The following is a 55185-nucleotide window of genomic DNA, read 5'->3' on the forward strand; positions in this document are numbered from 1 at the left end:
GAAGATCCTAAAGAGCCAGCTAAACCAGCGGATCCAATAGTACCAGATAAAAACAAACCTGATGAATCATCAAATACAACAGGAAAGAAAATAAAAGAAACAATAGACAGTGTTATAAATATTATGAATCCTAAAACTGGAGATCCAGGAGTACTAGGATACGTTGCAGTAATGGCTGTTGCAGGAATTGGACTAGTAGCAACTAAAAAGAAAAAGTAAGAAAGATGAGATTACATGAAGAAAATTTTAAAGTTATTGCTTATTATTATAATAATTTTTTGCGGATATAAAATTGTTTCAAAACTTATAAATTATCATGATGCAAATAAAGCTTATAATGATATAAGAAAAATAGAAACAAGCAAATCAGAAACAGATAAAGAGAAGTTTGAAAGTCTGAAAAAAATAAATGAAAACTATAAATTTTGGATAACAGTTCAAGGGACAGAAATAGACTATCCTGTTGTTCAAAGTACAAATAATGAGTATTATTTGAATCATAATTTTTATAATAAAAAAAATGATAGTGGAACATTATTTGTAGATTATAGAGACAAAATAGAAAAAGATAGAAACATAATAATATACGGACATAATATGAAAGATGGTACTATGTTTGAAAATTTATCGGAATTTAAAGATGAGTCATTCTTTAATAAAAATAAATATATAACGTTAAAAGAAGGCGAAATAGAAAAAAAGTATGAAATCTTTTCAGTATACATTGCAGATGATAACTTTAATTATTTAGTACCAACATTCAAAAGTGATAAAGAATATGAAAGCTACTTAGAAAGAATGGTTAAAAAATCAATGTATAAGAGAGATATTAGCTTATCCTGTAAGGATAAAATTATAACTTTATCAACATGTAGCTATGAATTTGATGATGCAAGATTTGTAGTACAGGCTAAAGAAATATAAGTAGTTTAAATGCATCTTTCATAGGACATGAATAATAACTCCCTAAATAACAGAAACTTATTATAAAGATTTTAGGAGGTGAAGTTCATGGCTAAGAAAGATCAACAGTCTTCATGGAACAGTAAAAGATTTGAAAGTCCAAAGAAAAATGAGATGAAAGAAGTACCTGAAATTCAAGGAAAAGCAAAGACAAAATAATAATATTTAAAATTAAAGTTTACAAAATTTTCTTAAAATGTTTATTGCTTATAAAAGTATAAAGGAATATACTCGTACAAGGCAATAAAATAATATAAAAACGGTAGGTGAGGCTACCGCAGGGATAAGGGTTGCTGCCGCGGAGTGATGGAGACATTATGAGAAGGTTAGCAGTATATGTCGGATATAAGGCATATTCTAATGCAATTTCATCGCCCTGCGATGCTAAAGCTTGAACGTATGATTGTAAATTTTGAGTAATATTATGAAATACAATAATCTCTTATCATAGGTTTAAGTTAATCTATGATAAGAGATTTTTTTTGGAGGTGGGAAAAGTGGAGCTTAGAAAGGATACAAAGAAAAAGAAAAATATTTCATTAGCAAAAGAAAAGTTAATGAATGCTAGTAAACTACCGATAGAACAACTATATAGAAAAATGGATACTAGCGAAAAAGGTTTAGATGAAAATCAAGTAGAACTACTACAAAATGAATTTGGACTAAATGAGATATCACATGAGAAAAAAGAATCAGCAGGTATGAAATTATTCGAATCATTTGTAAATCCATTTACAATAGTATTATTTGTTTTAGGAATAATATCAGTATTTACAGATGTAATATTAGTGCCAGTTGATCAAAGAGATTATTCAAGCGTAATTATAATTTGTATAATGGTTACAATAAGTGGAGCACTTAGATTTGTGCAAGAATTAAAATCAAGTAAAGCGGCAGAAGAACTTAAAGCTATGGTACATACAACTGTTGATGTAGAAAGAAACGGAAGACAGGAAGTTACATTACAAGAAATAGTACCAGGAGATGTAGTGTATTTAGCAGCAGGAGACATGATACCAGCAGATGTTAGAATTATAAGAGCGAAGGATTTGTTTGTTGGACAATCTGCCTTAACTGGTGAATCAGAGCCAGTTGAAAAGTTTGGCATAGAACTTGGTGATGAAGAAACAAAAGATAATAATCCACTAGAACTTAGAAACTTAGCATTCATGGGAACAAACGTAATAAGTGGATCAGCATTAGCTTTAGTTATAACTACAGGTGATAGTACATACTTTGGAGAGATTGGTAAGTCATTAACAGGTAAAAAAGTTAAAACTAATTTTGACATAGGAGTAAATAAAGTAAGCTTCCTTCTTATTAAATTCATGATGGTTATGGTACCAATTGTATTTTTCCTAAATGGATTTACTAAAGGAAATTGGCTTCAAGCATTCTTATTTGCATTATCAGTAGCAGTTGGTATTACACCAGAAATGTTACCAATGATAGTTACAACAAATCTTGCAAAAGGTGCTTATGCAATGGCAAAGAGAAAAACTGTTGTAAAGAAGTTAGATTCAATTCAAAACTTTGGATCAATGGATATACTTTGTACAGATAAGACTGGAACATTAACTCAAGATAAAATTATTCTTGAAAGACACTTAGACATTAATGGTAAAACTGATGATAGAGTATTAAGACATGGATTCTTAAATAGTTATTATCAAACAGGACTTAAGAACTTAATGGATATTGCAATAATTGAACATGCTAGAAAGTTTGGAATGGAAGAACTAGAAAGTAAGTATGTTAAATTAGATGAGATACCATTTGACTTCTCACGTAAGAGAATGTCAGTTGTTCTTAAAGATAAAAATTCCAAAATTCAACTAATTACAAAGGGTGCAGTAGAGGAAATGCTTGATATTTCAAGCTATGTAGAGGACAGAGGTGAGATTCTTCCCCTTACAAAAGAGATTAGAGAAAAAATAATTAAAATGGTTAACAAATTAAATGAAGATGGAATGAGAGTAATTGGAATAGCTCAAAAGACTGAAACTAATGGAAAAGAAGAATTTAAAGTTAGTGATGAAAAAGACATGGTTCTTATGGGTTATATTGGATTCTTAGATCCACCAAAGGAAACAACTACAAAGGCAATAAAAGCATTAAAAGATTATGGCGTTGGAGTTAAAGTACTTACAGGAGACAATGAAGCAGTAACAGCTTGTGTATGCAGACAAGTTGGTATAGAAAATAGAAAGATTTTACTTGGATCTGAAATAGAGAATATGGATGATTCAGATTTACAAAAGAATGTTGAAGAAACAGATATTTTTGCTAAGTTATCACCAAATCAAAAAACACGTATTGTGACAGCATTAAGAGAAAATGGACATACTGTTGGATTTTTAGGAGATGGAATTAATGATGCAGGAGCTATGAGAGCTGCTGATGTTGGAATCTCTGTTGATACTGCTGTTGACATAGCAAAGGAATCTGCAGATATAATACTTTTAGAAAAGGACTTAATGGTTCTTGAAGGTGGAGTATTAGAAGGAAGAAAAACATTTGGTAATATAATAAAATATATTAAGATGACAACTAGTTCAAACTTTGGGAATATGTTAAGTGTACTTGTTGCAAGTGCTTTCTTACCATTCTTACCAATGTTACCAATACAAATATTAGTACTTAACTTAATGTATGATATATCACAAATAGTAATTCCATGGGATAACATGGATGAAGAATATTTAAAGACACCAAGGAAGTGGGATGCTTCAAGTATTGCAAAATTCATGGTTATATTTGGACCAACAAGTTCAGTATTTGATATAACAACATTTTTAGTAATGTGGTTTGTATTTGGATGTAATACAGCTAGTAATCCACACTTAGTATCATTATTTAATACTGGTTGGTTTGTTGAAAGTTTATGGTCACAAACTTTAATAATTCATATGATACGTACAAAGAAAGTACCATTCATAGGAAGTAGAGCATCAGCTCCAGTAATTGCAATGACAATAATCGCAGTATTAGTTGGAACTATTATGCCATTTACAGCACTTGGATCAGCACTTCAAATGACAGCATTACCTGGAGCATACTTTGGGATATTAATAGTTACAATAATAGGATATATGTTATTATGCCAATTAGTTAAAGACAAATACATCAAAAAATATGGTGAACTACTATAAATATACATTTTTATAATGGTATCATTTATATAGATTACTTTAGAAAACCTTAATAATATGAAGGTTAACATTTAAAATAAGACTTAGAATTTCAATATTTTGAAAGGCTATTTGCGTTAAAAACCTAGAAATATCCAAGCATAGCGAGTTTTTGTAGGTTTAGCAAATGGTACTTAAAAATACTAGAAATTCTTATCTTTATTTTCACAGTTACCGAAATATTATTAGGGTTTTAATATTTTTAGGAATAGTTAAATAGAAATTACTTTTTAAATATTATGTTAATAAATTATGGAAAATATGTTAATATTATAATTGATAAGATAATTTATGGAGGATGGTATGGGTAAAAATAATAAAAATGATAGGCAAGCTATATACTTAAGAGGTAATGGGATAAAATACGCCATATTAATAGACAAAAATGAAAAGCTAAAAGTTATTCCATACACTTTTGATTACGTAACGTTTTTATTTGGTGGACTAGCTTATTTATTAAGAAAAGAATTTTTAAAGGGGATAGCTCTAATAGTAGCAGAAATATTACTCATTGTAGCACTTAGTATGCCAATTGGATTAATATTAAATTTTGTAGTTACATTTGGATTAGCAATTTTCTCTGGAAAAGATTATGTTAATAAATTGATTAATGAAGGGGCAATATCATTTGTTGACTATGAGGAAAATGGGTACTCTTATAAATATGTTGAAGGACGAGAAGTAAGCAATTTTGAAGAGAAAAAGGGTAAGAGAAAAAGAAATAAAATAAAAGAAAGCATAAAATATCAAAATGTAGCATTTTATATTGCAACAATTTTTATAGTATCATCAGGTATAATAACAACTGGTATGACAATGAAAGATGATTCAAATGAAGGAAATAAAAATATATATGCAAACAAAGATAAGGAAGAAAATAATATAAGTAATTTTATATTATTATTAACAGAGGAGGATAAGCTTAATTCTTTTGCTATAGTTGAATTTGATAAAGAAAATAAAAAGGTTAATGCTAAGTATTATGATGGAAGACTTATTGTTAAAAATGGTGAAAAATCAATTAATATAAGTGAAATATATAATAAAGATAAAATAATAGATGAGAAAATATTAGAAGATGAATTTAATATTTCTAATGTTAAGGAACTTAAATTTTCATTAGAGGATTATAAGAAGTTTATTAAAGATCCAAAAGGTGAAGAATTAGAAACTATTTATAATAATATTTTATTCGAAAGCACTAAGTTTGATGATGATAAATATAAGGAATTTATAGACTCAATATCTTTATTAGAAAAGGATACTGATTTAGATAAAGTAAATGAAAAGTATATAGAATTAGAAGTTGCAAATGAGTATAAGGAAACTGTAAATAAAGATATATTTAAATTAAGTAAAGGTGATTATAAAGAAATTAAACTATCAAAATTAGTATCAGAGAAAGCTGTTGAAGCATTAAAAGAAGAGATTTCATATAATGTTATTTATTATATTAATGATGCTGATTTAGATATAAATGATATAGTTATAAAGCTTAAAGAGAAGGATAAGGAAATAAAGGCTAAGGAAGAAGAGGCTGCAAAGTTAGAAGAAGAGGAAAAGGCAAGACAGGAAGCAATAAACGAAAACAACCAAAATAATAACACTAATAATAATTATAATGGAAATACAAACGGTAATAATTCTAATAATAACAATAAACCAAAACCAAAACCTGAAAAGCCAAAGCCAACTCCAACTCCGACACCAGATCCACTTCCAACGCCAGACCCAGAACCTACTCCTGATCCAGAACCAACTCCACCAACTGGAGATGGCTCAGAAACAAATCCAAGCATAAATAATAATTAAAAATAAAAAATGTAGGATAGTATCAATTTTTTGATATCATCCTACATTTTTATTTATATAGTATTTAATATTATACGTAACTTAGATGCAAGTTTTTTCTTTTTATAAATACATTTAGCATAAGGTATATTATGTTTCTCAGAATATCTTTTTAGTGCACACTTAACATCACTATACATTAGGAAATTAAATAGATCTTTAAAATCTTCATCTAAAAGTTCTACTGCTAAATTAAGGCGTTTTTCTTCAAATGAATTCATGAAATCTTCTTCTATATCAACGTTATCAACGAGTACATCTATAATTTCATCCCCACCTTCAGTTTGTACATTTAAACTATGAGCCTTTCTTTCACAATTATTTCCCCGGCAAAGGTATGCAAAATTGTTACAAACTGCCCACATAACATAAGAGGAAAAAGAAGAGCTCTTATTTATATCAAACGTATCTATTGCTTTAAGGATGGACAATACACCATGTTGCATAAGATCCTCGCTATCATAACAATCTATATAAGAATATTTTTTTATTTGTTTCCTTACAAGAGGAGAGTATTTAAGTATTAAGGTTTCTTTTGCATTCATATCATTTTCTTTTGCTAATTTTAATAAATTTAAGTCGCACACTATAATGTCCCCCTTTCAAAATAAAAATTAATTAATATAGTTACATAATATTTATACTTAATATATATGCAGTAAAATAAAAATATGAGAACGTATGTTCGATTAATTAGTAAAAAATTTGCTTGGTAACTTAAGAGATCACCAAGCTATATTCTAAAAATTAAGTATATTTTTATTCGTATATAAATTTGTGTAATTCTTTACTTTCAGCAGCAATATCAAAAGTCATATAATAAACTCCGTTAATATTTTTGCCGTTAGAGTGTGAATCACAAGGAACTCTATATTCATCTAATGATGATGCTCCAGTTGCTAAAATGTCCTTACCAATTGTCATGAATTCACTTGCGCTAACATTAGTTGAAACAAGTGGTAATAATTCATTTAATGTGCCAGGATAGCTTGAAACAGGCATGCTCTTTATTTTATCAAATATTGCAATGATTACATTTCTATGCCTTTCAGTTCTTCTTTGGTCACCGCCATCATACCTAATTCTAGCATATGATAATGCTTGTGACCCATTTAAAGAGTTTTTTCCAGGCTTTAAATCATGGTTCATATATTTTAAATCGCCTTCTGTTAAATTCATATTAATTCCACCAATTTTATCTACAATTTTAGGTAGTGTTGTGAAATTAACAGTAATAAATTTATCAATATTTAAATTGAAATTTTTATTGATTGTATTAAGTGCAAGTTCTGGTCCACCAAATGCATAAGCATGAGTAATTTTATCCTTGCCATGTCCATTTATATCAGTATAAGAATCTCTCATTATTGATGATAATTTAAGTTTATTATTATTTTCATCAATTGTAAGTATCATAATAGCATCTGAACGTCCGTTTTTACCATCAGGTGCATCAACACCAAATAACGCGATATTTGTTATGCCTTTTTTAGTTTCCTTTTCTTCTGATGCCTCAGCAGTTATACCTAGGTTGTCCTTATTAATTTCAACTTTAGTAGTCTTATTTAAAAGATTATGTACATAAGCGTAAGCTCCACCAACTGTAACTAATAATAAAACTAAAAGTGATAAAAGTACTTTTTTCCACAAAGCCATCTTTTTTAATTTTCCCATAAACCTCTCCCTAACCCCCATATTTCTAAAATACAATGTTAGTATACCATTTATGATAATATCTGTAAATAAACCTATTATAAGTAATTTAAATGTAATATTTTACAATAGAAAAGACTAAAGAATATTTTAATTCTTTAGTCTTTTTTATAGCTATATTAAATTACATATTATAATGCAAACTTTCTTATTGCTTTAGCTACACCTGAATTAACGTTAGTGTCAGTTATGAAGTTAGCTTCTTTTTTTAATAAGTCTAATCCATTTCCCATAGCAATTCCAAGTCCTGCATATCTAATCATTGATAAATCATTTTCACTGTCGCCAATGCACATAATTTCATCTTTTGATATTCCAAGAATATTACCTAATTGCTTTACTGCATTACCTTTTGAAGTATCTTTTTTCATAACTTCAAAATTATTAAGACCAGAACTTACGACTTCATATTTTTTAAGTGCAATAAATTCATTCTTCGCTTTAAGCATTTCTTCTGTATGAGTTCCATCAGTATCAATTGAAATTGATTTTAAAATATCACCTTTATACTCTTCTAGAATATGAGTTAAATCATTTTCAACTATGATCTTGATTTGATCTTTAGAAGAAGCAAGCTTATTTGTCATAACGTAAGCGTGACGTTCTTCAAGAGGTGCATTTGAAATTGTAGTATTTGGGGTATTAAAACAAGTTCTAAAAGGATAATCTTTAACTAAGTTATAAATTTCAAGAGATTCATCTAATGAAAGGGGATTCTCATATATAACTTTAGTTGAATTTTTATCTCTTATATAAGCACCATTTGATGAGATTATTGGTGCATCTATTCCGATTAAGTCTGAATAAAATTTTGCTGAAGTGAAAAGTCTTCCAGTAGTTAATGCTATGTGAATGCCTTTACTTACAGCTTCTTTTAAAGCCTCTTTGTTTTCTTCTGATATATTATGATGATTATCAAGTAAAGTACCATCCATATCAATGCATATTAGTTTTATTGCCATAATATTGTCCTCCTTATAAATGTTATCTTTAGTATACCCATATCCATTTAAGAAAATTTTATCATTAATAATAATAGGTGTAAAGCTGGCTTATATAGCTGTATTCGTTGAAAATAGCTATTTAACGCAATAAAGAAAAGGTAGCGTTACGCTACCTTTTTCTCTCTAAATATTATATAACCAATTAGAATCGCAATTAATGTTGGAATAAGCCATGCAAATCCTTGTGCTCCAAGTGGTATAAAGTTTAAATCTACTGATGGTATAACACCAAGTATACCAAATACAAGTGAAGTATATACTCCAAGACGTATCGCTTTAACATTAGTTAAGAACTTATCTAGTAATGTTGTTGCAATAAGTGTTATAGCAACAGGGTATAGTATATTTAAGATTGGTCCTGAAATCTTGATTATGTGATCAACACCAAGACGACCAATTATTATACTTATAATAGTAATAACAACTGCATTAATTTTATATGGTAATTTACCTTTTGAAACTTCTTCAAAGAATGAAGAACCAGCAGTTATAAGTCCAATTGAAGTAGTAAGACATGCAAGTCCCATAGCTATTCCAATTATTATAGTACCAACACTTCCAAGAATTTCTTTAGAAATTACAAGGAGTAAGCCAGTTTTACCAATATCAGAAGCAACTAGTCCGTTAGTTTGAGCTCCTATGAAAGTTAAACCTCCATAAACGAAAGCTAAACCAATTGCAGCTACTATTCCAGCTTTTATTGTCATTGGAACTAAGTCTTTCTTTTTATAACCTTTTGATAATATGTTTCCAGATACTATTGCTGCAAACAGAAGGGCTGCAAGTGCATCCATTGTTTGATATCCCTCGAGGAAAGCACCTGAGAAGACTGAAGTACTGTTTGTTGTAACAATATCTCCGATTGGGAACATAACACCTTTAACAATTATAATACCTAATATAACTAATAGTGCAGGTGTTAACACCTTACCTATAGTATCAATGATACTTGATTTATTAAATACAAAGAATAAGTTTATTGCAAAATATATAAGCATCCAAACAAGTGGTGAAACACTTGGGAAAATTGGATGTATAGTTAATTCAAAAGTTGTTGCCGCTGTTCTTGGAATTCCAAGCATTGGACCAATTGCTATGAATAATAATGCTGCAAATATTACAGCAAACTTTGGACCAATTTTAGAGGCCATTGTTTCAAATGTTCCATCACCTTTAGTACAAGCTATAATAGCAAGAAGTGGTAAACCAACTCCAGTAAGTGTAAATCCTATAATTGCGATTAGGTATTGATCTCCAACTAAATGTCCAAGGTATGGTGGGAATATAAGATTACCAGCACCAAAGAACATTGCAAAAAGAGCAAATCCTACTACTAAAAAATCTTTTGTTTGTTTCTTCATAATTTTAACCTCTCAATTCATATGTGAACATATTTTTAATAATTATAGTATAATCTGTCGATTTAAATTAATATATCAATTATGATAGCATTGATTTTTACAAAAATCAATAAAAATACATATAATTCGATAGTAATGTACAAAATAATATAAAAGGGAAGTATCAAATTAATAAAAGATAACGTTACAATTTTACAAATTAAAATATTACAATAAAAGCATACCATATGGTATACTAAATGTTAGACAAATTTAATCAAATTTGAAGACTTATATGAATTTATTTAGAAGTATAGAAGTTAAGGGGGATAAGTCATGAAAGTTAAAAAAGCGATTATACCTGCAGCGGGTCTTGGAACAAGATTTTTACCTGCAACAAAGGCGCAGCCTAAAGAAATGTTACCAATAGTTGATAAGCCAACTATTCAATATATTATAGAAGAAGCAATAGCGTCAGGTATAGAAGAAATACTTATAATCACAGGAAGAAATAAAAAATGTATAGAGGATCACTTTGATAAATCAGTTGAACTTGAAATGGAACTTGAAAAGTCAGGTAAAGATGAATTATTAGAGCTTGTAAGAGATATATCAGATATGGTTGATATTCATTACATAAGACAAAAAGAACCAAGAGGTTTAGGTCACGCTATACACTGTGCGAAGACTTTCGTTGGAAATGAACCATTTGCAGTTTTACTTGGAGATGATGTTGTTGAAAGTGACACACCATGTTTAAAGCAACTTATGGATTGTTTTGATGAATATAAAACTTCAATACTTGGAGTTCAAACTGTACCAGAAGAAGATGTATCAAAGTATGGAATAGTTGATGGTATTCACATAGAAGATAGAGTATACAAAGTAAAGGACTTAGTTGAAAAGCCAAAGAGAGAAGAATCACCAACTAATGTTGCAATACTTGGAAGATATATTATTACTCCACAAATTTTTGAAATATTAGAAAATACAGCACCAGGTAAAGGAAATGAAATACAACTTACAGATGCATTAAAAACTTTAATATCACAAGAAGCAATGTATGCATATGACTTCGAAGGAAGAAGATATGATGTTGGAGATAAGTTCGGATTTTTACAAGCTACAATAGAATATGGCTTAAGAAAAGAAGAATTAAGAGAAGAGTTATTAGAATACTTAGAAGGTAAAGCTTGGGAAAAAGTTTTAAAGTAGTATTTTTAAAATTATGAATTTCGTAATTAAATAAAAAAATATAAGCTACTAATATAATTGTATATTAGTAGCTTATTTATTTAACTATATTATCTTGGAATGAATCCAATCTTCTTTTGCATTTTTCTAAGAGTTTTATTTGCTACATAGTTTGCTTTGTTAGCGCCTTCTTTATATATAGTTTCTAAAGCCTTCTTATCTTTAAGAAGATTTTTAACTTTTTCTTGAATTGGCTCTAATTCAGCAATTATTGTGTCAGCAACATCAGATTTAAGGTCTGCATAACCCTTACCTTCATATGATTTAACTAAATTTTCAGGAGTTTCATTTTTAATGGCTGAAAGAATATTAATTAAATTCATAACACCAGGTTGCTCATCTGTATAATTTATAATTCCAAGACTATCAGTAACAGCTCTTGAAACTTTCTTTCTTATAACATCTGGTGGATCCATAATTAAAATAAATGAGTTTTGATTTTCATCAGATTTTGACATCTTTTTAGTCGGTTCTTGTAAACTCATAATTTTAGCACCTGTTTTTGGAACATATCCTTCAGGTATATTAAATGTAGGGCTATAAGCATTATTAAATCTAATAGCTAAATCACGAGTAAGTTCTAAATGTTGAATTTGATCTTTTCCAACTGGAACTAAATCTGTTTGATATAGTAATATATCAGATGCCATAAGGACAGGATAAGTTAAAAGTCCTGTTCCAACAGAGTTTCCAGCTTTTTTTGACTTATCTTTAAATTGAGTCATTCTTGAAAGTTCACCCATATATGAGTTACATGATAATAACCACGCACATTCAGAATGAGCTGGTACATGTGATTGAATGAAAAGTGTATTCTTTTCATGATCTATACCACAGGCTAAATATATTGAAAGAACTTCTAATGTTCTTCTTCTCAAATCAGCAGGCTTTTGAGGAACAGTTATGCCATGTAAATCGACAACACAGAAATAACAGTCATATTCATCTTGAAGCTTTACCCAGTTTTTTATTGCTCCTAGATAATTGCCTAGTGTAAGGTCGCCAGAAGGCTGGATGCCACTAAAGATGATTTTCTTAGCGTCTTGCTTTTCCATTGTATTTCACTCCTTAAAATTAAATGTAATATATATAAATTATATGTTTCTTACCTAGTTATGTCAATTTGTATATATTATGTAAATAAGCAGTTTGTTGGAGAATTTTAGCTATATATGGAGAATAATATATGCCTAAAATTATATATATAAAAGGAAAATTGCCAAGGTTTAGTTTATATACCTAGGCAATTTATATACTTATAAGAAAATTAAGCTTTAATTTTCTTTTTCCATTTAATAAAGAATATTAAATATGTTAAAAAGGGAACTATTCCAAGTAAGGCTAATACTACAAATTGATAATACTTTAAAAACTCAAATAGTAAGAAATGATTTTTACCAACTAAGTAGGCACATATGTAAGCAGCTATGGAGTATATAACAGCAAAAATTCTCTTGTTAGTAAATTTGTCTTTAAATAAATATAAAATAGATACTGCACATAATACATATTTTACTAACCATATAGGTATAGTTCTCATAAAAAATAGCAAATCTCCAAATTCAATAAATCCTTTTATTTGAATTCTTTGGGCTGCAACAAATTCAGGATAAGATATATTACCAGATCTTATACGTCCAAAAGTTGCAACTAACATGAAGAAAGAAAAAACAACGATAACAACGATGACTAATGTAGTTAATGTAGTATTTCTTACTAAATGTTCATTTTTATTAACGTATCTTAAAAATGGAAAAACTATAGCTATAGAACAAAAGGAACCAAGGCTCATTGCAATACACATAATGAAGTCATTTGTAAATCCATTTGGCAATATTGGTAAACAGTTAAGTGGGTGTTGATATTGAGCTGTAAATATTTCAGTTATAATATCAGATCCAATAGCAACTAGAACTGTAAATATAATGATAACAACTAGTGTATCTATACGCTTTGTAATTAAATACATGCCAGGTATTATGAAAAATAAAAGACAATACCATATAGGTGTTTCAATAAATATATTTGAGTGAATTGAATCACACTGGGCAGCAGCGCTTTCGATTGAATCTAAAAACAATCCAACAGAAAATAGTAATAGTAAAAAATTACTAACTATTTTAGGATATGTCTCATTAAATACATCTCTTATATCATAAGTGCTTGTTTTTTTACTAACATAAAAAATAAAAAAAGCATATAGTATAAAAATCAAACCTGCAATTAAAGCTGCAAGCCAAGTATCCCTTCCACCAATTTTCAAAAAAATAGATGAGTATCCTCTTAAACTAACTAAAGAGACAACTAGTAAGAAAAATACGTAGTGTTTACTTGATAATCTATTCATTACATCACCACCTTAAAACTATAAGTTAAAACATTCAAGTATAGTATTAACAAAATAATGAATATTAAACATCACTAGAGGAATAATATTTTTAGGTGATGTATATGAATAAGAATTTAGAGTTTATAAAAGAAAAATTTAAGGATAGCTTTGATGTGAAGTACAGAGAGGTTAATGGTGCACTTGGAAGAATTACATTAGTGTTCATTGATAATCTTTGTAGCACTGAGTTCATTAGTGACTACATTGTAACTCCCATTAAAAATAAAGACTATCCTTGCAAAACAATGGATGATCTAATTACAAATGTTTTAGAAATCAATATTGCAGATTACGTTAAAAATAAGAATGATATTGATGATGCCATGCTTCATATCGTTTCAGGTGATATTGTAATATTAGTTGATGGATTTGAAGACATGATTTACTGTGAGGTTAAAGGTTTCGTTAGAAGAGGTGTTGGAATACCAGTAACTGAATCAGTAATAAAAGGACCACGTGAGGGCTTTAATGAATTATTTGTTGATAATATAGCTCTTATAAGAAGAAGAATAAAAAATCCAGATTTAAAATTTGAACCAATATATGTAGGTGAAAAGAGTCAAACAGTTGTATGTGTAGCTTACATAAATGGAGTAGCCCCTAAAAAGTTAGTCGACCATATTAGAAAGGTTGTTAAAAATCTTGATATGCAATTTATTCTAGATACTAATTATGTTGAAAGTCAGCTTAGGGAAAGTGAATCTTTGTTTGATACAATTGGCTATACAGAAAAGCCAGATGAAGTTGCAGCTAAAATGATGGAAGGAAGAGTGGCTGTTTTAGTAGATGGAACACCTTTTGTAATTACAGCACCATACTTCTTTTTAGAAAATTTCCAGATGCCAGATGATTATTACATAAATAAATGGTTTGCAAATTTTACAAGGTTATTACGGTGGATAGCATTCCTTTTCGCAACATTTGTACCTGGGTTATACGTTGCAATCGTAACGTATCACTTCTCATTAATACCATCGCTTTTCTTATTTAGACTTGCGGTGTCACGGGCAGGTGTGCCACTTCCAACAGTACTTGAAGTAATTGTAATGATGCTCGCCTTTCAGTTTATTAAAGAAGCTGGACTTAGGCTACCACAACCAATTGGAGGAGCTATGAGTATTGTTGCAGCACTTATTTTAGGTGATGCTGCAGTTGGTGCTGGTGTTGCATCGAGGATTACTATAATTGTTGTAGCACTTAGTACACTTAGTTATTTTTTAATCCCAAAATTATATGGACCTATCTCAATTTGGGCATTTATATTTGTAATTGCAGGGTCAGTATATGGACTTCCAGCAATTTTTGTTACTACATTAATATTTATAACAAGACTTGCAGATTTAAGGTCAACTGGATACTCTTATTTATTCCCAATAGGAAGTGTTGATACATTTAAATTTAAAGATATCTTATTTAGAGGAAATCTTAAGAGAATATCACGAAAGATAATTGGGGAAGGTGAAGAATATGAGAATTGGAAAAAGAAAAATTAAAATAATAGCTATAATATTATTAATATCAAGTTGTATGACTGGGTGTTATAACTACAAAGAAATTAGTACAGTAACCTTCGCGACTAGTTTAATATTTGATGTAGATAATTTAGGGAATATAATTATTTATATGGATTGCGTAAGACCATATAGAAATACAAATGAGAGTTCAGATAATGGTAAAAGAATTATTTATAAAGGAAATGGTAAGACTGCCTTAGAAGCAATAAGAGATATAAATTTAGCTTCAAGCTATAAGCTTAATCTTACTCAAAATAGAGCTGTAATTTTTACAGAAGCAGCAGCTAAAACTGGAATAGATAAATTTTTGAATTTTGTAAATAATGATCAAGAAGCTCAATCTAAACCATACATATTTATTTTTTTTGGAGATGTTGCAAGTCTTTTAGATGTTACTTCTAATGATGAAGAGTATTTAGGATTATTTTTAGATGATTTAGTACATAAAAACAAAACAAGTGCTAGAGGAATAACAACAAACATAAGTGATTACTTAAGTACGATAGAAATTGGAAGAAATAGTGCTCTTATAGGAGGATTAAGGTTAAGAAAAGACGTTGTAGACCAAAGGGTGGAACTATCAGGTGCAGTTGTTATGCAAGATAACAAAATGGCAGAAGTAATAGATTTTCAAGATAGTATGAGTTATAATTTTTTAACAGATAACATAAAAACAGGAACTTTAGAAATAAGTAATCCTCAAATGGATGAAGGGTTCATTACACTAGAAATATTAAATAGTAGAACAAAAACTGACATAGAATATGATGGAACTAGGGTATTATTAACTAAAAAAGTAAAAGTAAAAACTGTTCTTGCAGAGGCACAGGGAAGATTTATATCTTCAGATGCTGCTATAAAAAAGCTTGAAGTTCAAGAAGAAGAGGCAGTTTCACAATATCTTAAGATGTTTTTGGATAAATTCACCCAAAAGGATTTAGATATATTAGAAATAGAGAGACTTTTAGAAATAAAATATCCAAATGAAGTAATAGAAAATGTACAGTCAAAAATAAAGTTTGATGTTGATGTAGATATTAGGATTATAGGAAGCAGCAAAGTAAATAATAGTATTTTTTAATGCAAATAGTATGATTCGTTATAATATTGGTTGCTATTTTTAGAAAATAAAGGTAATATAATTATATAATCTTTGTGGTAATGGGTAAATGGGGGAATGAAATGAAAGATTATAAATTATTATTTAAAGAACTCGAAAGAAAGTTTGAAAATTATGAAATAATTAAAGAAAAAGAAATAGAAAAAATTAAAGAAACTAACGAAGATTTACAGAAACAATTAGGAATTCTTTATAATATAGCAGAAGTTAGTAAATATATAAGTTCTAATATTAGAGATGAGAAGTTAGTTCTAATGATTAATGATATGATAGTTGGGCTTTTAGGAGTAACTAATTCATGTATCTATATATACGAAGATGGGGTTTTCAAAGTAAAGGTTTCCACGGTTAAAAGTGAAGCAATACTTACTGATAGAGAGGAAGCATGCATCTTAAAAGGGGAGGATTTTCTAATAAATGATGATTTTATAAGGAAATATGATAATGTATCACAAGCAATAAAATCAGTACTTGGTATTCCTATAAAGATCAGGGATAACTATACTGGATATATAATTGTAGAGCATACATTAAAAGGTTATTTAACAACAGAACATAAAATGTTTTTAAGTTCTATTTCAAATCAAATAGCAGTTGCACTTGAAAACTCAAAACTTTATAGAGAGCTTAAAGAAGCTGTTATTAAAGATCCACTACTTGGGATTTATAATAGAAAGTATTTCTTTGAAAGAGCTGAAGAGCTTATAAAAGCGGAAGAAAAGGATTATGCAATAGTTATGATAGACTTAGATGGATTTAAGAAATTTAACGACACATATGGGCATCAGTTTGGGGATGAAGTTCTTATTCAAACTAGTAATGTTATAAAGAGTAGAATAAGAAAGTCTGATATTTTTGCAAGGTATGGTGGAGAAGAGCTTATAATATTCCTTAAAAACATAAATGATTACAAAAGTATTTATGAAAAGATTGATAATATAAGAAAAGCAATTGAAGAAAATTATATAGTAATGGGAGAGACTAAAGCTAAAGTAACAGCTAGTTTTGGGTTAGCATTCCATAGTATGTATGGCGACACAATAGCAGATGTAATAAGCAGAGCCGACGAATTACTTTATAATGCAAAAGCAAATGGCAAAAATAAAGTATGTATAAATGATAAGCTATTGAAAAAAATAAATAAATCCTAACTTTTATATTAAAGTTAGGATTTATTTTATTTTGATGAATATAATGTAATATAACTAAATTTAAGGAGTGATTCTAATGATTCAAGTATTTTGCAACAGACGAGGTTCAGGCAAGACAAAGAAATTAATTCAGCTTGCTAATGACCATTTAGACAATGTAAAAGGAGAATCTGTATATGTAGATGATGATTCAAGGTACGTGAGGCAATTAGATAGAAGAATAAGATTTGTATCTACAGATGATTTCAATATTGGTGATTGTGATAGTTTTTATGGAATGCTTTGTGGAATTATAGCAGAAAACTATGATATAGAAAATATATATATTGATGGGCTACTAGGAATTGTTTCATGTAAATTAGAAGAAACTTACCATTTGTTTAGCAAACTTAGGGCTCTTGGCAATAAGTTTGGTGTTAATGTATTTATCAATATAAATTACGATAGAGAAAAGGAGATTCCAGATTTTTTAAAGAATTACGTTGCTTAATGAAGTTATATTTGTTTAATAAGGAGGGAGTAATTAAATTAAGATTAAATGAAAACAATTTCTATAGCATATTATTAGTATAGAAATTAATAAATGAGGAATACACGCTTGAGAATATTTGCATGGGGTAGATATCAAGATTACTATAAATAAAATCAAAGGATTCAAAAATTTTGAAATAAGGGGATTTATTGAAGTACTAACATGTGGTATTTTAGTAAGTTCCCTTTTCAAATTAAGGATGTAAACGTATAATAGTATTGCAAAAATATTTTATAAAAGATATACTATATCTATGCAAAATTTAGGATTAATAAAGGCTAGGAGGACATAGAATGACTAATGTATTAGATGTTTTATTAGAGCGTGGATACATAAAACAATTCACTCATGAACAAGAAACTAGAGAGTTACTAGAAAAAGAAAAGGTGACTTTTTATATAGGATTTGACCCAACAGCAGATAGCTTACATGTTGGTCACTTTATTGCAATGATGTTTATGGCACATATGCAAAGAGCAGGACATAGACCTATAGCATTACTTGGTGGTGGAACTGCAATGGTTGGAGATCCAAGTGGTAAGACAGATATGAGACAAATGCTTACTAAGGATCAAATACAGCATAATGTTGATTCAATAAAGAAGCAAATGGAGAGATTCATTGACTTTACTGATGACAAAGCTCTTATAGTAAACAATGGAGATTGGTTATTAGATCTTAACTACATTAACTTCTTAAGAGAGGTTGGGGCACACTTTACTGTAAATAAGATGCTTTCAGCTGAGTGTTTTAAGAAGAGACTTGCAACAGATAATGGTCTTTCATTCTTAGAGTTTAATTATATGTTAATGCAAGGATATGATTTCTTTGTACTTAATGAAAAGTATAATTGTAAGATGGAGCTAGGTGGAGACGACCAATGGTCAAATATGATTGCTGGTGTTGATTTAGTTAGAAAGAAATCAAGACAAAATGTATTTGCAATGACATGCTCATTATTAACAAATAGTCAAGGTGAAAAGATGGGTAAAACTGTTGGAGGAGCTCTATGGCTTGATCCAAATAGAGTATCACCATTTGATTTCTATCAATACTGGAGAAATGTTGCTGATGCAGATGTTGAAAAATGCTTAAAGTTATTAACTTTTGTTCCTATGGATGAAGTTAGAAGACTTAGCGCATTAGAAGGATCTGAAATAAATGAAGCTAAAAAAGTTTTAGCTTATGAAGTAACAGCATTAGTTCACGGTGATGAAGAAGCTAAGAAGGCACAAGAAGCTTCAGAAGCTTTATTTGCTGGTGGAAATGATATGACTAATGTTCCTACTGAAAAGATAGCAAAAGACATGATAGGTGGAGCATTATTAGATGCATTAGTTGCTGTTAATATATTCCCTTCAAAAGCTGAAGGAAAGAGATTAATGAAGCAAGGTGGAGTTTCAATTAATGATGAGAAGGTTACTGATTTCATGAGAACTTTAGAAGAAAGTGATTTCAGTGAAGGTTCAGCTCTAGTTAAAAGAGGAAAGAAAAAGTTCTACAAACTAATAGTAGAGTAAAACATGGAAAAAGACTACTAATATTACGGTAAATGTGAAAGCTCTACAAACCATAGTAGAACTTTTATAGACTTAGAATATGCAAAAAGCCTGAAAATATGAAGGTTAACATTAGAAATTCTTATCGGAATTTTCAAAGTTACCGGAATATTTTCAGGGTTTTTTTATATAGATGTTATATAGTTTTTTACTTTATTTATAACGTCGTCATTTTCTCCTACATATACGACAATGTCATGTTCGTTTATTGTAAAGTAAGGACCGGGAGACAAGAATAATTGATCATCTCTTTTAATTCCAATTATTGTTGCACCAGTATTATGCCAAAAATTTAATTCGCCTAAGCTTTTACCAATTATTAAACTGTTTGGTTGTACTAAACTTTCATAAGGAACAATAAGTCCAACATTTCTAAGTTGAGTAGCAAATTCAATTAAATTTTGTATGTTACTTTCTAAGTTTTTTTCTAAAACTTTTTTTTCATTAAGTAAATTATAAATGTCTTCTTTTATATTAGTGAATTCACTTTTAGTTCTGAATTTCTTTAAAAATTCATTAGCATTTTCTTTGCTTAAAATTCGTATTCCACTTTTTTCTTCCACTACTACAACATTCATATCTTTTAGCAAAGCTATTGATCTACGTATTGTTTCAGGAGAAACGTTGTAAAGGCTTACAAGCGTAGAACGTCCAGAAAGCTTTTCACCCTCAAGAAAATCTCCGTTTACTATTCTTGAAGCAATGTCCATTGCTATCTTTAAGTATGCTGGAGTTGTTGTTTTTCTAGCCATATTTGATCACTCCCATCAGTGAATAATTGTACCATAAATAACATAAATATAGTAGATAGATTACAAATATAATATTACTAATAATTATTTATTTTTAATAGTAACGAATTAAAGTTGATTACATATAATATAATAGAAGTAAAATATTTACAAATGCAAACTTATATGTTAATATTAAGTTGTCAGAATAAAACGGCTTATTATTTTTTTAAAAAAACTAGCAACTTGTAAATTATGAAAAGTTGTCAAAAGGAGGCCTATTATAATGAATAAAATAAAAAGTAGATTTAAAAGCAATGTCACGTATTATTTAACGATAGCGGTATCACTTAGTATATTTATTTTTGGAGTATTCTTCACGGAAAATTTTAAAAATGTATTTAATAAGGCATATTATTTTGTAACGAGTAATTTCTCGTGGTATTTTATGATTCTTATGGCATTTTTCTTTCTGTTTAGTATATACCTTCTATGCAGTAAGTATAAAAATGTTAAATTAGGTGATGATGATTCTAAACCAGAATTCTCTAATATATCATGGTTCGCTATGCTATTTAGTGCTGGAATTGGTATAGGATTAGTATTTTGGGGAGTAGCTGAACCTTTAACTCACTATCTTAATCCATTGGGAATGGAAGGTGGAACGAAAGAGGCAGCAGCATTTGCATTTAGAAAGTCATGGTTACACTGGGGAATCTCAGCATGGGCTTGTTATGCATTATTAGCGTTAATAATTGGATATATGCACTTTAGAAAGAAAAAACCAATACTTTTAAGTTCAGTATTAATTCCTGTAATTGGAGAAAAAAATGCTAAAGGCTTTATTGGGAAGACTGTTGATATATTAACTATTTTCGTAACAATAGCAGGTATTATAACTTCACTTGGAATGGGAACATTACAAATTAATAGTGGACTTAATTATATGTTTGGAGTTCCGGAAACAAAATTAGTACAAATAGTTATAATTGCAGTAATTACAGTTCTATTCTTAATATCAGCCACAACTGGAGTTAAGAAGGGGATAAAGATACTTTCTAATTTAAATTTAGGAGTAGCAATTTTACTTTTTGTCGGAGCTTTTATAATTGTTCCTAAAGTGGATCTATTTAATAATACAGCAGTTGGACTCGTACAATATGCACAAGCTTTAGTTGTAGATAAGTTTAACATATTTGCAAAAGGAGATTGGTATTCGACTTGGACAATCTTTTATTGGGCTTGGTGGATTGCATGGGCACCATTTGTTGCTATATTTATAGCAAGGGTATCAAAGGGAAGAACAATAAAAGAATTTATTAGGGGAGTTCTATTAATACCAGCAGGATTCTGTATGCTTTGGTTTGTTGTATTTGGAACATTAGGTACAGCCCTTCCAGTTGATATTGGAGCACAAGCTATACAGAAAACTGAAACAGCATTATTTGTTATATTTAATCAGTATCCTATGGGTAAGATATTAAGTATAATTGCAGTAATATTACTTTTTACATTCTTTATTACAAGTGCAGATTCAGCAACATATGTATTAAGCGTAATTGCAAGTGATGGAAAACTTAACCCTAAGAACTCTAGGAAAGTAATACTTGGATTAATACAAAGTTTGCTTACAGTAGCATTTTTATTTGCAGGTGGATTTGATATGATTCAAAGGTCAACTATTGTTATGGCACTCCCCTTTGGAGTTATTATAGTTCTTAGCGTATTAGCATTTGTTAAAGTGATTAGAAAAGAAGATGTACATGCTGTAAATGATGCATTTAATAAAGAAAAAATTAGAGATGAAGAAGCGAAAGAAATGAAGGCTAGATATAAAGTGCCAAAAGGAGCAAGTACTATTACAAATCAAAGATAAATATATTTTAGTTAATTAAACCCTCTGTTATATTATTTAACATAGGGTTTATAATATTATTTTTTAAGATTATAAATTTATTTAATGGAAATCATTAATGGTATGATGATATAATGATAAACATAATAAAACTATATGAGAACATAGAGAAAGGTGATAAGAAAATGGCGTTATATGCGATATCAGATTTGCATTTAGCTTTAAGTGGAGATAAACCGATGGATATTTTCGGCAGTCATTGGAGTAAGCATGATGAAAAGATAAAAGAAAATTGGTTATCTAAAATAAAAGATGAAGACATTGTTTTAATAGCTGGGGATATTTCATGGGCTATGAAGTCAGGGGAAAGTGAAGAAGATCTTAAGTGGATAGAAAATCTTCCTGGAAGAAAAATTATTTCAAAAGGAAATCATGATTATTGGTGGGGTAGTATAGTTAAGTTAAACAGTATGTTTGAAAAAACTAAATTCCTTCAAAATAATTTTTATGAATATGGTGATTATGCTATTTGTGGAACGAGAGGTTGGATGTGCGAAGGAACTGATAGATTCACAGAGCATGATGAAAAAATATATTCAAGGGAAGCTATAAGACTTAGACTTTCTTTAGATGAAGCAAAGAAAAATGGATTTTCAAAGTTTATAGTTATGCTTCATTATCCACCAACAAATGAAAAATTTATGGATTCAGTTTTTACAAAAATTTGTGAAGAATATGGAGTAGAGAAAGTTATATATGGGCATCTTCATGGAAATTGCATAAATAGAGTATTAGAGGGTGAGAGAAATGGAGTTACATATATAATGACTGCTGCAGATTTCTTAAACTTTGATCCAAAGCTAATAATGGAATAATATACTAAGTATTTATAAGATAATAAAAGTCTAAAAAGGTGAGTAAACTACATCTTTTTAGACCTTTTTATATTAATACTTTAAAATTAAGGAGTTTTTAGAGATTTTACTATAGAAGATATATTACTGCTTAAAGTATCTATTGAAGCTGTTTGAAGGTCTGTAGTTGCAGATATTTCTTGTGCTAAAGCGGTGTACTCTTCAGTTAATGACTTAGCCTCATTTATATAGGTTGATACTTCCTCGGTTTTATTTGAAGTTTTAACTATATTTGATAAACATTCATCAATATCATTAGAAACTATATTAATTGAATCTTGAATTTGATGAAATGTTTCTTTTGTAGTTACAATAGTTGATTTTTGAGTTTCTATAGCAGTAGTCCCTGTATTCATTACTCTTGAAGCAGATAAAATTTCTTCTTTAATTTCTTCTAATATAGCAGTAATACTTTGAACTGCCTTCTTTGAATTTTCGGCAAGTTTTCTAACTTCTCCAGCAACAACTGAGAAACCTTTTCCAGCTTCTCCAGCTCTTGCAGCTTCTATTGCTGCATTTAATGATAAGAGATTAGTTTGACTTGCAATTTGATTTATTGAAACTGTTATAGTATTTACAGAGTCTAGCTTATCAACAAGATCATTTACAGTTTTGCTTGAAGTAGAAAAAGCATTTTCTAGTTCATTTAATGATGCATCTAGTTGAGTTATTGAGCTTAAACCTGTATTAGCTACTTTATTTGTATCAAGAATTTTTGATTGAGTATCTGATACTATAAGAGCAAGGTTGTCCATTGATTTATTAAAGTCTTTTAAAACGTGAGCTGCTGAACTTATTTCACGACTTTGGTTCACTGTTGCATCGCTTAAAATTTCTAAAGATAAACTAATTTCCTTAGCAGAAAGAGAAAGTTCATCACTAGTATCATTTAATCCGTTTATTTCTTCGATTACTATAGATGGAATAAATGAGTTATTATTTTTAACATAAGTATCTATCACACTTTTAGGTTGTTTTTCAGTCATCTTTGTTTTGGAAGAAAAAAATCCCACAATACCCCTCCTGGACTATATTTTTACATTATTATACCATATTATTTCATAAAAGATAATATATTTATAAACTATAAAAAGTAGGAAAAATAAAGGTAATTTAGAAATACGGCGATAAATACATTACAGAAGGTAAAGTTTTTGGTATAATATTGATAGTAGAAGCAATAGCAATAATAATAGGGTGGTTACTTATGGCAATAAATGATTGGAAAAGTTTTTTAATGCCTTATGAGCAGGCAGTAGATGAACTAAAAGTTAAATTAAGAAGTATTAGAAAAGAATATAGAAAGAAAAAAGAATATTCTCCAATTGAATTTGTTACTGGAAGAGTTAAAGAAGTATCTAGTATATTAGAGAAATCTAATAAATTTGGTATTCCAGTTGATAGAATTAGATTTGAAATGGAAGATATAGCTGGTATAAGGGTTATGTGCCAGTTTGTTGATGACATAGATACTGTTGTTGAACTTTTACGTAGTAGATGTGATATGAAAGTATTATATGAAAAGGACTATGTAAGAGGGGTAAAATCAAGTGGATACAGAAGTTATCACATGATAATAAAGTATACTGTAAATATGGTTGAAGGCCCTATAGAAATATTAGCTGAATTTCAAATAAGAACGTTAGCTATGAATTTCTGGGCAACTATAGAACATTCACTTAATTATAAATATAAGCAACAGATACCAGTTGAACTTAAGCAGAAACTAAAAAGTGCAGCAGATGCAGCATTCCAGTTAGATGAAGAGATGCTTGAAATAAAAGATGAGATAAAAGATGCTCAAAAGTTATTTGAAGTAAAATCAGCAATTATATCAGATGTGATGAATCAAATTTTAGTACTTATTTCACTTGGTAAGATTCCAGAGGCAAGTAGATACGAAAAATCTCTTAATAAACTTATTGAAAACGGAGATGTTTGGGAGCTTAATAGTCTTCTTGATTCAATTAAAAAAGAAATTGATAAATATAAAGATTAGTTATTATAATTATAAAAAGAATTGATAGTTACTTAATGTAAATATCAATTCTTTTTTTATTATTAATCTTGAGTAAAATGATAAGAAATGATATAATTTCTATGTGATAACTAGTTGCTTATAATAATAATTATCCGATAGGTTCTTTGTTATTTATATAATAAAAAGTGGATAGTATATAACAATTAGTATGTATCCCATATAAATATATAATGTGAGAAATAATAAGATTACAAAATACATTAGTAAACATGAGGTGAATATATATGGTGGATGAGAAAAATATTATAAAAATGATAGAACAAAATCCAACTAGGATTGAAGAGATAGATAATCCAACAGAAGAAATGAAAATGGTAGCTATAAAGAAAAATGGGATGATGATTAAGTTTATAGAAAGCCCTTCAATAGAACTTCAAAAGATTGCAGTTAAAAATGATCCATTAGCAGTTCAATATATTGAAAATTTAGATGAAGAAATAGCAAGTCTTGCAGTTAAAATTCTTTGGAATTCCTTAAAATATATTAAAAATCCAAGCAGAAAAGTTATAAAAGAGGCTATAAATTCAAAAGGTTGGGCTATTCAGTATGTAGAAAATCAAGATGAAGAGTTAAATAGATTAGCAGTTTCTAATGATTATGATTCTATTAAGTATATTAAAGAGCCTAGCCGTGAAGTGCAAGTGATTGCTGTAACAAACTACTGGGGTGCAATAAAGTTTATTAGTGACCCTCATATAGAAGTTAAAAGGCTTGCAGTTTTAGAAGATGAGGAAGCAATTAACTATATTTCAACTTACGATTATGATGAAATGAAGATTTTTATTAATGACAATATAAATGTAGTTAAGTACTTATACGAAAGTATTGATCCGGAACTAGTTGTAGAAGTTTTAATTGATAAGTTAAATAAGGGCGATATGACTAGAGGATACATGAAAGATTTCTTAGACTTAGAAATTTTAGAAATGGATAAAATATCATTCATTAAAGAATATGGAGATAAGGAAACAAAGAAGCTTTTAGTTGATTGTAAGCTTTAGGGGAGGAGTTAGTATATTATGAGGTATTCAGATGTTTTAAGTGCAGTAGAGTTAGTTGTGGAAGCTAATGATGTGCCTTTAATTATAGGGGAAAGTGGAATTGGAAAAACTGCTTTAGTTAGAGATGTTGCAAAGAAGAAAGATTATACTCTTATAACAATAGATGCAAATCTTTTAAAAGAAGGAGAAATTGGTGGGTTGCCAACTGTGATTAATGGAAGAACTATATATGCAACTCATGAAAAACTTTCTAGAATTGAGGATTGTACAAGAAAAGGAGAAAGTGTATTACTTTTTATAGATGAGCTTAATAGATGTGAGCACGCAGTGCAGCAAGAACTTATGAATCTTATTTTAAATAGAGAAATAAATGGATTCTTTATTGATAATAATGTGAAAATAGTTGCTGCTATGAACCCTTCAAATAAATATGAAAATTATAGAGATAGCGAATATTCAGTTGTTGATATGGATCAAGCACAAGAGGATAGATTTGTGTGGCTTGATATGGAAGTTGATGTTAAAGAATGGATTAAGTGGGCAATGTCAGATGGAAACATTGATGAAGAGGTTATTGAATTTATAGGGATATTCCCAGAATATCTTCATAATCCAAACTCAAAAGAGAGCATTAAAGGAACGCCAAGAAGTTATGAGAGAGTATCAAAAGCTTACAGAATATATAAAAAGAATAAAGAAAAATATTCTTTTGAAGTATTTTTAAGCACTGTTAAAGGTAATCTTGGAGTTAGTATTTCAAATGATTTTACAAGCTTTATAAAAAATAAGAAAAAGCCAATGATTAAAGCTTCTGAGCTTTTCCAAAGTGAAGTTTTAAGTAGTAATTTAAAAGAGAGAATAAGTAGTGAAAATAATTCAAGATTATATATTTTAGCTAAAGGTGCATTAAATTATGTTCAAAATCTTAAAGAATTTACTTATGAATTAAGTGTAATTGGGGAACTTTTAAAGTATTATCCAAGAGATTTAAGACTTGGAATAATGAAGGAAATAAAATCTGAATGTAGAAGAGATGTTTATGAAAGACTTTTAGATGAAGATGAATTTTTAGAAGCATTTTTTACAATATATGAGTAGTCATATAGGAGGGAGTATATTATGGCAACAACTTTTGATGAAAAAAGAGATAGCTTATTAAAAGAAGCATTAACATTTAAAAGTGAAAGTGATGTATCATCAAAATTTTATAGACAATTTTTAGATTTAGTTGAAAATGTAATAATTGATCAAATGGATTTTGAAGACAGTTTCTTTGGTAATTTTATGCTTAAAATAGATAGAGAAATAAAGCTTGATATAACTCATCCTTTAGGAACTATTCCAACAATTAATGGGTTTAAAATGTTTTTTAATCCATTGCTATTTTTAAATAATAGCAAGAGGGAGATGGGAGCACTTTTTAAACATGAAATATATCATATAATGTTTAATCATTATGAGAGAGAAAAGGCACTTAAGAATGCTTACAGCAAGGAAGCTGTAAATGTTGCTATGGATATATCAATAAATCAATTTATAAAGCATCTTCCTATGGAATGTAAGAGACTTGAAAGCGTATCTATGGAATACAATGTTTCACTTAAAGAGGATATGCCTCTTGAGTATTATGCAAAAGAAATTGATAAATCTATAAAAAAGAGAGCTGAAAAATCTAACAATAAGAAAGATAGTGATAATGTTAAAAGAGAATATGATATTGAGAAGGCTCATGATATTTGGGAAAACATTAATTTAGATAAGGATAGAGTTCAAGACCTTACGAAAAAGACTGCAGTTAGTTCAGTTAAAGGAGATGCACCCAAATCAATTTTGGATGTAATTAAGGGATATCATGAGAAGGAAGAAGTTGATTGGGGAAACTATCTTAAAAGGCTCCTTCCAACAGTTAAAAGTGGATATAAGAAGACTATAGTTAGAAGAGATAGAAGACAGCCAAGCAGAATGGATATGAGAGGAAAGCTCCGTGATGCTGTGCCTGAAGTTATAGTAGCTATTGATATAAGTGCTAGTATGAGCGATTTGGAATTTAATAAAACTATGGTTGAAGTGCTTGCAATTACAAGGAATAGAGCTCATAACGTTAAAGTTATTGAATGTGATAATGAAGTTAGAAGGGTTTATGATATAAAAAGTCCTAAAGACATTAAAGAGAGAAGTAAAAAAAGTGGAGCTACTAAATTTTCACCTGTATTTTCTTATATAAAAGAAAACAGATTATCTGATAGAGTACTTATTTATTTTACTGATGGGGTAGGGGAAACAGAACTTGAAGTTAAGCCTACAGTTAGAAATATAATATGGGTATTAACAGATGAAGAGGAGCTTTCTTTAAGAGATAAATTTGGTACTATAAAGAAATTGAAAGGGAAGTTAAATAAAGGGGAAGGTGGTTCAGCAGCTCTTGATATGATTAGAGGTGTAATTCACGACTGGGCAAGATAAATATTGAAAAAAAATACAAAAATGTAATAAACAGATACATAAAAAATAATGGTGAAAAATTATATAATGTTAAATAAATGTTATCTAAATTCACAAATTGTTAAAAAAGATACCTTTTGTAGTAAAATTGTAACCTGTATGGTAAAATACTTATGATAAAGGGGGAGATGATATGCATAAGGTGTCTAAACAAAAAAGTTATTCTATTGCAATAATAGTAATTTTGCTAATAAGTTTATCAGTAAACGTTTTAATTTGTTTAAAAAATAAACAATATAGTCATAGAATTGGAGTTAATTCTTATAAGAATATTGAAATAATAAAACTTAAAAATGATAAAAATCTTGAAATTATTAATAAAGCTATAGAATCTTATAAAATTAGCAATGAAGAACTCTTAACTTTATATACTAATTACAGCGACATGTCAGATAGTGTAGTAGAACTTTGGGATGATTATAGTTTCTACAAAGAGAGTGATAAAGATATATTCAAAAATAAAAAGATCGATACGAGTACAGCACTTGATAATGATATATACACTAGAATTGAAAATTATTTAGGAAATACTTTAATGAATATAATGAGCACTGATAGTGATGATTTAAAAATAAAAGGTAAAGACTTAGAAGATTTTAAAGTAATGGAGTCTTTAGCTAGCAATATGAGTAAAATATTTAAAACATTAGATGATAAAGCATTAAGCGATGTTGAAAATAGTGATAAAGAAAAGGTTGTTATAAACAACAAATACTGGGTTGATGTTTTAAGAGAAATTAATAAAGTAAGTGGAAAATATATTGATTATGATTTCACTAAGGACGTAAAAAAAGTTACTACAATAATGTAGTAACTTTTTTTATTGTGATAAATGGTAGAGCACCATCGGTTTTAATACGGTCACCACCACCGTTACGGCTGTGGTAACTACTTGTGAAATGCTCTACTAAATTAAATTCTTCTATTGTATTGTTTGTCTCTAAAGAATGTATGACAAAGTCTCGTTCTTCATCAACATCTGCATCTATCTTGTGAGTTATTTGTCCTGTGAATAATGATAGTCCAACATTTTTATCGTATGTTGCAGAACCAAGCCAATCTGCTTTTGAGCCTCCTGGTAAGTTCCAATTTTCTGGAGTTTTCCATAAACGAATATGATGCCTTTTTCTAGGATTTCCTTTTATTTCTCTTTCAAAAGCAATATCTTGCTTTCTTGAAAATAAATATAATGAACTAACAGGTGCTGTAGAATAAGATTTAGAAAGTATGCATGCTAGACCTATTTTAATTGAAGATTTAAAATTAAGATCTTCAGCTACATTCCAGCCACTCATTTCAAAAGCTTTAATAATATCTTCACTATTACCATAGAAAGCTAAATTAATTGGATCACCAAGTAGTCCATCATTTGTTTTTGTTCTACCTATAAAGTAGTCTGGTATATAGAGTTTAGAAAGCAATCTATTTAAATAAGGTAATACTAAATAAGATATAAGAAACCAGACAAGTAGATAACTCATTATATGATATTTTTCAGTTAATATAGTTGAAAATAATGCTTTATATGATATATAAGCTAAAAATATTGTTAGTAAAAATTTTAATATTCTTATTATTAAATTTCTTTTATTTTCACGTAGTTTCATTTTATAAACCTCGTTTTTTAGCAATACCTGTGAGCATAAGAGTTATAGCTCCATCTCCTGTGACGTTACAAGCAGTACCAAAACTATCTTGTAGTGCAAATATTGTTAGTATAAGTGCAGTTCCAGCTTCATCGAAAGCTAATACACTAATAATTAATCCAAGTGATGCCATAACAGTTCCACCAGGAACTCCAGGTGCACCAATTGCAAAAATACCAAGTAGTAATATAAATAATATCATTGTAGATAAACTTGGAAGTTTTCCATAAAGTATTTGAGAAACTGTCATTATGAAAAATACTTCTGTAAGAACTGAACCACATAAATGTATGTTAGCACAAAGTGGAACAGCAAAATCTACTATATCTTCTCTTAATGCTTTTGATTTTCTAGCACATTCTAATGCAACAGGTAGTGTTGCAGCGCTAGACATTGTACCAACAGCTGTAAGATAAGCAGGTCCATAATACTTTACAACGTCCCATGGGTTTTCTTTAGAAATGATACCTCCGATAATATAAAGTACGGAAAGCCAAATAAAATGACCAACAAGAACTATTAATATAACTTCAAAGAATACTGGTAGTTGAGTTGAAAGTCCACCTTCATAAGATAAGGCTGCAAAATTTGCTGCAATGAAAAATGGAAGTATAGGAATAATCACTCTATTTACTATACTTAAAACTATGTTTTGGAATTGATCTAATAGTTTTTCAACTAAATCAGCTTTTGTCCAACCAGTTGCAAGTCCTAAAAGTAATGCGAGTGCAAGAGCGCTCATTACACTCATTATAGGTGGAATATCAAGTTTAAATAATAATTCAGGTAGCTCTTTTAATGCTGTGTTATCAGCTGCGATAGATAGCTTTGGAATAATGTTATAACCAGCTACCATTGATAAAAGTGCGGCAAAAACTGATGATAGATAAGCTATCAAAACAGCATAGCCTAAAAGCTTACTTGCATTTTCTTTAAGCTTTGCAATTGATGGTGCAATGAATCCTAAAATGATTAGTGGCACTGCGAAAAATATTATTTGGCCTAAGATGTATTTAATAGTTACAACTACACCTATGACGGACTCGGAAGCATAACTTCCAATTAAAATACCGATAACTACTCCTATAAGTAGTTTGAAAATTAGATTATTAAATAATTTCTTCAAAATAAAAATCCTCCTTTTAGTTTGATTATATAAAATTTATTTATACACTATGTTAAGAATTTAAAGTGATAAAATGTATAAAAAAACTCCTGCCTCTAATATACAGAGGCAGAAGTAATATTCCGCGGTTCCACTCTGTTTGTATGCAAAAATAAATTAATTGCATAAAACTCAAAAATTAATAGGTACAAACATACCATAACGCTGTAACGTGCGTTCACGCTTCAATCTACTATAATAAAAGTTCGAAAAAAGAGCTCATAGAGGCACTTATTTGATAAATTCCCTTAAAGTCTCTTTCAGCTATAAAGACTATTCTCTGCAAAGTTATAATTATCATATTTTTCTATTCATCGCTTTTAGATTATAAAAACAATTCTTACTAAAATAGTAAGAATACTATAAATTGATTATAAGAAAAATTTTACTTTAAGTCAATATATAAGCGAAAAATTTAATAAAGATTGGAAATTATGTAACATTTAATAAAGGTAGGTGGACAAATAGACTAATTTGTATTTATTATTGAACGCATTACATATAAATAGTATAATTACATATCAAATTAATAGGGGGAAGTGCACTATGCAAAAGATAAAATCATTAAATTCAAAGCGAACTTCAAAAGGAATAATACTTTACATAATAATAATTTTGTGCATAATAATGCAACCAATAGAAGTAGCTCACGGAGCAACTATAACAAATAGTAATGCTCAAATAATAGATAATGGGATTTATAATTTAAATTACAATCCAAAGGAAGTATTAGCAGCCAATGGTGAATCTGTTGAAAGTTTTGTGAAAGCCCAAGGTAAGGAGTCATCAGGAAAATTTATAGTAGTTAATCGTGAAAAGAAAAGTATATCAACTTCAACTGTTGATATTTCACTTATTGATTCTGTAAATGATAGAATTTATCCAGGCGCTATACAGAGGGCTAATAAAGCACTTGTTGACAATAGACCAGATTTAATTGTATGTAAGAGAAAGCCATTAACAATAAGTGTAGATTTGCCGGGAATGGGTTATGAAAGCAAGAAAGTAGTTAAAAATCCAACTCATTCTAATGTTGTATCTGCAATAGATACTTTAGTATCAAAGTGGACTTCAATGTATGAAGGAAAGTATACACTGCCTGCTAGAACGCAGTATTCTGAATCTATGGTATATAGTGAATCACAACTTTCAACAGCATTAAAAGTAAATTCTAAGGCTGTAAGCAATTCACTAGGAATAGATTTTAGTGCTGTGGCAGAAGGAAATAAGACTATTATGGTTGCTGCGTATAAGCAAATATTTTATACAGTAAGTTGTGACTTACCAGAGTCTCCATCACAAATTTTTGGGGAGGATGTTACATTTAAAGAACTAGAGAGGAAGGGGATTAATAATGAAAATCCACCAACTCTTGTATCTAATGTATCTTATGGAAGAACTATTTATGTAAAGCTTGAATCAACTTCAAAAAGTAAAAATGTAAAATCAGCCTTTAAGGCATTATTACAAAATACAAATGTAGAAGCTAATGCTGAATATAAGGATATTTTAAATCAAAGTTCATTTACAGCGGTAGTGCTAGGTGGAGATTCAAAAGAACATAATAAAATTATAACTAATGATTTTGGAGAGATAAGAGATGTAATTAAATCAAATGCTGAATTTAGTGCTAAAAATCCAGGGTATCCAATATCATATACTAGCGTGTTTTTAAAAGATAATTCTATTGCATCAATAAAAAATAAAACAGATTATGTAGAAACTACAGCAACTGAATATAATGATGGAAAAATTATTTTAGATCATAGAGGAGCATATGTTGCAAGATTTTATGTATCATGGGATGAAGTTTCTTATGATGATAAAGGAAATGAAATTTTAACTCATAAGACTTGGAGTGGCAATGACTACGATAGGACGGCTCACTTTAATACTGAGATACCACTTGATGGTAATGCGAGAAATATATCAGTTAAGATAAAAGAATGTACAGGCTTAGCGTGGGAATGGTGGAGGACTATAGTTGATGTTAAAAATATTCCATTAGTTAAAGAAAGAATTTTCTATATTAGTGGAACAACCTTATATCCATATAAAAATATAACAACTGAAGTTTAAGTATAAAAAAAGGGACTATTTAAAATAGTCCCTTTTTACTAATTAGAAATTAGTGACATCCGCCACCGCATGAACCACATCCACCTTCTGGAGCGATTACTGGTTTAAGGCTTAAGCCATTTCCGTTATTTTCAGCTGATGAAATTATAATGAATCCACCAAACTCATCGATTAAGTTCTTACCGATAATGAAGTTTACTTCATTAACTGTTTCAACTACGTCATCATCAGTTGCATCTTCGATAGTTATGTTGAATACAGGACCGCTACAAGCATTTCCTGCATGATTAATTCTTATATTGTAATTCTCAACTTTATTTTCGTCTAAGAATTCTTTAAATTCATTGTAAGCTTCTTCGCTTATTGTAATATTTTTCATAAAACTCACCTATCCTAAATAAATTTTTTATTTTTTTATAATGATATTATACCACAATTTAATTCAAAGTAAACCAGTCAGAATTAAATTTTTAAAGGATAATGAAAATTTTTAAAGGAATATTGTTAAATAAAGAGAATTTATAAATATAATAGCAATCATAGTTAAAAAATTTTACAAATTAACAAAAATACTTTATAAATAGAAGGGTACAATAATAAAGGGATACTACTAAGTATAGAAAGGATGGTTTTGCGTGAAACCATATGATAAAGATTTTTTATTAGAGAAAATTAAAGAATATGATAAAAAAATTAGTTCAAATACTATTGGAGATCATAAAATAAGTAAATCATATGACGAAGATGGAATAACTGAAGGTTATATGTATGAAAAGAATGAAGAATTTAATATAAAGATGCCTGACCTTGAAGGTAATGATAAGTATTGGATGAGAATATCACCAAAAGAGATAGAAAGCACTTATGGAATAATTAAGAATGCTCATGGAAAAGTTGGTGTTGTTGGACTTGGGCTTGGCTATACTGTTCAAGAAATGGCAAAGAGAGATGAAGTTAAAGAGATTATTGTTTATGAAATAGAAGAGGATATAATTGATTTATATAGAAAGAACTTTAAAGATAATAAGAAAATCAAGATAATAAAAGGTGATGCTTACAAAGCTAAACCAGAAACTTTTGATTATTTTTTCGTTGACATTTATGAATATAAGTTAACTGAAAGTGTTGTTTCAGATTATGTTCTATTTAATAAACTTCACAATATTGAAGATTATACTTTCTGGGGAGTAGAACACTTTTTATTAAGCTGCAAATATGAAGAAATAGTTTGGGTTTATGTACCGGAAATATGGATGGAACTTAGTAAGAAAGCTTTTGCGGCACTACAGGAGTCAGGATATTTAAAGTATTATAATAAATTAGATGAAAGTCTTGTAAGTGAAATACTTCAAAAATTTAAGGTTGTTTTAGAATAATTTTTTGAATTTTAGTAAAATATATTTATAAGTATTGCTTTGATGGCGAAGAGTATAAAATTACTCTTCGCCTTTTTTGTGGATAAAAGTAAAAATTAATATATTATAGTAAATATTTACATATGAAATAAAACATGGTATGATTTTAATATAAAATTTAATAATATTCACATTAAATTTAAAAGTTTCATAGAAAATATTCTATACCATGAAAGGGGGTAATAAAGTAAAGAGGTGATTTTCTAATTTACAGTATTATAATTATGCAAATAGTTAACTATAAATAAGTTACACCATATTGAAATATAAGAGGGTTAAAAGGAGAAAGAGGGTATGAAATGTAAGAAAATATTAGGGGTGTTACTTTCATTATCTATAATAGTAACATCAAGTGGAATAAGTGCTTTAGCAGATACTACAAAAAAAGATGGTAAGAATCCTGTAAGTAAAGTGTTAAGCGAAGAATCAGAAAGATCAATTTTATTTAATGATGGTTGGACATTTAATTTAGGAGATGTTCAGGGTGCAAAAGATAAGGATTTTAATGATGATTCGTGGAGAAATTTAACATTACCTCATGATTGGAGTATTGAATTAGATTTTAATAAAAATTCTCCATCAACACATGAAGGTGGCTACTTAGATGGGGGAATAGGCTGGTACAGGAAAAGTTTTGTTCTGCCAAAATCAATGGAAGGAAAAGAAATATCAATTGATTTTGATGGAGTTTATATGGATAGTTATGTGTATGTTAATGGCTTAGAAGTAGGGAATCATCCTTATGGATATACACCATTTTCATTTGATATAAGTGATAATTTAGTTTGTGATGGAGTCACTGAAAACGTTATAGCTGTAAAAGTTAATAATAAGCAACCAAGTAGTAGATGGTATTCAGGTAGTGGAATATATAGAGATGTCCGCATGACAGTAACTGAAAAAGTTCATGTTGATAAGTACGGAACATTTGTTACAACACCGAATCTTCAAGAAGAGTATAAAAAGGGAAAAGCTTTAGTTAATGTGAAGACGGATATATTGAATGAAGAAAAGGAAGATAAAAATGTTAAAGTAACTTCAACAATATATGATGGAGAAGGAAAGAATGTTGGTGAAGTAAGTAGTACAGAAGTTGTTTCAAAAAGTGGCAAGAAGGAATTTTCACATGATGTGGAAGTTAAAAATCCAAAACTTTGGAGCACAGAAAATGGATACATGTACAATGTTGTAACTACAGTTACTATTGACGATAAAGTTGTTGATGAATATAAAAGCGATTTTGGTATAAGATGGTTTGAATTTACTGATGATAATGGATTCTTTTTAAATGGAAAGCAAATGAAGCTAGAAGGAGTTTGCATGCATCACGATCAAGGTGCCTTAGGTGCAGTATCAAATGAAGCTTCAATAGAAAGACAAGTTAAGAAGCTAAAAGAGATGGGAGTTAATTCTATAAGGGTAACTCATAATCCAGCATCACAGCAATTAATTGATATATGTAATAGAGAAGGAATACTTCTTATAGAAGAAGCTTTTGATACTTGGTATGACGGAAAGAAATCACAAGACTATGGAAGATTTTTTGAGAAGAAATCAATTCATGGAGATATGACTTGGGCAGAATTTGATATAAAACAGATGGTCAATAGAGGAAAAAATGCTCCAAGTATAATAATGTGGTCTTTAGGAAATGAAATATGGGAAACTAATCAAGCAAAGGCAGTTCAAACGACAAAAGATTTAAATAAATGGGTTAAAGAAATTGATAATACAAGACCAACAACAATGGGAGAAGATAAATTTAGAATGGGTAGTGGACAAGGTTCCCATGAAGCTGTAGCTGATATTATAGATGTAGTAGGATTTAATTATGCTGAAGATAATTATGAAAGCCTTAGAGCTAAGCATCCAGACTGGAAGATTTATGGCTCTGAAAATTCATCAGCCACAAGAAGTAGAGGGGTATATGATCATCCAGAGAAAAAATTACAAATGCATACTCATGCAGATAAGCAGCAATCATCATATGATAATGATTATGTTGGTTGGGGAAAAACTGCAGAAGAAGCGTGGAAGAGAGATAGAGATAGAGAATATATTGCAGGGGAATATATTTGGACAGGCTTTGATTATATAGGAGAACCAACTCCTTATTATAATTCTTTCCCTTCAAAGAGTTCATACTTTGGAGCTATTGATACTGCAGGATTTGAAAAAGATATTTTCTACTTTTATCAAAGCCAATGGTCAGAGAAACCAATGGTACACTTATTACCTCATTGGAACTTTGAAAATGACGATAGTATAAAAGTTGATGGAGATAAAATATTAGTATATGCCTATACTAATGCAAACAGTGTAGATTTATATTTAAATGAAGATGTAAATAGTGATGAATTAGGTAAGTTAGTTGCAACAGATACTTATGAAGTAACTAATGCGGGATACAACGGTAAGTACAAAGAGACTGAAGATGGTAAATTACATTTAGAATTTAAAGTACCGTATAAACCAGGTAAATTAACTGCTGTTGCTAAAGATTCAAAAGGAAAAGAAATAGCACGTGATGTAGTTAAAACTGCTAATGAAGCTAAGGGAATTAAGTTAACAGCAGATAAGCAAGTTTTAAAAGCAGATGGATATGATTTATCATTTGTGACAGTGGATGTTGTTGATGAAAATGGAACTATGGTTCCAACAGCAGATAATTTAATTAACTTTGATATATCAGGAAATGGAAAGATTGTTGGAGTTGATAATGGTAATGCTGCAAGTGTTGAAAGATATAAAGATAATAAGAGAAAAGCATTTAATGGTAAAGCATTAGTTATTGTTCAATCAGATAAAAATGCAGGTCCATTTACACTTACTGCTTCAAGTCAAGGATTATCATCAAGCAGTATGTCAGGTTTCTCTGCACTAGAAGAAGATATGAATGGTAATAAAATTTTAGGATATGATGTCAGTGATATTACTGTTCCTATAAATGGTGAGCTTAAACTTCCAAGTAAAGTTAATGCTTTATATGCAAACGGTAATAAAGGAGAAGTTGATGTTAAATGGGAAGATGTGCCAGAAGATAAGTTAAAAACAGCTGGAACGTTTAAAGTTAAAGGTGTTGTAGCAGATAGTGATGTACCTGTAGTTATAAATGTAGTTGTTAAAGATATTATTGGTATTTTAGATACTAGACTATTAGTACCAGTTGGGCAAACTGTAGAGCTTCCAAATGAGGTTTCTGTTATATCAAATGATGGAAGTATATCAAAAGAGGAAGTAACATGGGATAGAACTTTAACAGAAGAGGATGTAAAGAAAGCTGGAACAGTCGAAATAAGCGGTGTGGTTAAAGGTATAGAAAAATTAAAAGCTAAAGCTATAATAGTTGTTTCAGATAAGACTAAAATTAAAAATATTGCTTTAAATGAAGGTGGAAGTTATCCTAAAGCATTTACAACTTATTCAGGACCAGACAATATAAATAATATAAATGATGGAATAATCTCAAAGGGGAATTCACCTCAAAATAGGTGGACAAACTGGGGTAAAGGAAGTCAAGATTATAATGATTATGTAGGAATAGAGTTTGATAAAGATTATTTAATTGGAAAAGTAGGACTATCTTTGTATAAAGATTCAGGAGTTGAAATTCCAAGTGAAATAATAATTGAATATTTTGATGGAGAAAAATTTATTCCAGTAAAAAATCAAAGTAAAACAAAGGGATTTACTGAGGTCGGAACTGAAGAAATAACTTTTGATGCTATAAAAACTAATAAGATAAGGGCATACTTAAAGGAAAATACAACAGCTAATAAGGCAGTTGGGCTTACTGAGTTTGAAGTATATTCAGAAGTTATGTCAATGGAAGGAACAGCACAACTTAAAGATATTAAAGTTAATAATAATAGTATAGAAGGCTTTAATGAGAATACAACTGAATATACAGTTAAAGTTCCATATGGAAGTAAAGTTCCAACTGTTACAGCATTAGCTAAAGACAATGCAAGTGTATTTGTAGTACCATCACTTAGTAATAATGGAAGTGCTATGATTTTTGTTACAGCAGAGGATGGACAATTAACTAAAAACTATTCAGTTAAATTTAAAGAAGAGGCACCAACTATTGAAAGTGCTAAAATTTCTTTATCTAAGGACGAGGTTGTAGAAGATGATGTGATTGACATATTAATTGATGCCAAATTACAAGATGGAAGTAAGATTAATGGAAGTAATTTAGACATTAAATATCATATTAAAGAAAATGGTGGAGAAGTTAAAGTAGATAAAGATAAGTTATATGCTTACACTAAAGGAAAAGTAGAATTATATGCTGAGGTAACTTACAAAGGTAAAACAGTTAAAACTAATACTTTAGATATTAATGTTTTAGAAAATGAATCAGACAAAACAATAGTATCATTTGAAAAAGTAAATATAGAGACTGAAAAAGGGGTTAAACCTAAATTACCAGAAAAAGTTAAAGCAACATTTGATATTGGACTTCCAAGAGATGTTAAAGTAACTTGGGATAATATAAAAGAAGAAGATTACAACAAATATGGAGTTTTCGAAGTTAAAGGCTCTGTAGAAGGACAAGAATTAAAAGCAATAGCTAAAGTAACGGTAAAAGGTATTTCAGAAGTTGAAAATATTTCAATGGCAACAAATATTAAAGTAGAACCAAAGTTACCAGCTGAAGTTAAGGCATACTATACTGATGGTACGTCAATAAATTCAAAAGTAACTTGGGAAGAGTATAACAAAGAATTATTAAACAAAGAAGGAACATTTGTTATACATGGTTCAGTTAAAGGAACTGATATTAAGGCTAAAGCTAATATAAGAGTAAGTAAAAATAGTATATTAGGTGATAATATAGCCCGTGCAAGAAATGGTTATGATTTACCTATGGCAATTGGATCATACACTAACGATAAAGATATAGATCAAGCATCAGAAGATAGTATAACTAAAGTTAATGATAATATAATAGAGCATAATCCAAACGCTGCTAATAATAGATGGAGTAATTGGAAGAGAAATAATAAGAATACTAGTGATTGGGTTGGAGTAATATTTGGCTCAGGAGTTTCAGAGAAAAAATACATTGATAATTTAGAAGTAGACTTCTTTGAAGATAGTGGATGCAAAGTACCAGAGAACTTTAAAATTCAATATTATGTTGGAGAAGAAGTTAAGTTACCAAATAAGCCAGGTCATGTAAAGGCAGAAGAGAGCTCACCATTTAATAATGAGGCTAACTGGAAAGATGTATCTAATTTAAAAGCAAATCCTGAAGTAACATCAGGAAGTGATACTAATAAGTATGAATTTGATATGGTAAACACTTATGCTTTAAGAATAAAAATGGATGCTAAAGCTAATATGGCTCTTGGAATAACTGAGATAAAAGCTTTTGAAAAGAAAGTAGTATCAAATTCAGATTTCAATGTTAATATGATAAAGCTAAATGATAAAAACTTAGACGGTTTTAGTGAAGATAGATTTAATTACACTATAAAGGTTGGAAGTAATGAAAAGTTACCTGTAGTTAAAGTTGATGTAACTAATAATGCATCAGTCTCTACAGTATATAGTACAGATGGATTTGAAAAGTTAGATATAGTTATTAAATCAGAAGATGGATTAAAGGAAGTTAAGTATGAAATTGCACTTGAAAGAGAATTAGAAGGTGAAGTAATTGACAAGACTGCTTTAAAGATGGCGATAGATTATGCAAAGGATGCAGAAGCAAATGGGGCACTTGAAGGTGTAGTTCCTAAAGTTGTTAAAGCATTTAAAGATGCACTTAAAGCTTCAGAAGGAGTATATTCTAATGAAAATGCTACTTTAGAAGAAGTGGATACTGCATTTAAAAATCTTATGAATGCAATTCATATGTTAGAGTTTAAACAAGGTGATAAAAAAGAGCTGCAAAGATTAGTAAATATTATTAAAGAATTAAATAAAGAGGAGTTTATAAATTCAACATGGAAGTCATTAGAAAGTGCATTAAATGATGGAATTAAAGTATTAAATGATGAAAATGCAATGCAAGATGAAGTAAATAAATCATTTGATAAATTAATGAAAGCTTATTTAGATTTAAGATTAAAACCAAATAAATCAAAGTTAGAAGCACTTATTAATGAAGTGAAGAATATGGATCTATCAAAATATACAGAAAAGAGTGTAAAAAAACTTAAGAATGAATTAGATAATGCAACTAAAGTATTAAATAATGAAGAAGCTACAGAAAAGGATGTAGATAATGCAATTAATAAGTTAAGAGCATCTTTAGATTCATTAGAAGAGAAAAATAAGGGTGATGAAGACAGTGGAAGTGATAATAATGGAAATGACAACGGTGGAAACAATAATAACGGAAATAACTCAGGAGAAAGCAATTCAGGAAATGATAATAATTCAAATGTAAATGGAGATAAGGGCAACAGTAGTAATATTCCAGCAACTGGGGGAGAGTATTCATCATTATGGTTAATGATAGGTTCATTAATTGCAGCTGTTGGAGTAGTTATAATAATGAAAAAAAGAACAGATAATAAAAAATAATTAATAAAATATATATAATTTAGGACGAAGAGTAATTAATTACTCTTCGTCTTTTATGTTAAAATGAATATATAAATTTATGAATGGAGGATTTTATGGAGAAAAACGAAGATAACAAAAGAAAAGTCGATATGAAAGAAATGATGCTTAATAGTAGTCAATTATTTAAAAAGAATATAATACTATTTATTTTAATATCATTATTATGTACAGTAGCGTACTTTTATTTTAGTGGAAGTACTATAGATGATTTACTATCAACTAAAGTATTTATTGGAATAGTACCTTTTGCTATGAGCATGTTTATTTTATTTATGACATGTGTACTTAGTGATGCTGCATGTATAATATGTAACTTATTAAAAACTATAGTGGATGAAATTAGTGGAAATAAAGAAGAATCATTAATCAAAAAAGTTATTATATTTACTGCATTGATGCTATTTTTTGAATTTATATTTAATCTTTTATCTGAGACTATGTCTGTAAATAGTACATTTACTTTTGTAATTATGTCTATTGGTAGTTTTGTAGCTTGCTACTTTGCAATGAATAAAACATTTAGTTAAAAATATATGGAACTCTGTTGCAAAAGAACGAAGGTAAATGTTGTTTTGCAACTTATATAGTTCTATAATGTCAATAGTAAAATGATAAAAAAGAAAACCTTTACTAAAAATTAACTAGTTAATTATTTAACAAAACTGAAAAGTGTGATAGAATATATATAAAAGAGGAGATGAATGTAATGGATACAAATAAAATTAAAATTCAATTAGAAAAGAAATATTTCAATACAAAAGGTTTTTGTAAAGCAGTGTGTCAAAAATTAGGTGCAGATGGATATGAATGTATTGTGGATAATTCAGAAAACATTATAGTTAATGGTGAAAGATATGCTTTAGAAAAGTGGAGCATCAATTATGAATCACCAATACAAGAAGCTACATTTACAAAATTATAAGATATTTTTTAGGGTAAATAGTTAAAAAAATAACTAACTCTGAAAGGGTTAATATGGAAAATATATATTTAGAATCAATTTTAAACTATAAGGCAATAGTTTTTTTATTAAGTTTATAATAATAAATTTAATAAAAAGCTATTGCCTTATATATTTGCTTTAATTATAAAGAAAGAGTACTTCATAAAATGAAGCACTCTTAACTAATAAATTATTTAACAACTATATTAACAAGTCTACCTTTAATAACGATAACTTTTATAATAGTTTTACCATCTGTATTTGAAAGGATTGTTTCATCAGCTAAAGCAGCTGCTTTAATTCCTTCTTCATCAAGGTCAGATGCTACATTGATTTTAGCTTTAATCTTTCCATTGACTTGGATAGCTATTTCAATTTCATCTTTAACTAAAGCTTTAGGGTCAAATGTTGGGAATGATTCATTAAATATTGAAGTAGTATTACCAAGTAATGACCATTGTTCTTCAGCAAAGTGAGGAGCAAATGGTGCTATAACTTTAATAAAGTCACTAACAACACCTTTTAAGAATTCACCATTTCTGTTTGATTCCTTATTATATTTTGATAAAGCGTTTATAAATTCCATCATTCTTGCAATGGCAGTATTAAATTGCATCTTATCTCCATCTTCGCTAACACCCTTAATAGTATTATGAAGCCAGAAGTTAAGCTCTTTTTCAGCTTTATCTATTGTAGTTTTGCTATTAGATGAATCAATTACTTCTCTTGACATTTCAAGTTGTCTTTGAATTCTATCAACGAACTTTCCAACAGACTTAATTCCGTCATCACTCCAAGCACCACCTTCAGTGTAAGCAAATCCAAACATTAAGTACATTCTAAATACATCAGCACCGTAATCTTTAATGTAATCATCAGGAGAAATTGTGTTTCCTTTTGATTTACTCATCTTAAGACCATCTGGTCCTAAAATTAATCCTTGGTGAACTAATGATTTAAATGGTTCATCAAAGTTTAAGTATCCCATATCTCTAAGAGCTTTTGTTATGAATCTTGCATAAAGAAGATGCATACAAGCATGCTCAGGTCCACCAACATACATATCAACTGGAAGCATTTGATCAATAAGTTCTTTATTAAATGGTGCTTCAGTATTTTTGTTATCAGGATATCTTAAGTAGTACCATGATGAACAAACAAATGTATCTAAAGTATCAACTTCTCTCTTAGCTTTTCCACCACAACATGGACATGTAGTATTTACGAATTCTTCTGATTTTGCAAGTGGTGATTTACCATCTGGTGCAAATTCAACGTCATATGGTAATTTAACTGGAAGATCTTTTTCAGGTACTGGAACAGTTCCGCACTTATCACAGTATACCATTGGAATTGGAGCACCCCAGTATCTTTGTCTTGAAACTAACCAGTCTCTTAATCTATAGTTAACTTTCTTTGTTCCTTCATTAGATGTAGCTAACTTTTCAACTATTTTAACTTTAGCATCAGCTGTAGTTAATCCATCAAACTCACCAGAATTTACCAAAACTCCATGTTCGCAGAATGGAAGTTCAGTTTCTTTTCCATCTTTAGCTTTAATTACTCTATTTATTGGAAGATCAAACTTCTTAGCAAAAGCAAAGTCTCTTTCATCATGAGCTGGAACTGCCATAACTGCACCAGTACCATAAGTTGCAAGAACATAGTCACCTACCCATATTGGAACTTCTTTTCCGTTAATTGGGTTTATAGCATAAGCACCAGTGAATACTCCAGTCTTTTCTTTTGAAATTGATTGTCTTTCGATTTCTGATTGTTTAGCTGTAGCTTCTTTATATTCTTCAATAAGAGCCTTATTTTCATCAGTTACAATTTCATTAACTAAATTATTTTCAGGAGCTAATACAACATATGAAACTCCACATAATGTATCAACTCTTGTAGTAAAGACGTCAAATGATAAATCGTGATCTTTTATTTTAAATGTAACTTCAGCACCAGTTGATTTACCAATCCAATGTTTTTGCATTGAAACAGTTTTTTCTGGCCAGTCTAATCCATCTAAGTCTTCAAGTAATTCATCAGCATAATCAGTTATTTTTAAGAACCATTGTGTTAAGTCCTTTTTAGTAACTTCTGTATCACATCTTTCACATAATCCATCTACAACTTGTTCATTAGCTAAAACAGTGTTACATGATGGACACCAATTTACAGGAGCTTTCTTTCTGTAAGCTAATCCTTTGTCGTATAGCTTTAAGAATAACCATTGAGTCCATTTGTAGTAGTCAGGTCTACAAGTTACAACTTCATTTTCCCAGTTGAACATTGCGCCCATTGCTCTTAATTGTTCTTCCATTTTAACTATGTTCTTATCAGTTGAATCTTGTGGATGAACTCCTGTCTTGATTGCATAGTTTTCAGCAGGTAATCCAAAAGCATCAAAGCCCATTGGTTGGAATACGTTATAGCCTTTCATTCTCTTAAGTCTTGCCCATGTATCAACTGGTCCGTAATTAAACCAGTGACCAGCATGAAGTTGGCTTCCTGATGGATAAGAGAACATTTCTAATACGTAAAGTTTCTTATCTAATCTTGATTTATCAAATTTATAAAGTTGTTCTTTTTCCCATTTTTCTTGCCATTTCTTATCTATGGCAGTTCCGTAGTTTCCCATGTTTTAAATTCCTCCTCAAAATATAATCAAATAAATAAAAAAAACCTCTCATCTCTTATAAATATAAGAGACGAAAGGATACTTCCGCGTTACCACTCTTGTTAGAAAATCATTATATAATAAATGAAATTTCTCACTCAATAATTTAACGGTTAAAACCGTACTTGATTTAAGTCTCAAGTAAGCTTATAGACAAGTTCCTATCTTTGTAATACTGCTTCGCACCAAAATACAGCAGCTCTCTGAAATTACGTTAGTATAGTACTACTTCTAATCATAGCAATAACATATTTATTTGTAATCATTTGTTTAAAATTATATCCCACAAGGTTCTAAAAAGTCAAGTATCACATTTTTTTTCAAAATATTCAAAAAGATATTGCAATAATATTTCATAATTGTTATAATAAATTTGAAATTAAATTTCGAAACGTTTCATTGGAAAAAAAGAAATGATTTTGAAATAAATCTGAATGAAAAGGGGAAACGATTTATGCAGGTTGATTTGAAGAAATTAGATACCGAAAGAATAAATGAAAATACGAAGAATATAGATACCTTGGCAACTAGAGATATTGTAAAGGCAATAAATGAAGAAGATAAACAAGTAGCACTTGCAGTTGAAAGAGTAATCGAGGAAATTTCTAAGGCGATAGACATTATATATGAAAAGATAAAAAATGGTGGAAGACTTATTTATATAGGAGCTGGAACATCTGGAAGACTTGGAGTATTAGATGCATCTGAATGCCCACCAACTTATGGAGTGGATTTTGAACTTGTAAGAGGTATTATGGCAGGGGGAGAATCTGCAATGTTTAAAGCTAAAGAGGGAGCAGAAGATTCAGAGGAACTTGCAATTTTAGATTTAAGAAACATCAATTTTTCTAAAGATGATGCTTTAGTTGGAATTGCAGCATCAGGAAGAACACCATATGTAATAGGAGCTCTTAAATATGCTAATAGTATTGATGCTAGTACAATTTCAGTTTGCTGTGTAAGCGATGGTGAAATATCAAAGTATGCAGATGTTGGAATTGAGGCTGTAACAGGTGCAGAAGTAGTAACTGGTTCAACAAGAATGAAGGCTGGAACAGCTCAAAAAATGGTTTTAAATATGTTATCTACAGGAACTATGATAAAGCTTGGAAAAGTTTATGGGAATTTAATGGTTGATTTAAAAGCAACAAATAAAAAATTGGTAGTTAGAGCAAAGGGAATTATTAAAGAAAGTACAGGATGTACTGATGAAGAGGCAGAAAAGTATTTTTATGAATCGGATGAAAACGTTAAAATAGCTATTTTTATGATTTTATCAGGTCTTAATAAAGAAGAATCAATAAAAGTATTAAACAGTAATGAAGGTAGGATTTCAGAAGCTTTAAATAGTATAAAAAATAATTAAAAATATTTTAATTGAAAGGTGAGATTTTAATGGCAAATTTAAATATGGAAGAAATAATATTCGAAATAATAGGAAATGCGGGAGAAGCAAAGGGACTAGCTTATGAGGCATTACAAGCAGCAGAAAAAGGGGAATATGAAAGAGCAGAGAATCTTTTAAAAGAATCAGATGAAGCATTATTAAATGTACATGCAGTACAAACTAAGTTAATACAAGAAGAAGCGGCAGGTAATAATGTTGAAGTTTCTTTATTAATGGTGCATGCACAGGATCATTTAATGACATCAATAGAAGCGAAAACACTTATTGAAGGAATGATAAGGTTATATAAAAAAATCGATGAAAAGTAGGTGAGTTAATGTTAGCTATAGGATTAATGTCAGGAACATCATTAGATGGTGTGGATGCAGCATTAGTTGAAATTAAAGGAAGTGGAATAAACACTAAAGTTAATCTTTTAGAATTTTTAACATTGGATCTAGATGAAGAAGTTAAAAAAGAAATAAAAGAAGCGTGTTTAGAGGATAAATCTTCTGTTCATGGAATATGTAGTTTAAATTTTAAATTAGGGTATATATTTGCAAGTGCAGCTAAAGCAGTCTGCAAGAAAGCAAATGTTAATATGGATGACATTGATTTTATAGCGTCTCATGGACAAACTATTTATCATATACCAAAGGAAAAGGATGGTCTTGTTAGATCTACTCTTCAAATAGGAGAATCAAGTGTAATAGCTTATGAAACTAATACTTTAGTAGTATCAAATTTTAGAGAAATGGATATGGCAGCTGGAGGAGAGGGAGCACCACTTGTACCTTATACAGAATATGTTTTATATAGTGAGATAGGTAAGACTATAGCTCTACAAAATATAGGCGGAATAGGAAATGTGACAGTATTACCTAAAGATAATTGTATTGATAATGTATTTGCATTTGATACAGGGCCAGGAAATATGGCAATAGATGAAGCATGTAATATATTATTTAATGTTACCTATGATAAAAACGGAGATATTGCAAGTTCTGGGAAGATTAATAATGAGATGTTAGAAGAAATTATGAAGTGTGATTATATATACAAAAAGCCACCTAAATCAACTGGTAGGGAAGATTTTGGACAAAGGTTTGTTGAAGAATTAATAGAAAAGTACAAGGATATAGCAAAAGAAGATATTATAACAACGCTTACTATGTTTACAGCTAAAACAATAGGATATAATTATAAAAAATTTATCCTAAATGAAAAGGGTTTAGATAAAGTTATTATAGCTGGAGGCGGAGCACACAATAAAACCTTGATTAAGTTTATAAAAGAAGAACTTAAAGGTATAGAAGTTTTAACTCAAGAGGAAATTGGTTTCTCATCTGATGCTAAAGAGGCGATAGCTTTTACTATTTTAGGAAATGAAACACTTAATAAGAATTTTTCAAATGTTCCATCAGCAACTGGAGCAAAAGAAAAGGTTATACTAGGTCAAATTACTATGAGTCCTTTTATGGACAGAAAGGGAAGAGGGGATAAATATGGGTTCAAAATATGCGAAAAAACAATTTGAATATAAAAGAAAAGCTTTTGCAGGAAGTAAAACAGATTATGGTATACCAACATTTAGTTTTAAAAGTAGCTTAATAATAATTGTAGCGGCTTCTATTGCAACATTTTTAGTACCTTATGTACTTAGTTTTATAGGATTAAGTTTTGATTTTGGAGTAATAATAGGAAATGCTGTAATAACAAGTTTTGCACTAGCGTATTCAAGATATTTTATAGAAAGTAAACGAGGATATTGTAAAGGATTTTTTGTAACATATGGAGGTTTTGCATTAGCATTTTGTATAATTGCATTCTTCTGGATGTATTTAAATTCTTACATTTAAATAAAAAAACAATAAGATAAAAATAAACTATGCACAAAATTTAGGAGGAATTAATTATGAAAGTATTATTTGTTTGTTCACAAGGAATGTCAAGTGCAATAGCTGTAAATGCACTAAAAAAGACAGCAGAAAAAGCCGGAATAGATATGGAAGTATTAGCAGTTAGTACACAAGAATTTGAAGAAGAAGTTAAGAATGGGTATGCAATTTCAATGGTAGCACCACAAGTAAGACATAGATTTGATTATTTAAAAGAATATGCAGATAATGCAAACGTTCCATGTGTATTAATTAAACCTCAAGCATATAGTCCACTTGGAGGACCTAAACTTTTAGAACAAGTTAAAGAAGCTCTAGGAATTTAGTTTATATCTAATTTATAAATTTTCTATGGTATAAAAATGGGTGAATATATTTAGTAGAATTTATTAGAGAAAAAATGGTAGTATAACTTTTTTATGAGAAGTTAACAGTAGGAATTAATGAAGTAAAAATTATATTAGGGAGGGAATTTTTATGTTAGAAAAGTTTACTAACTTTCTAGAAAACAAATTATCAATGCCAATGGCAAGACTAGCCGAACAAAGACATCTACGTGCAGTACGTGATGGTATTATTGCAACATTACCTTTAATCATTGTAGGATCATTCTTTTTAATTGTAGCATTTCCACCATTACCAGAATCATGGGGAGTTACTCAGTACTTAAAAGCAAACGCAGCAACTATATTGCTTCCATACAGAATGACAATGTATATTATGACCATGTATGCTACGTGGGGGATCGGGTATAGTTTAGCTAAATCATATAAATTAGATGGAGTAACAGGTGGTATATTATCTGCTATAGCATTTATGATGACAATTGTACCTCAAGCTGTAGAAGGTTTAGGATGGGTTATGCCTATGTCAAACATGGGTGGAGGCGGAATGTTCGTTGGAATAATCGTTTCTATACTAGCAGTTGAAGTATTAAGATTTACAACTACAAAGAATTTTAGAATTAAAATGCCAGAGCAAGTGCCACCATCAGTTGCAAGATCTTTTGAGGCACTTACACCAACAGCTATAATAATTCTTTTAATGGCAACAGCAACATACTTCTTAAAGTTTGATTGGCATGGTGTTGTAGCTAAAATTGTTGATCCATTAGTATCAGCATCAGATTCACTTCCAAGTGTATTAATATTAGTTTTCTTAATTACATTATTCTGGTCATTTGGTATTCATGGAGTATCAATAATTGGATCACTTGCAAGACCACTATGGCTTCAATTATTAGATCAAAATACAGCAGCAGTAGCAGCGGGACAACCTGCAGTTGGAATCGCATCAGAACCTTTCTTCCAATGGTTTATATGGGTTGGAGGAGCTGGAGCAACAATAGGGCTTGTAATATTGATGGCTACGGTATGTAAATCAAAATATGGGAAGAGTCTTGGAAGAACAGCATTAGTTCCAGGAATATTTAATATAAATGAGCCGGCGATATTTGGAGCACCAATAGTATTAAATCCAATTTTAATAATACCATTTGTAGTAACACCAATGATACTTGCAGTACTTTCTTGGTTTGCAATGAGTATGGATTTAGTAAGTAAAGTTACAGTTACAGCACCATGGACATTACCAGGACCTATAGGAGCATTTTTAGCAACTGGTGGAGACTGGAGAGCTGTTGTATTAAATATAATATGTATAGTAATATCACTTATAGTGTACTATCCATTTGTAAAAATGTACGATAAAAAATTATTAGCAGAAGAAGCGGCAGAAGAAGCATTAGACGCTTAATAGTATAAAGAGTTATTTAACAATATGATCAATGAGATACTTTCATGTGTCTCATTGATCATTAAAATTATAATTAAAAGTATTAGGAGGATTCATTATGGGAAGATTAGGAATATCAATTTATGAAGAAAAAAGCACTGAAAAGGAAATATATGAGTATATAGATAGAGCAAAGGAATGTGGGTTTAGTAGAATTTTCTCTTGCCTTTTATCAGTTACAGATACAAAAGAAAATATAGTTAAAAAATTTAAAGGAATTAATAAATATGCAAAGCAAAAAGGATTTGAAGTTATAGTTGACGTAAGTCCGAGGGTTTTTGATGATTTAGGAATTAGCTATAAAGATTTGAGTTTCTTCAAGGAGATTGAGGCAGATGGATTAAGATTAGATGCGGGTTTCTCAGGCCTTGAAGAGTCACTTATGACATTTAACAAAGAAGGACTTAAAATAGAAATAAATATGAGCAATAATACAAGTTATATTGATACTATTATGGATTATATACCAAACAAGGATAATCTAATAGCATGTCATAATTTTTATCCACATAGATATAGTGGTTTAAACTTTGACCATTTTATGAAATGCACAGAAAGATTTAATAAGCATGGATTAAGAACAGCAGCTTTTATAACAAGTCAAAATAATGAGACATTCGGTCCATGGCCTGTTACAGATGGATTACCAACTTTAGAGATGCATAGAGAACTTCCTATGGATGTTCAAGCTAAGCATTTAATTGCAATGGGCAATATTAATGATATTATAATTTCAAATTGTTATCCATCAGAAGAAGAATTATTAAAGATTAAAGATATGAGAAAAGATATGGTTACTTTTGATATTACATTAGTTCAAGATGTACCAGAGATAGAAAAGAAAATATTATTCGATGAATTACATTTTAATAGAGGTGACTTCTCAGATAACTTAATAAGATCAACTCAAAGTAGAGTAAAATATAAAGGTCATGAATTTAAACTATTTAACCCAAAAGAGATAATAGAAAAGGGTGATATAATTATAGAAAGTAGTGAATACGGACATTATGCTGGAGAAGTTCAAATAGCTAGAGAAAATATGAAAAATAGTGGAAAATCAAATGTAGTTGGAAAGATAAGAGAAGAAGAGATATTTTTATTAGATTATATTAAACCGTGGCAAAAGTTCTCATTTAATGAATCTAAATAAGTAATTGATAAAAGGAGTATAATATTATGTACTATTTAGGCATCGATGGTGGTGGGACTAAAACGCAATTTACAATTACAGATGAAAAATTAAATGTAATTGGTACATTAAACAAGGGAACATCACACTTTAAACAAATAGGACTTTTAGGTGTTAGGGATGTTTTAAAAACTGGATTTTTAGATATACTTAAAAAATGTAATATTAAAGAAGAGAAATTAGCTGGAGTTGGAATTGGAATTGCAGGTTATGGAAACGTAAAAGAACATAGGGAGGCTTTAGAAGATATAGTATATGATGTCTTTAAAGGTTTTAATGTTACCCTTAAAAACGATGTTGAAATAGCCCATGCTGGAGCATTAGAAGGTGAAGATGGCATCGTAATAGTTGCAGGAACAGGTTCAATTGCATTTTCAAAAATAGGTGAAACTTATAAAAGATGTGGTGGCTGGGGTTATACAATTGGTGATGAAGGGTCAGCATATTATATAGGTAAGAAAATAATTGAGATATTTAGTAAAGAGGCAGATGGCAGAAAAGAAAAAACACAAATATATGACATGCTTAAAAGGTATATAGATATAACATCAGACTATGATTTAATAAAATACATTAATGAAGAAATAAAATGTGATAGATTGAAAATTGCTGAACTATCAATGATATGTTTTGAGGCTGCTAAAGAAGGGGATAATGAAGCTATAAATATATTTTCAAGTGCAGCTAGTGAATTAAGTGAAATGATTAATTTATTAGTTGAGGATTATGATAATAGAAGTGTACATGTATCCTATTTAGGTGGAGTATTTAAATCTGGAGAGTATATTTTAAAACCTTTAAAAAAGAATTTAAAGGATAATGTAGTAATAATAAAGCCTAAATACACAGCAGATATAGGGGCTATAATTTTGAGTAAAATGAGTAAAAAGACTAATATGGTATAATTTCATTAAAAAATCAATTTAGGAGAAGAGTATGAGTTGTTTATATATTATAAAAGAAGGAATGAATAGTTTTACAGGTAGTGAGCAAAAGCTAGGTACGTATATATTAGCAAACAAAGATGAAGTAGTAAGTCTTTCAGCACAAGAACTTGCAGAGAGAGTTAATGTTTCTGCTGCTGGAGTTGTAAGATTTTCAAAAAAACTTGGCTTTAAAGGTTTTACTGCACTTAAAGTTGAACTTGCAAAAGAAAGTGATGATGAGCCAATTGATTTTACTGAAATGATAAGTAAAAATGATGATGTAAAGACAATGGTTAAAAAGACTATGAAATCTAATATAAGTACGATAGAGAAGACATATAACTTACTTAACTTAGATCTTTTAGAAGAGGCAATCAATAGTATTTCAAAAGCAAAAAAAATATATATTTATGGTGTCGGAGCATCAGGACTTGTGGCGCTTGATTTTCAATATAAGCTTTTAAGAATAAAGAAGGAAGCATTTTATACAACGGATTCACATATACAACTTACAACGTCATCACACATTGAAAAAGATGACGTCGTAATTGCTATAAGTTACAGCGGTGAAACGAAGGAAGTAAATGCAGCAGTTTATGAAGCAAAGAGTAAGGGTGCAAAAGTAATTGCAATAACTAAGTATGTTAGTAGTACATTATCAAAAAATGCAGATATACCTTTATATATTCCAAATGAGGAAAGGGAAATAAGACTTGGTGCTATAGCATCAAGAATATCTGCACTTACTTTAATTGATATTTTATACCTTGGAATCGCAAAAGAGGGTATAGATAGAACTACAGATTATATAAAAGAGACTAGAAGAGTAATACAGAAGATAAAATAAGTAGTACAAAAATTAATACAAATAATATTAATAAGCTCAATAATAAAGTGTAAGACGTTAGATTCTTAAAACTTTATTATTGAGCTTTAAATTATAATGAAAAAATTTTTTAAAACAACTATAACTTTGAAAAATGTTACAAATAATAGAAAAAAGAATTATGAAAACTATTGCAAAGATAAATAGGACTTGCTATAATGATATTGAAATAATATTTCTTTTAAAACAAATAAATAATGAAATTAAATTACAAAACAGAGATGATTTGTAAACGTTAACCAAATTAAAGGGGGAATAATTATGAGAGTTTTATTTGTTTGTTCACAGGGTATGTCAAGTGCTATAGCTGTAAATGCACTTAAAAAGACTGCAGAGAAAGCAGGCATTGAAATGGAGGTATTAGCTGTTAGTACGCAAGAGTTTGAAGAAGAAGTTAAAAACGGCTATGATATATCAATGGTTGCACCACAAGTTAGACACAGGTTTGATTACTTAAAGGAATATGCAGATAATGCAAATGTTCCATGTGTATTAATTAAACCACAAGCATACAGCCCACTTGGAGGAGCAAAGCTTCTACAACAAGTTAAAGAAACACTTAATTTATAAAAGGCATTATAAAGGGGAGGGAATTTTATGTTACAAAAGTTTACGGATTTTTTAGAAAATAAGTTATCTATGCCAATGGCAAGATTAGCTGAACAAAGACACTTACGTGCAGTACGTGATGGGATTATTGCAACATTACCTTTAATCATTGTTGGATCATTTTTCTTAATTATTGCATTTCCACCATTACCAGAATCATGGGGGATTACTGAGTATTTAAAAGCAAATGCAGCAACTATACTGCTTCCTTACAGAATGACAATGTACATTATGACCATGTACGCTACCTGGGGTATTGGATATAGTTTAGCTAAATCATATAAACTAGATGGAGTAACAGGTGGTATATTAGCAGCAATTGCATTTATGCTTACAATTGTTCCTCAAGTAGTAGATGGTTTAGGATTTGTAATGCCTATGGCTAACATGGGTGGAGGCGGAATGTTCGTTGGAATAATTGTTTCTATTCTAGCAGTAGAAATTCTAAGGTTTACAACAACGAAGAATTTCACTATTAAAATGCCAGAACAAGTTCCACCATCAGTTGCAAGATCATTCGAAGCACTTACACCTACAGCTATACTTATATTCTTAATGGGAACTTTAACTTACTTCTTAAAGTTCGATTGGCACGGAATTATAGCAAAGGTTGTTGATCCATTAGTATCAGCATCAGATACACTACCAAGTGTATTAATATTAGTTTTCTTAATTACATTATTCTGGTCATTTGGTATTCATGGTGTATCAATTATAGGTTCACTTGCAAGACCTTTATGGCTTCAATTATTAGACCAAAATACAGCAGCAGTAGCAGCTGGAAATGCAGCACCTGGAATTGCAGCAGAACCTTTCTTCCAATGGTTTATATGGGTTGGGGGATCAGGAGCAACTATAGGACTTGTAATTCTAATGGCTACAATATGTAAGTCTAAGTATGGTAAGAGTCTTGGAAGAACAGCTTTAGTTCCAGGAATATTTAATATTAATGAACCTGCAATATTTGGAGCACCAATAGTATTAAATCCAATTTTAATAATACCATTTGTATTAACTCCAATGGTACTGGCCACCTTATCCTGGTTTGCAATGAGTATGGATTTAGTAAATAAAGTAACAGTTACAGCACCTTGGACATTACCAGGACCTATAGGAGCATTCTTAGCTACTGGAGGAGACTGGAGAGCTTCAGTTCTTAATATAATTTGTATAATTATTTCAATAATAATGTACTATCCATTTGTAAAGATGTATGATAAGAAATTATTAGCTGAAGAAGTTGATGGTGAAGGAAATATAATTTAAATACAAGATATTTAAAGGGGATGTTTGAATAAACTAAGAAAATCCATAAATTTTATTATGAATTTTGATAGTTATAATTTTTAAGCATCTCCTTTTTT

Annotated in this window: 45 protein-coding genes, 1 riboswitch and 1 other annotated feature; of the genes, 33 read left to right on the forward strand and 12 right to left on the reverse strand. The window is 29.5% G+C overall.

Going from position 1 to position 55185, the window contains the following annotated elements; translation table 11 throughout:
* The 4 genes from RSF37_RS04985 to RSF37_RS05000 form a co-directional block, all read left to right on the forward strand.
* Positions 1–219 (forward strand): NPXTG-anchored protein (locus RSF37_RS04985; protein WP_332563297.1); only part of this gene is annotated, 219 nt, incomplete at its 5' end.
* Positions 220–234: 15 nt separating this feature from the next.
* Complete coding sequence (gene srtB, locus RSF37_RS04990; RefSeq protein ID WP_332563298.1) at positions 235–924, forward strand: class B sortase; 690 nt, start codon at positions 235–237, stop codon at positions 922–924.
* 290 nt (positions 925–1214) lie between these two features.
* Positions 1215–1374, forward strand: a riboswitch (M-box (ykoK) riboswitch).
* Positions 1375–1451: 77 nt separating this feature from the next.
* Entirely contained in the window at positions 1452–4115 is a 2664-nt protein-coding gene (gene mgtA / locus RSF37_RS04995; protein ID WP_442878522.1) for a magnesium-translocating P-type ATPase, read from the forward strand.
* A gap of 342 nt (positions 4116–4457) precedes the next feature.
* Positions 4458–5966, forward strand: a complete 1509-nt coding sequence (locus RSF37_RS05000; protein ID WP_332563300.1) for a hypothetical protein — start codon at positions 4458–4460, stop codon at positions 5964–5966.
* Positions 5967–6019: 53 nt separating this feature from the next.
* On the opposite strand, the gene RSF37_RS05005 is transcribed toward RSF37_RS05000, so the two are convergent.
* From RSF37_RS05005 to brnQ, 4 genes are all read right to left on the reverse strand, one after another.
* Positions 6020–6592, reverse strand: a complete 573-nt coding sequence (locus RSF37_RS05005; protein ID WP_332563301.1) for a sigma-70 family RNA polymerase sigma factor — start codon at positions 6590–6592, stop codon at positions 6020–6022.
* 172 nt (positions 6593–6764) lie between these two features.
* Positions 6765–7679, reverse strand: a complete 915-nt coding sequence (locus RSF37_RS05010; RefSeq protein WP_332563302.1) for an LCP family protein — start codon at positions 7677–7679, stop codon at positions 6765–6767.
* Positions 7680–7849: 170 nt separating this feature from the next.
* Complete coding sequence (locus RSF37_RS05015) at positions 7850–8680, reverse strand: Cof-type HAD-IIB family hydrolase (protein ID WP_332563303.1); 831 nt, start codon at positions 8678–8680, stop codon at positions 7850–7852.
* Between the two features lie 146 nt (positions 8681–8826).
* Entirely contained in the window at positions 8827–10083 is a 1257-nt protein-coding gene (brnQ, locus tag RSF37_RS05020) for a branched-chain amino acid transport system II carrier protein (protein ID WP_332563304.1), read from the reverse strand.
* 315 nt (positions 10084–10398) lie between these two features.
* On the opposite strand from brnQ, the gene galU reads away from it, so the two are divergent.
* A complete protein-coding gene (galU, locus tag RSF37_RS05025) occupies positions 10399–11277 on the forward strand; it encodes a UTP--glucose-1-phosphate uridylyltransferase GalU (RefSeq protein ID WP_332563305.1) in 879 nt (292 codons plus the stop codon).
* Positions 11278–11366: 89 nt separating this feature from the next.
* Here the strand turns inward: galU and trpS are convergent, their stop codons facing one another.
* Positions 11367–12371 (reverse strand): tryptophan--tRNA ligase, encoded by a 1005-nt coding sequence (gene trpS / locus RSF37_RS05030; RefSeq protein WP_332563306.1) that lies wholly within the window; start codon positions 12369–12371, stop codon positions 11367–11369.
* A 212-nt stretch (positions 12372–12583) separates the two neighbouring features.
* Positions 12584–13663 carry a GerAB/ArcD/ProY family transporter gene (locus RSF37_RS05035; RefSeq protein WP_332563307.1) on the reverse strand — a complete coding sequence of 360 codons (1080 nt, stop codon included), beginning with the start codon at positions 13661–13663 and terminating at the stop codon, positions 12584–12586.
* Positions 13664–13767: 104 nt separating this feature from the next.
* On the opposite strand from RSF37_RS05035, the gene RSF37_RS05040 reads away from it, so the two are divergent.
* From RSF37_RS05040 to tyrS, 5 genes are all read left to right on the forward strand, one after another.
* The gene (locus RSF37_RS05040; RefSeq protein ID WP_332563308.1) at positions 13768–15198 is read left to right on the forward strand and encodes a spore germination protein; all 1431 of its coding nucleotides are present in this window, start codon (positions 13768–13770) and stop codon (positions 15196–15198) included.
* Positions 15173–16300 carry a Ger(x)C family spore germination protein gene (locus tag RSF37_RS05045; protein WP_332563309.1) on the forward strand — a complete coding sequence of 376 codons (1128 nt, stop codon included), beginning with the start codon at positions 15173–15175 and terminating at the stop codon, positions 16298–16300. Before RSF37_RS05040 ends, RSF37_RS05045 begins: the two co-directional genes overlap by 26 nt.
* Positions 16301–16401: 101 nt before the next feature.
* On the forward strand, positions 16402–17490 hold the full coding sequence (locus RSF37_RS05050) for a sensor domain-containing diguanylate cyclase (protein ID WP_332563310.1): 1089 nt from the start codon (positions 16402–16404) through the stop codon (positions 17488–17490).
* A 76-nt stretch (positions 17491–17566) separates the two neighbouring features.
* On the forward strand, positions 17567–17980 hold the full coding sequence (locus RSF37_RS05055) for a hypothetical protein (RefSeq protein WP_332563311.1): 414 nt from the start codon (positions 17567–17569) through the stop codon (positions 17978–17980).
* A gap of 335 nt (positions 17981–18315) precedes the next feature.
* The gene (tyrS, locus tag RSF37_RS05060; RefSeq protein WP_332563312.1) at positions 18316–19542 is read left to right on the forward strand and encodes a tyrosine--tRNA ligase; all 1227 of its coding nucleotides are present in this window, start codon (positions 18316–18318) and stop codon (positions 19540–19542) included.
* Between the two features lie 164 nt (positions 19543–19706).
* On the opposite strand, the gene RSF37_RS05065 is transcribed toward tyrS, so the two are convergent.
* A complete protein-coding gene (locus RSF37_RS05065) occupies positions 19707–20333 on the reverse strand; it encodes a TrkA C-terminal domain-containing protein (RefSeq protein WP_332563313.1) in 627 nt (208 codons plus the stop codon).
* 274 nt (positions 20334–20607) lie between these two features.
* Here RSF37_RS05065 and RSF37_RS05070 point away from each other — a divergent pair, with 274 nt between their 5' ends.
* Both RSF37_RS05070 and RSF37_RS05075 read left to right on the forward strand, forming a co-directional pair.
* Positions 20608–22188 (forward strand): BCCT family transporter, encoded by a 1581-nt coding sequence (locus tag RSF37_RS05070; protein WP_442878523.1) that lies wholly within the window; start codon positions 20608–20610, stop codon positions 22186–22188.
* Positions 22189–22352: 164 nt separating this feature from the next.
* On the forward strand, positions 22353–23042 hold the full coding sequence (locus tag RSF37_RS05075; RefSeq protein ID WP_332563315.1) for a metallophosphoesterase: 690 nt from the start codon (positions 22353–22355) through the stop codon (positions 23040–23042).
* 86 nt (positions 23043–23128) lie between these two features.
* Here RSF37_RS05075 and RSF37_RS05080 read toward each other — a convergent pair whose 3' ends face one another.
* Positions 23129–24094: a methyl-accepting chemotaxis protein gene (locus tag RSF37_RS05080; RefSeq protein ID WP_332563316.1), complete on the reverse strand. Its 966-nt coding sequence runs from the start codon at positions 24092–24094 to the stop codon at positions 23129–23131.
* A gap of 194 nt (positions 24095–24288) precedes the next feature.
* Here RSF37_RS05080 and RSF37_RS05085 point away from each other — a divergent pair, with 194 nt between their 5' ends.
* The 5 genes from RSF37_RS05085 to RSF37_RS05105 all read left to right on the forward strand — a co-directional run bounded on the left by RSF37_RS05085 (position 24289) and on the right by RSF37_RS05105 (position 29436).
* Entirely contained in the window at positions 24289–25080 is a 792-nt protein-coding gene (locus RSF37_RS05085) for a GTP pyrophosphokinase (protein WP_332563317.1), read from the forward strand.
* A 266-nt stretch (positions 25081–25346) separates the two neighbouring features.
* Complete coding sequence (locus tag RSF37_RS05090) at positions 25347–26123, forward strand: hypothetical protein (RefSeq protein ID WP_332563318.1); 777 nt, start codon at positions 25347–25349, stop codon at positions 26121–26123.
* Between the two features lie 18 nt (positions 26124–26141).
* Positions 26142–27221 carry an AAA family ATPase gene (locus RSF37_RS05095; protein WP_332563319.1) on the forward strand — a complete coding sequence of 360 codons (1080 nt, stop codon included), beginning with the start codon at positions 26142–26144 and terminating at the stop codon, positions 27219–27221.
* Positions 27222–27242: 21 nt separating this feature from the next.
* Positions 27243–28586 (forward strand): vWA domain-containing protein, encoded by a 1344-nt coding sequence (locus RSF37_RS05100; RefSeq protein ID WP_332563320.1) that lies wholly within the window; start codon positions 27243–27245, stop codon positions 28584–28586.
* Between the two features lie 172 nt (positions 28587–28758).
* Positions 28759–29436 carry a hypothetical protein gene (locus RSF37_RS05105; protein WP_332563321.1) on the forward strand — a complete coding sequence of 226 codons (678 nt, stop codon included), beginning with the start codon at positions 28759–28761 and terminating at the stop codon, positions 29434–29436.
* On the opposite strand, the gene RSF37_RS05110 is transcribed toward RSF37_RS05105, so the two are convergent.
* Both RSF37_RS05110 and RSF37_RS05115 read right to left on the reverse strand, forming a co-directional pair.
* Entirely contained in the window at positions 29423–30232 is an 810-nt protein-coding gene (locus RSF37_RS05110; protein ID WP_332563322.1) for an LssY C-terminal domain-containing protein, read from the reverse strand. The genes RSF37_RS05105 and RSF37_RS05110 overlap by 14 nt on opposite strands.
* A 1-nt stretch (position 30233) precedes the next feature.
* Positions 30234–31397: a dicarboxylate/amino acid:cation symporter gene (locus RSF37_RS05115; RefSeq protein WP_332563323.1), complete on the reverse strand. Its 1164-nt coding sequence runs from the start codon at positions 31395–31397 to the stop codon at positions 30234–30236.
* 585 nt (positions 31398–31982) lie between these two features.
* On the opposite strand from RSF37_RS05115, the gene RSF37_RS05120 reads away from it, so the two are divergent.
* Positions 31983–33515 carry a thiol-activated cytolysin family protein gene (locus RSF37_RS05120; protein WP_332563324.1) on the forward strand — a complete coding sequence of 511 codons (1533 nt, stop codon included), beginning with the start codon at positions 31983–31985 and terminating at the stop codon, positions 33513–33515.
* Positions 33516–33564: 49 nt separating this feature from the next.
* On the opposite strand, the gene RSF37_RS05125 is transcribed toward RSF37_RS05120, so the two are convergent.
* On the reverse strand, positions 33565–33894 hold the full coding sequence (locus RSF37_RS05125) for a HesB-like protein (protein WP_332563325.1): 330 nt from the start codon (positions 33892–33894) through the stop codon (positions 33565–33567).
* Positions 33895–34150: 256 nt separating this feature from the next.
* Here RSF37_RS05125 and RSF37_RS05130 point away from each other — a divergent pair, with 256 nt between their 5' ends.
* From RSF37_RS05130 to RSF37_RS05145, 4 genes are all read left to right on the forward strand, one after another.
* Positions 34151–34891, forward strand: coding sequence for an rRNA adenine N-6-methyltransferase family protein (locus RSF37_RS05130; RefSeq protein WP_332563326.1), 741 nt, complete (start codon positions 34151–34153; stop codon positions 34889–34891).
* A gap of 333 nt (positions 34892–35224) precedes the next feature.
* The gene (locus tag RSF37_RS05135) at positions 35225–41467 is read left to right on the forward strand and encodes an Ig-like domain-containing protein (RefSeq protein WP_332563327.1); all 6243 of its coding nucleotides are present in this window, start codon (positions 35225–35227) and stop codon (positions 41465–41467) included.
* Positions 41468–41562: 95 nt separating this feature from the next.
* On the forward strand, positions 41563–42036 hold the full coding sequence (locus tag RSF37_RS05140; RefSeq protein ID WP_332563328.1) for a hypothetical protein: 474 nt from the start codon (positions 41563–41565) through the stop codon (positions 42034–42036).
* A gap of 179 nt (positions 42037–42215) precedes the next feature.
* Complete coding sequence (locus RSF37_RS05145) at positions 42216–42431, forward strand: hypothetical protein (protein WP_332563329.1); 216 nt, start codon at positions 42216–42218, stop codon at positions 42429–42431.
* A gap of 211 nt (positions 42432–42642) precedes the next feature.
* On the opposite strand, the gene leuS is transcribed toward RSF37_RS05145, so the two are convergent.
* Positions 42643–45090: a leucine--tRNA ligase gene (gene leuS, locus RSF37_RS05150; protein ID WP_332563330.1), complete on the reverse strand. Its 2448-nt coding sequence runs from the start codon at positions 45088–45090 to the stop codon at positions 42643–42645.
* A gap of 63 nt (positions 45091–45153) precedes the next feature.
* Positions 45154–45377: a binding site (T-box leader), on the reverse strand.
* A gap of 206 nt (positions 45378–45583) precedes the next feature.
* Between leuS and murQ the strand changes: the two genes are divergently transcribed.
* The 11 genes from murQ to RSF37_RS05205 all read left to right on the forward strand — a co-directional run bounded on the left by murQ (position 45584) and on the right by RSF37_RS05205 (position 55087).
* The gene (gene murQ / locus RSF37_RS05155) at positions 45584–46495 is read left to right on the forward strand and encodes an N-acetylmuramic acid 6-phosphate etherase (RefSeq protein ID WP_332563331.1); all 912 of its coding nucleotides are present in this window, start codon (positions 45584–45586) and stop codon (positions 46493–46495) included.
* 29 nt (positions 46496–46524) lie between these two features.
* On the forward strand, positions 46525–46845 hold the full coding sequence (locus tag RSF37_RS05160; RefSeq protein ID WP_332563332.1) for a PTS lactose/cellobiose transporter subunit IIA: 321 nt from the start codon (positions 46525–46527) through the stop codon (positions 46843–46845).
* A gap of 8 nt (positions 46846–46853) precedes the next feature.
* The gene (gene anmK / locus RSF37_RS05165) at positions 46854–48053 is read left to right on the forward strand and encodes an anhydro-N-acetylmuramic acid kinase AnmK (protein ID WP_332563333.1); all 1200 of its coding nucleotides are present in this window, start codon (positions 46854–46856) and stop codon (positions 48051–48053) included.
* Entirely contained in the window at positions 48022–48375 is a 354-nt protein-coding gene (locus tag RSF37_RS05170; RefSeq protein WP_332563334.1) for a hypothetical protein, read from the forward strand. Before anmK ends, RSF37_RS05170 begins: the two co-directional genes overlap by 32 nt.
* A gap of 56 nt (positions 48376–48431) precedes the next feature.
* The gene (locus RSF37_RS05175) at positions 48432–48740 is read left to right on the forward strand and encodes a PTS sugar transporter subunit IIB (RefSeq protein WP_332563335.1); all 309 of its coding nucleotides are present in this window, start codon (positions 48432–48434) and stop codon (positions 48738–48740) included.
* A 151-nt stretch (positions 48741–48891) separates the two neighbouring features.
* The gene (locus RSF37_RS05180; RefSeq protein ID WP_332563336.1) at positions 48892–50169 is read left to right on the forward strand and encodes a PTS sugar transporter subunit IIC; all 1278 of its coding nucleotides are present in this window, start codon (positions 48892–48894) and stop codon (positions 50167–50169) included.
* 97 nt (positions 50170–50266) lie between these two features.
* Positions 50267–51361: a DUF871 domain-containing protein gene (locus tag RSF37_RS05185; RefSeq protein ID WP_332563337.1), complete on the forward strand. Its 1095-nt coding sequence runs from the start codon at positions 50267–50269 to the stop codon at positions 51359–51361.
* A 26-nt stretch (positions 51362–51387) separates the two neighbouring features.
* Positions 51388–52305 (forward strand): N-acetylglucosamine kinase, encoded by a 918-nt coding sequence (locus RSF37_RS05190; RefSeq protein ID WP_332563338.1) that lies wholly within the window; start codon positions 51388–51390, stop codon positions 52303–52305.
* Between the two features lie 31 nt (positions 52306–52336).
* Complete coding sequence (locus RSF37_RS05195) at positions 52337–53173, forward strand: MurR/RpiR family transcriptional regulator (protein ID WP_332563339.1); 837 nt, start codon at positions 52337–52339, stop codon at positions 53171–53173.
* 300 nt (positions 53174–53473) lie between these two features.
* Complete coding sequence (locus RSF37_RS05200) at positions 53474–53782, forward strand: PTS sugar transporter subunit IIB (protein ID WP_332563340.1); 309 nt, start codon at positions 53474–53476, stop codon at positions 53780–53782.
* A 27-nt stretch (positions 53783–53809) separates the two neighbouring features.
* Positions 53810–55087 (forward strand): PTS sugar transporter subunit IIC, encoded by a 1278-nt coding sequence (locus RSF37_RS05205; protein WP_332563341.1) that lies wholly within the window; start codon positions 53810–53812, stop codon positions 55085–55087.
* Positions 55088–55185: the final 98 nt, after the last annotated feature.

This window comes from Clostridium sp. (assembly GCF_036643715.1).
GTDB lineage: Bacteria > Bacillota > Clostridia > Clostridiales > Clostridiaceae > Clostridium.

Coding starts and splice junctions, on each gene's coding strand:
- RSF37_RS05045 (WP_332563309.1), top strand. CDS start 15,173: ATGAGAATTGGAAAAAGAAAAATTAAAATAATAGCTATAATATTATTA.
- leuS (WP_332563330.1), bottom strand. CDS start 45,090: ATGGGAAACTACGGAACTGCCATAGATAAGAAATGGCAAGAAAAATGG.
- RSF37_RS05035 (WP_332563307.1), bottom strand. CDS start 13,663: ATGAATAGATTATCAAGTAAACACTACGTATTTTTCTTACTAGTTGTC.
- RSF37_RS05135 (WP_332563327.1), top strand. CDS start 35,225: ATGAAATGTAAGAAAATATTAGGGGTGTTACTTTCATTATCTATAATA.
- RSF37_RS05090 (WP_332563318.1), top strand. CDS start 25,347: ATGGTGGATGAGAAAAATATTATAAAAATGATAGAACAAAATCCAACT.
- RSF37_RS05010 (WP_332563302.1), bottom strand. CDS start 7,679: ATGGGAAAATTAAAAAAGATGGCTTTGTGGAAAAAAGTACTTTTATCA.
- RSF37_RS05125 (WP_332563325.1), bottom strand. CDS start 33,894: ATGAAAAATATTACAATAAGCGAAGAAGCTTACAATGAATTTAAAGAA.
- RSF37_RS05205 (WP_332563341.1), top strand. CDS start 53,810: ATGTTACAAAAGTTTACGGATTTTTTAGAAAATAAGTTATCTATGCCA.
- brnQ (WP_332563304.1), bottom strand. CDS start 10,083: ATGAAGAAACAAACAAAAGATTTTTTAGTAGTAGGATTTGCTCTTTTT.
- anmK (WP_332563333.1), top strand. CDS start 46,854: ATGTTAGCTATAGGATTAATGTCAGGAACATCATTAGATGGTGTGGAT.
- RSF37_RS05055 (WP_332563311.1), top strand. CDS start 17,567: ATGATTCAAGTATTTTGCAACAGACGAGGTTCAGGCAAGACAAAGAAA.
- RSF37_RS05000 (WP_332563300.1), top strand. CDS start 4,458: ATGGGTAAAAATAATAAAAATGATAGGCAAGCTATATACTTAAGAGGT.
- RSF37_RS05095 (WP_332563319.1), top strand. CDS start 26,142: ATGAGGTATTCAGATGTTTTAAGTGCAGTAGAGTTAGTTGTGGAAGCT.
- RSF37_RS05085 (WP_332563317.1), top strand. CDS start 24,289: ATGGCAATAAATGATTGGAAAAGTTTTTTAATGCCTTATGAGCAGGCA.
- srtB (WP_332563298.1), top strand. CDS start 235: ATGAAGAAAATTTTAAAGTTATTGCTTATTATTATAATAATTTTTTGC.
- RSF37_RS05175 (WP_332563335.1), top strand. CDS start 48,432: ATGAAAGTATTATTTGTTTGTTCACAAGGAATGTCAAGTGCAATAGCT.
- RSF37_RS05110 (WP_332563322.1), bottom strand. CDS start 30,232: ATGAAACTACGTGAAAATAAAAGAAATTTAATAATAAGAATATTAAAA.
- RSF37_RS05105 (WP_332563321.1), top strand. CDS start 28,759: ATGCATAAGGTGTCTAAACAAAAAAGTTATTCTATTGCAATAATAGTA.
- RSF37_RS05120 (WP_332563324.1), top strand. CDS start 31,983: ATGCAAAAGATAAAATCATTAAATTCAAAGCGAACTTCAAAAGGAATA.
- tyrS (WP_332563312.1), top strand. CDS start 18,316: ATGACTAATGTATTAGATGTTTTATTAGAGCGTGGATACATAAAACAA.
- RSF37_RS05170 (WP_332563334.1), top strand. CDS start 48,022: ATGGGTTCAAAATATGCGAAAAAACAATTTGAATATAAAAGAAAAGCT.
- trpS (WP_332563306.1), bottom strand. CDS start 12,371: ATGGAAAAGCAAGACGCTAAGAAAATCATCTTTAGTGGCATCCAGCCT.
- RSF37_RS05100 (WP_332563320.1), top strand. CDS start 27,243: ATGGCAACAACTTTTGATGAAAAAAGAGATAGCTTATTAAAAGAAGCA.
- RSF37_RS05200 (WP_332563340.1), top strand. CDS start 53,474: ATGAGAGTTTTATTTGTTTGTTCACAGGGTATGTCAAGTGCTATAGCT.
- RSF37_RS05040 (WP_332563308.1), top strand. CDS start 13,768: ATGAATAAGAATTTAGAGTTTATAAAAGAAAAATTTAAGGATAGCTTT.
- galU (WP_332563305.1), top strand. CDS start 10,399: ATGAAAGTTAAAAAAGCGATTATACCTGCAGCGGGTCTTGGAACAAGA.
- RSF37_RS05160 (WP_332563332.1), top strand. CDS start 46,525: ATGGCAAATTTAAATATGGAAGAAATAATATTCGAAATAATAGGAAAT.
- RSF37_RS05190 (WP_332563338.1), top strand. CDS start 51,388: ATGTACTATTTAGGCATCGATGGTGGTGGGACTAAAACGCAATTTACA.
- RSF37_RS05075 (WP_332563315.1), top strand. CDS start 22,353: ATGGCGTTATATGCGATATCAGATTTGCATTTAGCTTTAAGTGGAGAT.
- RSF37_RS05050 (WP_332563310.1), top strand. CDS start 16,402: ATGAAAGATTATAAATTATTATTTAAAGAACTCGAAAGAAAGTTTGAA.
- RSF37_RS05140 (WP_332563328.1), top strand. CDS start 41,563: ATGGAGAAAAACGAAGATAACAAAAGAAAAGTCGATATGAAAGAAATG.
- RSF37_RS05180 (WP_332563336.1), top strand. CDS start 48,892: ATGTTAGAAAAGTTTACTAACTTTCTAGAAAACAAATTATCAATGCCA.
- murQ (WP_332563331.1), top strand. CDS start 45,584: ATGCAGGTTGATTTGAAGAAATTAGATACCGAAAGAATAAATGAAAAT.
- RSF37_RS05145 (WP_332563329.1), top strand. CDS start 42,216: ATGGATACAAATAAAATTAAAATTCAATTAGAAAAGAAATATTTCAAT.
- RSF37_RS05195 (WP_332563339.1), top strand. CDS start 52,337: ATGAGTTGTTTATATATTATAAAAGAAGGAATGAATAGTTTTACAGGT.
- RSF37_RS05065 (WP_332563313.1), bottom strand. CDS start 20,333: ATGGCTAGAAAAACAACAACTCCAGCATACTTAAAGATAGCAATGGAC.
- RSF37_RS05185 (WP_332563337.1), top strand. CDS start 50,267: ATGGGAAGATTAGGAATATCAATTTATGAAGAAAAAAGCACTGAAAAG.
- RSF37_RS05015 (WP_332563303.1), bottom strand. CDS start 8,680: ATGGCAATAAAACTAATATGCATTGATATGGATGGTACTTTACTTGAT.